Consider the following 54,019-nt stretch of genomic DNA (forward strand, 5'->3'; position numbering starts at 1 on the left):
GCTCAGCGCGGGGCTGTCGGGCTGGTACTGGTTCGTCGGGTACTCGTTGGCGAACTGGTAGCCGGGGCCGCCCATGCCGGAGCCCGTCGGGTCACCGCACTGCAGGACGTCCAGGCCGCCCTTGGTGAGCCGGTGGCAGGGGGTGTCGTTGAAGTAGCCCTGCTGCGCCAGGCTGGCGAAGCTGTTGACGGTGCACGGCGCCTTGGCGTTGTCCAGCGTCAGGCCCAGGTTGCCCTGATTGGTGCTCATGCTGGCCGTCACCGTCGGCGGGGTGGTCGGGATCTTGCCGGTGCGCGGCGGGTTGACCTTCTTGCTGGCCTGCTCCGACGACGCCGGGTACTGGCAGTTCTCACCGAGGCCGGCGGGCGCCACGAACGGCGGCAGCTTGCCGTCGGCGGGCGGGTTCTGCGCCGGGGCGGTCGAGCTCTCGGTCGATGCCGAGGCCGTCGCCGACGAGGAGTCGGAGTCCTTGTTGAGGTAGATGACACCAAAGACGGCGCCGCCGATCACCGCGAGCACCGCGACCACCGACGCGGCGATGGTGATGATGCGCTGCTTGCGGGCCTTCTCGGCCCGGCGCTCCAACTGCCGTTCCAGCTTGCGCTTGGCGGTCTCCCGCCGTTGTTCATTCGTCGGCACCGCCGAAGCCCTCCTCGTCACGGTCGGGGGAATTGCCCCGACGTACAGCTGGTCGGCACCGAGTGTGCCAGGTCACCCTGAGACGTTCTTGAGCTGGTCCAGCAGCGCCTGCGGATCGGGATGCAGCAGCACGGCGTCCCCGATATCGGTGCCGTTGAGCAGGACCGTCGGCGTCGAGCTGATGCCCGAGCTCTTCACCGCGCTGTTGACCATGTCGCGGTACTTGCCGCCGGTGATGCAATCGGCGACCGAATCCGGGGCGCCGGTCTTCTTCGCCTGTTCGACCAGCTCGTCGTCGGCCGGGAACGTCTGCGCCGACTCGTCGGGTTGATGCGCGAACAGCGCGGCATGGAATCGCTGGAACGCCGCGGTGTCGGCGTCGGCCACGCAGTACGCCGCCGCGCCGGCCCGTACCGAGTACGACGTCAGGTCGCCACGGCCCAGGATCGAAACCATGGTGTAGTCCACGGCGACGCGGCCGTCGGTGATCAGCTTGCCGATGGTCGGGCCGTAGACCTGCTCGAACCGGCCGCAGAACGGGCACAGGAAGTCCTCGTAGACCGTGAGCGTGGCCTTCGGCTCGGAGCTGCCCGGCTTGGTGACGACGTTGGGCGCCGCGAGGCGGATCGAGCGCAGCGGCGTCGGACCGGAGTCAGCGGACGATGTCTCGGCGGCCCCCCCGACGGGCACGTTCTTGTGCCGAAGCACGATGACGGCGGCGACGCCGGCCGCGATCAGCGCGATGACGGCGATCACGGCGAACATCACCCAGCCGGTGCGGGACTTCTTCGGTGGCGGAAAGCCCGGAACGTATTGCGGCGCACCGTAGTACTGGGGCTGGTCGGGCGGCGGGGGTCCCCACGGTCCTGGCTGCGTCATGGAGGCAGTTTCCCACGTGGGAAAATGGCTACGTGTTGTTGACGGGGTTTCCGGCCGGGATGTTGCAGTGCAACTGCTACATCCTCGCGGCGCGCGCCGGGTCGGACGCCATCATCGTCGACCCGGGCCAGCGGGCCATGGGCCGCATCCGCGAAATCCTGGATGAGAACCGGCTCACCCCGTCGGCGGTGCTGCTCACCCACGGCCACGTCGACCACATCTGGTCGGCGCAGAAGGTGGCGGACACCTACGGCTGCCCGGTGTACATCCACCCCGAGGACCGGTTCATGCTGACCGATCCCATCAAGGGGTTCGGTCCGCGGTTGGCGCAGCTGGCGTTCGGGGTGCTCTTCTCCGAGCCCAAGCAGGTCGTCGAACTCGACCGCGACGGTGACAAGCTCTACCTGGGCGGCATCACCGTGACGGTGGACCACACGCCGGGGCACACCCGGGGCTCGGTGGTGTTCCGCGTGACCGACGGTCCCGCCGAACTGGCATTCACCGGCGACACCTTGTTCAAGCAGTCGGTGGGCCGCACCGATCTCCCGGGCGGCAGCGGCCGGGACCTGCTGAACTCGATCGTGACAAAACTGTTGGTGCTCGACGACGACACCGTGGTACTACCTGGGCACGGCCCACAGACCACGATCGGCGCCGAACGCCGTACCAACCCATTCCTCGAAGGCTTATCAAGTTGAGCGATTTTCAGGCGCCCAAGGGCGTCCCGGATTACCTGCCCCCGGACTCGGCGGAATTTGTCGCGGTACGTGACGGACTGCTGAACGTCGCGCGGTTGGCCGGGTACGGCCACATCGAGCTGCCGGTCTTCGAGGACACCGCGCTGTTCGCCCGCGGTGTGGGCGAGTCCACCGACGTGGTGTCGAAGGAGATGTACACCTTCGCCGACCGCGGCGACCGCTCCGTCACGCTGCGGCCCGAAGGCACCGCCGGCGTCATGCGGGCCGTCATCGAACACGGACTGGACCGCGGAGCGCTGCCGGCCAAGCTGCGGTACTCCGGACCGTTCTTCCGGTACGAGCGGCCGCAGGCCGGCCGGTACCGCCAGCTGCAGCAGGTGGGAGTCGAGGCCATCGGCATCGACGACCCGGCGCTCGACGCCGAGGTGATCGCCGTGGCCGACGCCGGCTTCCGCTCGCTGGGCCTCGACGGCTTCCGCTTGGAGATCACGTCGCTGGGCGACGACACCTGCCGCCCGCAGTACCGGAAGCTGTTGCAGGACTTCCTGTTCAAGCTCGACCTCGACGAGGACACGCGGCGCCGCGCGGAGATCAATCCGCTGCGGGTGCTCGACGACAAGCGGCCGCACGTCAAGGAGATGACGGCCGACGCCCCGGTGATGCTCGATCACCTGTCGGAGGCCGCCAAGGAGCACTTCGACACCGTGCTGGCGCACCTGGACGCTCTCGGCGTGCCGTACGTCATCAACCCGCGCATGGTCCGCGGCCTGGACTACTACACCAAGACCACGTTCGAGTTCGTGCACGACGGCCTCGGCGCGCAGTCCGGCATCGGTGGCGGTGGCCGCTACGACGGCCTCATGAAGCAGCTGGGCGGGCAGGACCTGTCCGGCATCGGCTTCGGCCTCGGTGTGGACCGCACGGTGCTGGCGCTCAAGGCCGAGGGCAAGACGGTGGCGTCTCCGGCGGCTGTCGATGTGTACGCCGTGCCGCTGGGTGCGCCGGCCAAGCTGGAATTGGCGAAGATCGTTGCGGCCCTGCGTGGTTCGGGTGTGCGTACCGACATGTGTTACGGCGACCGCGGCCTCAAGGGTGCGATGAAGGCCGCCGACCGCTCCGGCGCCAAGGTGGCCCTGGTCGCGGGTGACCGCGACATCGAGGCCGGCACCGTGGGCGTCAAGAACCTGTCGAACGGTGAGCAGGTCGATGTGCCCATCGCCGACGTCGCCGCCCGAGTGGCCGCACTGCTTCCTTAGCTGCGTATTTTGGGGCCGCTCGTCAGCGCTGAGCGTCCCCAAAATGCACGCCCGACACGGCGTGTCGGTGTACAAACACGGCCGCTCGCGGGAGAAGGCTCAGTGGGTCATGCGGCGGAGCATGCCGTCGCGCAATGTCAGGGTGTGGAACAGGATGGCGCTGACGTGTGCCGCGATGGCGGCCACCAACAGGTAGGCCACCACTGAATGTGCCTGCCGCAGAACGCCGTACAGGTCGCCGTCGAAGGGGACGAGGCCGGGTAGCGTCAGTCCGAAGGCCCGCACCGGGGTGCCCGAAGCCGACACCATGGCCCAGCCGACCAGTGGCTGCGCCAGCAGCATGGCGTACATCGCCAGTTCGGACCCGGCGATCAACTTGCCTTCCAGCGGTCCCACCGTGTCGGGCCACTTCGGCGGCTTGTGGGTGAATCTGTTTGCCGCCCGGACGATCACGATGACCAGGACGCTGATGCCCAGCGTCATGTGGACGGCGACCAGGGCCCCGTGGGAACCGATCCGGTTGGTCATGGTGAAGCCGATCAACAACGCGGCGAACACGGCGACCGCGGTCAGCCAGTGCAACACCCGGGTGCGGACGGGGAAGCGGCCGGTCATGGCACAACCTGAACGGCCGGAGCGCTTTTCGGCTCGATGGTCCGGGCCCGGTACGACCCGGCGTACACCGCCGACCGCGCGCTGAGCAGCGGGTCGTCGGACGGTTCGATGCCGTCGGGCAGGACCAGCGGATCGAAGTTGATGTCGCGGGCGTTGCCGGCGGCATCGGTCTGGGCTTCGGTGAGCGTCAGGACGCCCGCGTCGATGACCTGCCGGTCGGCCGGCCACGGCAGTGTCGGGTCGGTCGGATCGCCGTCCCGTCCGACCGTCAGTCGCAGATTCCACTGCAGCGGAGCCTTTTTCAACTGCAGGATCAGCGCGTCGAACAACGCGTTGGGATCGTCGGACTTCGGTGGCAGCGCCGTCTGCTGCGGTACGAACGACCAGCGGACCGGCGTGCGGACGCCGGCCTGGCTAACCAGATAGAACTTGTGCAGACCCGCGAATGTGCTGTCGGCGAAACCCGGCGTGGGCGGGCTCTTCTTGACCAATGCCATCGCGGCCGCGGTCTCGGGGTGCCGGCCGAGGAAGTCGGCCATGACCTTCGGGTCGGGCTTGCCGTCGGCGACCGGTTTGGAGGCCAGCAGCCGGTCGTAGAAGCCCTGTGGTGAATTGTCTAGGAACACCGGGATGTTGAGCATCGCGGTCCGCCACTGGCCGGGGCCGGGGAAGCCGATGGCCAGGCCGAGCCCGCGTGCGGCGCCGGGAGTATCGGCGACGGTCGGGTTGCCGCCGGCCAGCGAGAACCGACCGGAGACGGGCATCTCACCCGGACCGAAGACCGCGGCGCGGGACAGGGCGGCGGCGTTGCCGTTGCTCATGAAATGGCCGACCACCGAGACGCCCTTGGCGTGGTTCTTCCGGAAGCCGGGGTGGGCGCCGAAGACGCTCCGGAAACCGTCCAGGAACGTCTGGCGGGTCAGCGTGCCGGCGCGGCTGGTGTACGCGACGAGTCCGAGGTCGACGGCGAGGAACGCCCCGACGGCGCCGAGGCCGACCAGGACCGAACGCCGGGTCAGGGGAGTACCGCGCCAGGATGGGCCGTCCATGACCACCACAGGTACCACAAACTGCTGTGGCAACATCTGCGAACGTGCGGGTACTGGTGCAGCGGGTGACGTCGGCGCGGGTGACTGTCGACGGGCAGACCGTCGGTGAGATCACCCCGAACCCTCAGGGCCTGGTGGCGCTCGTCGGTCTGACACATACCGACGACGCCGCGGTGGTGCGCAAGATGGCCGACAAACTGTGGCGGCTGCGCATCCTCGACGGCGAGCTCAGCGCCGCTGACGCCGGCGCCCCGATCCTCGTGGTCAGTCAGTTCACCCTGTATGCCGACACTGCCAAGGGACGCCGCCCGTCCTGGAACGCCGCGGCTCCCGGGCCGGTCGCCGAGCCGCTCGTCGACGAGTTCGCTGCGGCACTGCGGGCGCTGGGCGCCGAGGTCGCGACCGGGCGGTTCGGCGCCCATATGCACGTCGAGCTCGTCAACGACGGGCCGGTGACAGTGCTGCTGGAGCTGCAGGCGGGGTGATACGTCTGATGCAGGGTGTAACAGTCCGGTACGGTCAGTCGATATGACCGGCATGCGTAAAGCGACAGTCAAGTTGTCAGTGGTGTGTGGCGCGGCAGCAGTGGCGGCCGCTGGGCTGATGGCGCCGGTGGCGTCTGCCGCCCCGGCCGGCCACGAGGTCCGGTACACGCTGTCGGTGGGCGGCCCGGCCACCTTCGACCTGCTCTATCTGGTCAATCAGCCGGCGAACAAGGCCGCCTACAACGCCGACGCCTACGCCTACCTCAAGCGCGAGACGGTCACCGTCGGTCCGGACGCCCCGTGGGTGTTCACCACGACGCTCGCCGACCCGCAGTGGGCCATCTTCACCGTCAGCAGCACCACGCACGGTGGCCAGGCCGCCCCGGACTCGACGTGCGACATCGCGGTCGACGGGCAGTCGGCAGCGCACCAGACCGCGCCGTACAACGTGCAGTGCCAGCTCGGTCAGTGGTAGTCCGCTAGCGGCGGCTCGCCCGCCGGTTGGCCTTCTCGATCGCGTCGACCAATTCGTCCTTGTTCATCGTCGACCGGCCCCGGATGTCGAGCCGGCGCGCGACGTCCATGAGATGTTTCTTGGTGGCCTGGGTGTCAACGCCCTCGGCGGTCTTGCCGCGGGCGTTGGGCCCGCCGCTGCGCGCCCGCTCGTCCGAGGGGCCCTTGTGGTCCTTCTTCTCCCAGTGGTCGCCGACCTTCTCGTAGCTGTGCTTCAGGGCTGAGTACGCGACGCGGTGGGCGCGTTCACCTTCGCCGTATTCCTCGGCCGCCGAGTCGTGTGCTTTCGCAAACGTGCGTTGCGCCTTGGGACTCGACTTCTGCAGTGTGCTGGGCAGCTCACTCTTCTTGGCTTGCCCTGTCTTCGTGGTCTTCGGCATGACACTCCTCCTCACGGTGTTTGATTGGTGTCCGAATCGTCGTCCACGACGGGGAAGAACGAGGCGTCCTCCTCGGTGTCCGGCCGGACCGGGCCGTCGAGCACATCGGGCTCCTCGGCGGCGAGCTTGTCGTCGAGCGATTCGCCCTGCTCGGCTTCGTCTTCGAGCAGACCGAATTGATCGGCTCCATGCCAGCCTTCGGGTGGCTCGACGGTTTGGTCGCCGTCGCGGTTGTGCAATTCGTCGGAGTCGGTGGACTCGCTCGGGGTGAGCATGTTGTCGTCAGACATCAGGCAGGCACCGCTTCCGTCGCCCGGTTCCAGGTCCGGTGCCGCCGGATCGTGTCGACGAACGCCTCGATGAACAGTTCGTCGAGCGAGCCGCCGTGCGATGTCGTAGTGACAACGCCTCTGTCCGTGTGGGTTTCGGCCAGTCCGGCGGATTCGGGATTGATCCCCGCGGCGCGCAGCAAGCCGACACCCGCACCGAACGCGGCGATGGGCTTCAGGTGCTTGTAGGCCTCGGTGACGAAATGGATCGCCGAACCGTCCTGTGCGAGCAGCTCGACGGAGTTCTGCGGTCCCGGCACCAGCACCGCGTCGTACAGCGTCGACGACGTGGTGTTGAGCCCGAGATCCACGCCGAGTTCCTGGCCGGTGTCGGTCGCGATGGTGCCGCCACCGATCAGGCCGATGATGTCGACGGTGGCGCCCAACTCCCTGAGCGCGGCGGCGGTCCGCTCGGTGCCGCGCAGGTCCACGCCGTCGGCGGCCAGGACGGCGATCCGGCGGCTGACGATGGAATCGGTCGCGGTGTTCATCTGCGACAGCGCCGGCGACGGCGTCACATGGTCGGGGACGGCGACCTCGTCCGGCGCCAGCAGTCCGAGCTTGGCGGCGACCCGCTCGGCCAGCTCGTGGTCGATCATGTTGAGCTGTGCGATGACTCGTTCACGGATGCCGGTCTCGGGGCCGACCTTGCCGAGTTCGAACGAGAATGCGGCGACGATGTGGTCCTTCTCGACGGTCGACATGCTCAGCCAGAACATCCGGGCCTGGCTGTAGTGGTCCTTGAAACTCTCTGCGCGGCTGCGGATCTTGCGACCGTCGACGCGTTCGGTGTAGTGCCGGTAGGCGTCTTCGTCGGCCAGCGCGGGACAGCCACCGCCGAGGTTGTTCTTGAGGTAACTCGTGGCGCCCTGGGGGATGGTGTGCTGGCCGTAGCCGTCGCGCTGATTGTTGGTCACCGCTGCGATGGGCCGGTTGACCGGCAACTGCGCGAAATTCGGCCCGCCCAAGCGGATCAGCTGGGTGTCCAGGTATGAGAAATTGCGGAGCTGCAGCAGGGGATCGTTGGTGAAGTCGATACCCGGCACCACATTGGCGGTGTGAAACGCGACCTGTTCGGTCTCGGCGAAGAAGTTGTCCGGGTTGCGGTCGAGCACCATCCGGCCGACCGGGATCACCGGAACCCGTTCCTCTGGAACAAGTTTGGTCGCGTCGAGCAGATCGAACGGGAAGGCGAACTCGTCGGACTCGGGGATCAGCTGAACGCCCAGCTCCCACTCGGGGTATTGGCCGGCCTCGATGGCGTCCCACAGGTCGCGGCGATTGAAGTCCGGATCCTTACCGGCGATCTGCTGGCATTCCTCCCAGAGCAGTGAGTGCACACCGAGTTTCGGCGTCCAGTGGAATTTCACGAAGACGCCCTCGCCGGCCGCGTTCACCAGCCGGAAGGTGTGCACGCCGAAGCCCTGCATCATTCGGTAGCTGCGCGGCAGGGCGCGGTCGGACATCAGCCACATGATGGTGTGCAGCGTTTCCGGCTGCAGCGACACGAAGTCCCACAGCGTGTTGTGGGCAGACGCGGCTTGCGGAATCTCGTTGTGCGGCTCCGGCTTCACCGCGTGGACGAAGTCGGGGAACTTGATGCCGTCCTGGATGAAGAAGACGGGGAAGTTGTTGCCGACGAGGTCGTAGTTGCCTTGCTCGGTGTAGAACTTGGTGGCGAAGCCGCGGACGTCGCGTACGGTGTCGGCGGAGCCGCGGGACCCCGCGACGGTGGAGAAGCGCACGAACACCGGTGTGCGCAGGCCCGGCGTGGTCAGGAATTTCGCCGTGGTGAAGTCGGCCAGCGAATCGTCGTACGGCTCGAAGTACCCGTAGGCCCCCGCGCCGCGTGCGTGCACGACCCGCTCGGGAATGCGTTCGTGGTCGAAGTGGGTGATCTTCTCCCGCGCGTGGAAATCCTCCATCAGGGTCGGGCCGCGCTCACCTGCGGTGAGGGCGTCGTCGGTGTGCGGAACCCGCACCCCCTGTTGGGTGGTCAGGTACCCCGCATTGTTGTCGACCCGCGTGGCCTCGAGTTGCTCTTGCTTTGCATTCGATGTTTTGTCCACCGTGTCTGGTTACCCAGCGCGATGGTCAACAAACGCGGCGGTGGGCAGCCCTGATTCACAATGATGCGGCCGACGGATAGTCCGCTGCGTCGAGGTTCGCCGCGGGCGTGACCTGCTTGACGAACTCGCCGATGTAGTGGATCGCCCGCCGCCCTTCGGGCAGGACGGGAGCGGCAAGCGGAAAGTCGTGGATCTGCCCGTCCCACATGTGAAGTTCGCACTGTGCCCCCGCGGCGGTCAACCGCTCGTACATCAGTTCCGCGTCGGGCCGGAGAAACTCGTCGCTGCTGACGTGGATCAACACCGGCGGCATCCGGCGCAGGTCCGCGTCGACGGGCGAGGCGATCGGCTGCCCGGACGGATTCTTCTCACCGTGCGCGGCGACGTAGCGCATGAACGACGTCATGGCGCGTGCCGTGAACATGGCGCACCGGTCCTTGCCGCTGGGGGATTTGTCGCGCGGCTTCAGCGTCGTCAGAGGGGAGATGGCGGCCACGCCGGCGGTGGGCGGGTTACCGTCCCGAAGCAGATCGGCGGCGGTCTGCAGGGCCAGATATCCGCCCGCAGAATCTCCGGCCACCACGATGTCGGACCAGCGGTAGCCGCGGCGCAGCAGCCAGCGGAGCCCGTCGGCCGCGTCTGCCAGTGCCGCCGACAGTCCGTGAGCGGGCAACATGCGATAGCCGACATTGAGTACTTCGGCGCCTGCGCTGCGGGACAGCTGGGCGGCAAAGGATCGGTGCGTGTTGAGACCACAGGTGAGAAACGCCCCGCCGTGTAGGTAGAGGATGGCGCGCCGGGCCGACGAGTCGGTGGTGCCGATCAATTCGGCCCGGCAAGACGGCAGTCGGACTGGCTCAACCGTCGCCGATCTCGGCAGCGGGGCCAGCGCGGCGACCTGATCGATGGCACTGAAGGGCCAGTGCAGATTCGGCTGCAGGGCCCACATCCGTACCGCGTTCTTCACGAACACCCGGCAGAAGGCGCCGATTGCCTGAGATTGTGGGCTGCGTCGGCGGTGATGGTGCCGTACTCCCTGGCCATGCCGAATATTTCGCATTGTGATCAACTCCTGGGCACTCGATACCCACGCCGGATTTTGATCAAACGTTGCGCCGGAGCAGGTTTCCGATGGGCGTAGACCAGGTATGTCGGTAGTGCCGGATTGTTCAACGGAATCAAATGCGCCGAGCAGGCCGAGGTGCTGCTCGCCAAGCGCGCGAACACAAGGAGGAAATGCAGTGGGAGAGAACAAGAGTGGTCCTGAAGAGGGCATCAAGGGCACCGTCGAGGGTGTCAAGGGCAAGCTGAAGGAAGCTGCGGGTAGCGTCGTCGGCCGGGATGACATGGTCCGTGAGGGCCAGGCCCAGCAGGACAAGGCCGACGCCGAGCGCGATGCGGCCAAGAAAGAGGCGGAGACCGAGTCGGCCCGCTCCGGTGCGCAGGCCGCGGAGAAACGGCAGCAGCAGAACCAGTGAACCAAGAACGGCCCGGCCTCCTTTCACGGTGGGGAGGCCGGGCCGCTTCTTGCGCGAAAACTATTGTGCGCGAGCGGTATCGTTGCGTCCGCTGTTCTGCATGGCCAAAGGCACCAGCACCCAGAACGTGCAGAAGCCGGCCAGGCCGATGCCGCCGGCGACCCAGCCCGCCACCTGGCCCGCGACGGTACCGAAGATCAGTTCGGTCACTCCGGTAAGGGCCATACCGAGCAGGAGTAGGCCGTAGAAGGCGCATCGGTGGGCTGCGGCGACGATCAAGGACATGCGTCGTTGTCGAAACAGTATGCGGTGCATGCCAACTGGTGCTATCAGTAGAATCGCCGACGCGACCGAGAAGGCCACGGTCGCCAGGTAGACGGTCTGGCTCTGGTCATCCAGTGTGGTGAACCGTTGCTGGAACGGCAATGTCATCAGAAAGCCGGTGAGCAGCTGCACTCCGGTCTGAGCGACGCGGAGTTCTTGCAACAGACTCGACCAATTGCGGTCCAGCCGTTCGATTTCCGTCTCGTGACGGGCCATCCGGTCCCAGCGCTGGTCGGATGGTCCCTCGTCACCGTGCTCGCCCGTCATCAGACACATCGCTCTTACGCCGAACTTTTTCCTTGTCGACCACGATGATGCGGTCATCGGGTCCCGAACCGTAGAAGCTGAAGATGTCCTTGTAGGGCGAGGAGTCCACCTGGATCTCACGGACCGTGAGCCAACGGCCACCCGCCGGGTCCTCGATGACGTCGCCCTTCGTGACGTCCGCGGGCCGGACGGCCTCGATCTTCGTTTCAGTGGTCATCGGAACCCCTTTCCTGTCAAGGGGTTTCGAACGTGAACGTGAGGACGGCGAACCCGGCGATCAACAGGGCCCAGGCGACCAGCGGTACGACGATGCCACGCCGGGTGCGTGCGGTCACGAATGAGATCGCGATGGCCAGCACCGCGACCACCGGTGCGCCGTACTCGATCAGCCCGAATACGAACGGGCTCGGGCCCAGCTTGGCGCAGGTGCGTTCGGAACAACCCGCGGTCGCCAGGACCTGGGCGTATTGATACAGGATGATGGCGAGGGCACCTGGCACGGTGAGGCCGGCCAGTACCCAGTTGATGACGGTGCGTCGCCGGTGTCCGGCTCCCTGTGCGTCTGCATCGTGTTGCGCGATCGCCCCGGCCTGGACCTCAGACATCGACACCTCCCGGGTGGTAGCGGTTTCCTTGGGACTGTCCTGTTGAGGGCGTACCCGGGCGGCCGAACCGCGAAACGCCTGTTTCGTCCGGTACCTCACGGGTACCACGCCAGGATGACGATGACTGTTGGGGACTACCTGCTCGAGCGGCTGAGGCAATGGCATGTCCGTCACGTATTCGCCTATCCGGGTGACGGCATCAACGGGATCGTTTCCGCATTCGGCCGGAGCGATGATGTGCCGCAGTTCATCCAGACCCGCCACGAAGAGATGGCAGCGTTCGGCGCCACGGGATACGCCAAATTCGGTGGTGGGCTCGGTGTCTGTATGGCGACATCGGGGCCGGGCGCCATCCACCTGTTGAACGGGCTGTACGACGCCAAGCTCGACCGCGTTCCGGTGGTGGCGATCGTGGGCCAGACGGCGCGCAGCGCGATGGGTGGTAGCTATCAGCAGGAAGTCGACCTGCACAGTCTCTTCAAGGATGTCGCCAGTGATTACCTGGTCGATGTCAATGTCGCCAACCAACTACCCAACGCGCTCGACCGGGCGATCCGCATCGCGCTGGCCCGGCGGGCGCCGACGGCCCTGGTGATCCCGTCGGATCTGCAGGAGCAGCCATACGAACCTCCGCAGCACGCGTTCAAGCAGGTGCCGTCGAGTGATCCGGAGTATGTGCCGCCGGCGGTGTATCCACAGAACGAACAGGTCCGCCAGGCAGCCGATGTGCTCAATGCCGGTGAGCGCGTGGCGATTCTGGTCGGCCAGGGTGCCCGCCAGGCCGCCGACCAGGTGCGCGAACTTGCGGACAAGACGGGCGCCGGGGTCGCCAAGGCGCTGCTGGGCAAGGATGTGCTATCCGACGAGCTGCCGTACGTCACCGGGTCCATCGGGTTGCTCGGGTCGCGGCCGAGCTACGAGATGATGCGCGACTGCGACACCCTGCTGATCGTCGGATCGAATTTTCCCTACAGCCAGTTCCTGCCGAAATTCGGTCAGGCCCGGGCGATTCAGATCGACATCGACGGAACCGCGATCGGCATGCGGTACCCGACCGAGGTGAACATCGTCGCCGACGCGAGTGCCGCGCTCGGTGCGCTCCTGCCGCTGGTGGAACCGAAGACCGACCGGAAATGGCGAGACACCATCGAGCACAACGTGTCTCGCTGGTGGGACACCGTCGAGCGCCAGTGCATGTTGTCGGCCCGCCCGGTGAATCCGATGCGGATCGTGTGGGAGCTCTCACAGCGGATACCGGCCGACGCCATCGTGACGGCAGACTCCGGTTCGTCCACCAACTGGTATGCGCGGTGCCTGAAGTTACGCGCTGAGATGCGCGGTTCGCTGTCGGGCACGCTCGCCACCATGGGGTGCGGGGTGCCGTACGCGATCGGTGCGAAGTTCGCGCATCCGGACCGTCCGGTCGTGGCGCTCGTCGGCGACGGCGCGATGCAGATGAACGGCATGGCCGAGCTGCTGACCATCAAGCGCTACGCGGAGCAATGGTCCGACCCGCGCCTGGTGGTGTGTGTCTTCCACAATGGCGACCTCAATCAGGTCACCTGGGAGTTGCGGGCAATGGGCGGAGCGCCCAAGTTCGTGCCGTCACAATCGCTACCGGACGTCTCGTATGCCGAGATTGCCTGTGCCATGGGGCTGGATGGCATCGCGGTCGACGATCCCGACCGGCTGGGCGAGGCCTGGGATCGGGCGCTGGGTGCCGATCGCCCCGTCGTGCTGGACGTCAGGTGCGACCCCGAAGTGCCGCCGATCCCTCCGCACGCGACCTACGAACAGATCAAAGACCTGACCGCCGCGGTGTGCTCAAGGGTGATCCCAACGGCTGGCACCTGGTGTATCAGGGGATGAAGACCAAGGCGCAGGAGTACATCGCCCGTTCCGGTGGTGGCGCCGGGTAGCCCCGTGTACTGTGAGAAGCACGACGCTGTTACAGCGTGGCCGCTTAGCCAAAAGCGGCGATAGTCGAGGGTACTGCAGCTCGGCGCGTGAATCCGGTCCAGAGCGGGGCCTCCATTCTCAGGATTCGCCGATTGCAATTGGGCTCGACTTCGGCAGATTGCCGTTCCGCCCCCACGGCGGAAGCCAGCACGTCGCGGACCAATTAGCTATGCCGTCAATCGGTGGTGTCGCGCGTGCTGTCACACCCTGGAAGGGGTGCTGCATGTCAGTTTCTGTGTTGGAAAACGACTTTCGTGAAGCGAGCGAGCCGGTAGAGGCCGGCGCAGAGCTCGAACAAACTCCTGACGAATATGCGGATGTGGTCGCGATGGTCGTGATGCTCCGTCAATTACCGCCCGGCTCGGCCGCCTATGCCCGTCAACTCGAACGCATCGTGCTGCGGTGCTGCCCGCTGGCCGACCGGGTGGCACGCCACTTCGACCGCCGCGGCGAGAATCTCGAAGACCTGATCCAGGTGGCTCGGGTGGGGTTGCTGCAGGCCGTCAACCGGTTCGACCCCGCGCGAGGATCACGATTCGTGGCGTTCGCCCTGCCCACGATGATGGGAGAGCTGCGCAGATACTTCCGAGACTATGGCTGGAAAGTCCACGTACCCAGGAGAATTCGCGATCGGCAGCACGATATTTCCTGTGCCACTGCGTATTTGACCAATGACCTGAGGAGAGCGCCGAGTATCGAGGAGCTCGCCGAGGAGCTGGAGATCGACCGTGACCAGGTGGTCGAGAGCATCGTGGCAGCCAAGGCGTATCAGCCCCAGTCGCTGGATGTGAACGTCGTCGACGATGACTCGCGAGCGCAGGCGCTCGGCGACTCCCTTGGTGAGATGGATGCCGGATTCGACCGCGTGACGGATCGTGAGTCGGTACGGTCCCTACTGGCGGCGCTGCCTCGACGCGAGCAGAAGGTGCTCTATCTCCGGTACTTCGGTGCCATGACGCAGCGGCAGATCGCCGACTCGATCGGCGTTTCCCAGATGCATGTGTCACGGATTCTGGACCGCACCCTGCGCGATCTGCGCGCTCAAGTGGGTTGCGCCTGATCGGCGCCGGCCTTTCGGCCATCGGCGGTAGACCGGTTCTGCCGCCGATGGCTGGTGTCGCACCACGGATAGGTCTTGCTGCGTTGACAGCAGCAGATCGCGACCATGAATCTGTCAGAGCACACCCGGGTCCCGTCTTCGAGTTCGACCTCGACCGGCCCCTGGATCAGCATCGGGCCGCGGGGCACGATGCGCACGGTTCTGCGCGCGGGACTCATGGCTTCACCGCTTTGATAACAACCAGTTCCTCGGTGCGCCGCCCGGGTGTCAGTCGACCGGAGTCCTCCAACCACCGTGCGCGAGCGGTCATCACGGGCCCGAATGGGATGGTCCGGCGCGCCACCACGTCGACCTGAAGGCCGCCGCCTCGCAAGGCGGCGACGCTGCTCGCGACATCGGCGAACTCGGAGTGGACGATGAGCGCTGCGCCGCCGCGCCTGAGCAGCGCGGGCGCCGCGGCGCAGAGTGGATCGAGGATGAGCCGGCCGTCAGGGCCGGCATTGAAGGATGTGGGCGGACCACCGGCGCCGACGATCACCGGTTCGCTCGCAGGCTCGGGCACATACGGCGGGTTGCACAGCACCAGGTCGAAGGGCTCGAGCCCCAGTGCCGCCGACCAGGAACCGAGCCGCGCATCGATGCGGCAACCGGCCAGCCGTGCATTGGCGCGGGCCGCCGCGACGGCGGCTTGCGACGTATCGAGGGCGACGACGCTGTGCGCTCCGGCACCGGAGGCAGCAATCGCTGCCACCCCGCTGCCGGTACACAGGTCCGCGACGCGCATGCCCGCCGGGTGGCAGCAGCGGTGCATGGTCTCGATCAATAATCGCGAATCATGTTGCGGCAGATAGACGTTTGCGCACTCAGGCGAGATTTCGGAGCTCAGCATTCGGGCTTCCTCTCTGGATCCAACCTCTCCGATATAACCGGGATGCGGCATGGGCAAACGCGTCAATTCGGTAACGCCGCATGACCTGGGCGGTTTTGATGCGGGCGGAAACGGGTAACACCCGTCAATGCCGGGTCACGGTGACAGCCAGCGGGCGGTGATCCGAGAGTTCCACCTCCGGGGTGGTGTGTCGGAGCACGGCCAGTTGCCGGTCGTCAGTGAGAAGGTGGTCGAGCTGCTGGGCCGGTGCTTCAGCCGGAAACGTGTTGGCACAGGCCAGCGAACGCATGCCCGACCAGCGCTCGGCTGGTTCCGCCGCCATGTTCAGGTCTCCGGCGATGATGTGTGGCCCGGGCAGCGCGCGGACTGTGCGGGCCAGCTGCCGCAGCTGATGTCGATTCCAGCCGGGTACGAACGACAAGTGGGTCCCGGCGATCGTCATGGCGCCCAACGGCGTCTCGAGCCGTGCGAGCACAGCGGCGCGGGGCTCTTCGTGCACGATCATGAACCTGCCGGGCACCGGCAGATACATCGGAAAGCGGGTCGGTATCCGGGGCAGCCGCAGCACCTGCCAGCTGGTCGCCGGATACCGCGAGAGCAGAGAGATGCCGTACGCCGCCGATTCGGGATGTTCCTCACCGGTGGCCGCGATCCAGGTGGCGCCGGGCGTTCCGGTGATGGCGGCGACGAACCGGTGGGAGACGGCGTTCATGACCTCAGCTGCGATGGCGGTCAGATCCGCCCGGCCGGAACGCGTTTGATCGAAATCCACCTCCTGCAGCGCCAGGATGTCCGGGTCGAGGATGCTGATGCTGCGACGAAGCCGGTCGAGATGGACCCCGTCGCCGACGGTGCGGCCGTGCAGGATGTTGAAGGTCGCGAGGCGCATCGAAGTCATGATGACTCGTTACCCCCGAACGCCGACTTTGATTGCTCGGTGCGTCATGTGTCCTGAGCGCACCCAGCTGAGAAACGCACTGCGCGCCGCGGCAAGTGCCTTCAAGGCGAACGGCCAGAGTTTCGCCCTTGCCGGCAGCTACGCGCTGTGGGTCCACGGCGCGCCGGAACCCGACCACGATGTCGACTTCGTCGTGCCCGAGCCGGACACCGAGGCGGCGGTGAAGATCTTGGGCCAGAACGGATTCGACATCGAGCGAACACCCGAAGACTGGCTGTTCAAAGCGTACTTCAAGGGCGTGCTCGTCGATGTTCTGCACCGACTCAACGGCGTGCCTGTGGACTCCGCTCTTCTCGCCGGGGCCGTGGATCGCGAGGTACTGGCCATCTCGATGCCGGTCCTGACGCCCGATGCGGTGATCACCCAGAAGCTGCTGACGCTCAACGAACATCACTGTGACTTCGCTCCGCTGCTGCCGGCGGTGCGCGCGGTCCGTGAGCAACTCGACTGGCCGCGAATCCGGGAACTGGCGGCCGGAAACGACTTCGCCATGGCCTTCATCGAGCTGGCGGCCCGACTTCGGCTGGACCGGTAAGCACCGGTCGCGGGTTCTTTTTCTCGCGCGTTAGTTTGCCATCACGCACCCATGGGTACTTCTTTCCATGAGACCAGAGAGGTCTGTCTAGGAGGAGCCATGTTGCGAGGAAGCGTGGGCGTCATCGTGGTGGTCTGGCTGTTGATCGGGGTGCTGGCGGCCTGGCAACGCGACTATTTCCGCGGCGGCGACACGAGCTGCGGCTCGGCAGGGCGTATCGCGCTGACCGTGGTCGCCGGGCCGTTGAACTACGCCGGGGTCAATCCGAAGGTGGTCGATTGCCGACTGCCGCAACCGAGTGCCATGCGGTGAACCGCATCTGAGAAAAGGAATCGATCATCATGATTGCTTTGGGAGTAGTCCTGCTCATCCTGGGCTTCGTCTTCAACGTGTATCTGCTGTGGGTCCTTGGCATCGTGCTCGTCGTGGTGGGCGCGATCTTCTGGCTCCTCGGGGCAGCCGGTCATGCCGTCGCCGGACGCCGGTACTGGTATTGACGTGACAAGAGGGGCGAAAGCCCGGGCCTCAGGCCCGGGCTTTCGCCTTCTTCGCGGTGGTGACTGCGGTGTCGGCCAATTCAGACGCACGCGCACTGGCTTTCCGGTACGCGGATTCCGCGTAGGGGGCGGCCTTTTCCAAGCCGTCTCCCACCGTGTCGGCCAACTCCGAGGCGCGGGCGCTGGCTTTCCGGTAGGCGGATTCCGCATACGGGGCAGCCTTCTCGAGCCCGCCTTCCAGCTTCTCGAGCGCGACGCCGGCGAGCTCACGGCCGTGCTCGAAGCCGGTTTGGACGCCGTGGCCCAGCTTTTCGCCCACTTCCGGCATGCGGGCGAGCGCAACTTCCGTCCTGGACGGCACCGTCGATGAGAGGGCCTCGGCCGCCCGTTTCGCGGCGCGCCGACCCCGCCATCCCAGCGACGGCTTTCCGGCGGTATCCGCGGAGGCGAGGATCAGACCGCCGAGCAGGCTCAGGTCGGCCAGGAAGCCCCGGCGTTTGGCGGCTTTCGCCTCGGGATCGTCCTCGGCCCAGAACATGTGGTTACCGAGGTTTGCGGGAATCACCGTGGCCGCGAGAACTGCCGAGGCCACGCGCGGAATGCGTCCGGTGGCCAGCAACAGCCCGCCGGCGACCTGAGCGGCCGCGGTCGCCTGCGCCACGGCGACGGCGTTGGAGGGCACATTGCGTGCGACGGGTTCCGGCATGTCCTTCAGTCCGTCGAGCGCCGGCTGTACGGCCTGGGCGCCGGAGTCGGTGTTCAACAGGGTTTCGACGCCCTGTCCGATGAACGCGGTGGCCAGAAGTGGACGGGCGATCCTACGAATGATCATGGGGCAGGGATTTCCCGTGCGGGACCGGCCCAAACATCATCCCGGCATCGTCTCGCCGCCGAGGGGCGCCAGCACTTCACCGCTGTAGTACGACGACAGTTGGTCGGCGGCGAAGAAGACGTACGACGGCGCGATCTCGTCCGGCTGGGCCGGCCGCCCCAACGGTGCGTGGGCGCCGAATGACTCGACCTTCTCCTGCGGCATGGTGGCCGGGATGAGCGGCGTCCAGACCGGCCCGGGGGCGACACAGTTCACGCGGATGCGGCGTTTGGCCAGTGATTGGGCCAGCGCGTAGGTGAACGCGATGACGGCTCCCTTGGTGGCCGAGTAGTCGATCAGCGACGCATTGCCGCGTAGCCCGTTCACCGACGCGGTGTTGATGATCGCGGCGCCGTCCGGGAGATGCGCCAGGGCGGACTTGGTCACCTGGAAGTAACTGTCGATGTTCACGGCGAACGTCCGCCGCCACTGCTCATCGGTGATGTCGGTGAGATCGTCTGTAGGCGCCTGATATGCGGCATTGTTGACGACGATGTCCAGCCCGCCGAGCTCGGCGAGGGTGCGCGCCACCACCTCTCGGCAATGGGCGGCCTCGCCGAGATCACCGGGGAACAGGGCGCACGTCCGTCCGGCCGCGCCCACGATGCTCGCGGTGTGCGTCGCGTCGTCGTGCTCTTCGAGGTAGGCGATGGCGATGTCCGCACCTTCCTTGGCGAACGCCGCCGCCACCGCGCGCCCGATGCCGGAGTCGCCGCCGGTGATGAGGGCCCGGCGACCTTTCAGCAGCCCGCGGCCGACGTACTGGCGCATCTCATCATGCGGCTGTTCTGCCATGTCGGCGGTGTGCCCGGGATAGGGGATCGGTGTTTCCATCAGGCATCGCGTCCGAAATCGTCCTCGTCGGCATCAATTTCGACATCCGCGGTCTGCTCCAACCAATCGTGTGCGGCGGCCTCCGGCGGCGGGTTGTCGCGGCCGGTGACCGCGGCCTCGTCATCGAGGACCGGTTCTTGGACGTCACGCGACTGCTCGACGGCGTCTGCGTCGGGGACTGCGTCCGGGAACTGTTCTGGTGTCATGTCAGAGCGGATACCCGTCCCACGCGCCGGAAAACACTTCGGGTGTTTAAGTGCCGAACCCTCGGGTACCTCGGCCCGCATGACAGCAGACCGCGAGCAATCGGTGCTGGTGTGGCATGTGCACGGCGCCTGGATGGAGTCGTTCGTGGCCGGCCCGCACCGCTACCTCGTGCCTGTTGGGGCTGCGGCACCCGATCGTGACGCGCGTGGCTTGTGTGGCCGGAGTTGGCCACGAGCACAAGAGATTCCGCTCTCGGAACTGGCTGCTGCCGATGTCGACCTGGTGGTGTTGCAGCGGCCCGGGGAACTGGACGAAGCACAACGGTGGCTGCGGCGGCGTCCCGGAGTCGACGTGCCGGCCGTCTACGTCGAGCACAACGCGCCGCGCCCGAACGCGGTGGACAGTGTGCATCCGCTCGCCGACCGGCGGGACATCCCGCTGATCCATGTCACCGAATTCAACAGGCTGATGTGGGACAACGGAATTGCACCGACCAAGGTCATCGATCACGGCATCGCCGATCCCGGCCCGCTCTACACCGGTGACATCGCCGGGGCCGCGGCCATGATCAACGAGCCGCTACGCAGATGGCGCACGGTGGGCGCCGACCTGCTCGGCGAGCTGTCGCGAGCTGTCCCGATCGAGGTGTGGGGGATCGACACCAAGGAACTCAACCGCCGTCAGGCCGACCCGCGAGATCGATTGCGGGGCAAGGGCGATATCCCCGCGCCCGAGCTGTGGCGTCGAGTCGCACGCCGCCGCGTGTATCTGCATACCGCGCGATGGACATCCCTGGGACTGTCGTTGGTCGAGGCGATGTACCTCGGCATGCCGATCGTGGCGGTCGCCTCGACGATGGCGCCGCTGGTGGTGCCGTCCCGCGCGGGTGTCGTCGGCGCCGACGTGAAGGTCCTGTCGCGAGGCCTGCTGGACTTCGTGAACGATCCCGCCGCGGCAGCGCTGGCGGGCAAGGCGGCCCGCGAGTTCGCTGCCGAGCACTTCGCACTTGACCGGTTCCTGGCCGACTGGAACCGCGTGATCGATGACGTCTGCCACTGACCGGAAGAGGGAACGATGAGAATTGCCATGGTCTCCGAGCACGCCAATCCGCTTGCGGCACTTGGCGGGGCCGACGCGGGCGGGCAGAACGTCCACGTGGCGGCGTTGTCGGCGGCGCTCAGTCGACATGGGCACCGGGTCGACGTGTACACCCGTCGGGACGATCCCGACGTGCCGGAGCGCGTCATCGCGCCGGAGGGGTACACGGTGGTGCATGTGCCCGCCGGCCCGCCGCGCCCGGTTCCCAAGGACGACCTGTTGCCGTACATGGGGCAGTTCGGCGGGTTTCTCCACGATGAGTGGGCACAGACCCGTCCCGACGTCACGCACGCCCACTTCTGGATGTCCGGCGTTGCCACGCAGTTGGCGGCGAAGAAACTGAATTTGCCTGCCCTGCAGACGTTCCACGCGCTGGGTGTGGTCAAGCGGAGGTACCAGAAGGACCAGGACACCAGTCCGCGGGAGCGGCTCACCTTGGAGAAGCTGGTGGCAAGGGAAGCCACCTGGGTGGCGGCGACATGCACCGATGAAGTTTTCGAGCTGATGCGTCTGGGCCGCGAGCGGTCCCGGATCTCGGTCGTGCCGTGCGGCGTCGACCTCAAGTTGTTCCGTCCCGACGGGCGGGCCGCCGCCCGTAAGGCGCGCCCACGCATCGTCAGCGTCGGCAGATTCGTGCAGCGCAAGGGATTCGATGTCATGATCCGTGCGCTGCAGTGGATACCCGACGCCGAACTCGTCATCGTCGGTGGTCCCGACAAGGCCGCGTTGCGTGCCGACAGCGAGGCACAGCGGCTACTGGCGCTGGCCCGCGAGCTCGGCGTCGCGAAGCGGGTGCGGCTGTACGGGTCGGTGGAGCGTGCTGATATGCCCGCGGTGCTGCGTTCGGCGGATGTTGTCGCGTGCACCCCGTGGTACGAGCCGTTCGGGATCGTCCCGCTGGAGGCGATGGCCTGTGGCGTGCCGGTGGTGGCGTCCGCGGTCGGTGGCATGCTCGACACCGTCGTGGATGGTGTCACCGGCCGCCTGGTGCCGCCGCGGCGTCCTGATCTGCTCGCCGATGTCCTCAACGAACTCCTGGCGGACGACTCGCGCCGCCGGGCCATGGGGGAGGCCGGCTGTCATCGCGCGCAGGCCCGGTACTCCTGGGACCGCGTGGCGGCGGAGACGCTGAGAATCTATGACCGGTTGGCGGCGTCGGGCTTCTGGTTCGATGCTCGTCCCTCTCGGCCGCGGGCGTTGTCGGGATGAGGGGCCTCCAGCAGACGGACGGCCGCCTCGACCTCCGCGGGCAGCAGCCGGCGCCCGCTCAGCACGGCCGGCACCCGCAACAGCGCCTCCAGGGCGGCCCGCGCGTACTCCCGGTCGTTCATGGCCGCCCGGAGCAGCGTGGCCGTGGCCTCGGCACACTGCTTGGCCGGGCGGCGCAACCAGGTGGTCAGTGTGGCGTTACGCAGCGCACGGGCATCCTGCGCGGCCGTCGGCGGCCGGACCGTGGACGGGCGGTGTATCGCGGTCAGCTCGGCGCAGTAGCACAACTCCCAGCCCAGGGCGGCGAGATCCATTGCCAGCAGCTGTTCTTCACCTCGGAAGTGCAGGATCGGGCTGAAGCCACCCGCGGCCTGGAAGGCGCATTTGCGCACCATCGCCGAACACGACAGGAATCCGAGCACCGGCGGCCCGGGCAGACCGGAACGGCGCGGCAGCGGGCTGGCGGCCAGCATGCTCGACACCGGGTCCTCGCGATCACCGGGCCAGACCACGGTCCGGGCGGCGATCAGGCCGATGTTCGGTTGCGTATCGAAGATTTCGGTGGCCCGCGGTACCGCGTCAGCGGCCCACCACGAATCATCATCGCAGAACGCGACATACGGAGTTCGGCAGGCGGCGACGCCGATATTTCGGGCCACGGCACCGAGGTTCGAGCCGAGCGGAAGCACACGGAGCCGGTCGGTGGTCTGCTCGAGCTGACGCATTCGGGCAACCGAACCGTCACGAGAATGGTTGTCGACCACGATGATCGGACAGCCCGTCGTCTGCAGCAGTCGCTCGACGACGGCAGCCAGTTCGCTCTCGCGATCACGTGTCGCGATCACGAACGTGAGTTTTTCTTCGGTGCCCTGGTTCACAACGGCTCCCACTACCCGCCCAGCAGAACGGCAAACGCTCATGGCTGATCGACGACGCGCACTCGTGACCGGAGGCGCCGGCTTCCTCGGCACGCATCTCTGCCGGCGACTGCTCAGCGACGGCTACGAGGTGACGTGCGTGGACGACCTCAGCACCGCAGGTGATGCCGGAATCGGCCTGGCCGCACAGTATCCGGGCTACCGGTTCGTCCAGCTCGACATCGCCGACAAGCTGGATCCGAGCGTCGCGGGCGGGCCACTGGACGTGGTGTTCCACCTTGCGTCCCCGGCGTCACCCATCGACTACCAACGGATGCCCGAGCAGACGCTACGTGTCGGTTCGGCCGGGACGTCCAACGCGCTGGGCCTGGCAGCCCAAACCGGCGCGCGGCTGGTGCTGGCCTCGACGAGCGAGGTCTACGGTGACCCGCTCGAGCATCCACAACGCGAATCCTATTGGGGCAACGTCAATCCCATCGGCCCTCGCAGCATGTATGACGAGGCGAAGCGGTTCGCGGAGGCGCTGGTGTTCACACATCGGCGGACGTACTCGGCGGACGTGGGTGTGGCGCGCATCTTCAACACCTATGGACCCGGCATGCGCGGTGACGACGGACGTGTCGTCCCGACGTTTTGCCGGCAAGCCTTGGCGGGTACACCCTTGACGGTGCACGGCACGGGTCAGCAGACGCGGTCGCTGTGCCATGTGGACGACACGGTCGACGCGCTGGTCGCGCTCGGCGAATCCGATTGTGCCGGACCGGTGAACATCGGCAACCCCGACGAGCTCACGGTCCTGCAGATCGCCGAGCTGATCCGGGAGCTCGCCGGCAGTTCCTCGCCCATCGAGTTCGAACCGGCCGACGCCGACGACCCGCACCGGCGCTGTCCGGACATCAGCACCGCGATGGCGCTGCTGGGCTGGAGGCCTCGGGTCAGCTATCGCGACGGGTTGTCGGAGACCATCAAATGGTTTGCCGGGCAGGGGGTTTAGCAGTGCGAATACTCGGAATCAATGCGGTCTTCCACGATCCGGCCGCTGCCGTCGTGGTGGACGGCCAGATCATCGCCGCGGCGGAGGAAGAACGGTTCAGCCGTCGCAAGCACGGCAAGTCCGCGGTGCCCTTCGCGACGTGGGAGGTCCCGGTACAGGCGGCCCGATGGTGCCTGGAGCGCGCGGGGCTGGCGCCGTCCGACCTGGACGCGGTCGGATACTCGTACGACCCCCGGTTGATGCGCGACATCCCTGCCGACCGCGGCGGCCTCGACCGGGACTGGGAATACCTCCGCACGCTGTATGCCGAACGTGCCCCACATTTCCTCAAAACCGCACTGCCCAGGCTGGATCCGGCCAAGGTGCGGTTTGTGCGGCACCATGTCGCGCACGCGGCGTCCAGCGCCCTGGCGGCGCCCGACCCGGATTGTGCTGTCCTGGTCGTCGACGGTCGCGGCGAAAGCACGTCGATGCTCGCGGGCAGCTGCACCGACCACAAGCTCGACATCCTTGCCGCCCAGGACCTTCCGCATTCATTGGGACTGCTGTACGAGGAGCTCACCGAACACCTCGGGTTCAAGCGGTCGTCCGACGAGTACAAGGTGATGGCGATGTCGTCCTACGGCAAACCGCGATTCGCCGATCAGCTGCGGGAATCCGTATACGCCACCGGCGATGGCGGCTTCTGCACCTGGCCGGTCGACTGGGCGTCGTTCGGCACCGATTGGGACGACAGGGTCGATCTCGCGTGCAGCGTGCAGCGGGTCGTCGAAGACGTGCTGCTCGAACTGGTGCACTGGCTGCGCGACGCGACCGATCACGAGAACCTCTGCCTGGCCGGCGGTGTCGCACTCAATTGTGTCGCCAACACCGAGATCCACCGCCGCGGCGGGTTCCGTCGCGTGTGGGTGCAGCCCGCCGCCGGTGATGCCGGGACGGCCCTCGGTGCGGCGCTGGCGCTGGCCGCCGAAGCCGGCGAACCGATCGTCCCGATGGCGTCGGCGGCCCTCGGCCGGGACTGGTCCGACGAGCAGATCGCCGAAACCCTCACCACCGCAGCGGTTCCGTTCGAGCGCCCGGCCGATCTGGCCGGCACCGTCGCCCGAGCGCTTGCCGACAACAATCTCATCGGCTGGTTCCAGGGACGGTCGGAGTACGGCCCGCGGGCCCTCGGCTGCCGGTCCCTGCTCGCCGATCCGCGACGCTCGGAGAACCTGGAGCGCCTGAACGATGTGAAGGGCCGCGAGCAGTTCCGGCCCGTCGCGCCCATGGTGCTCGCCGAGCGGGCCGACGAGATCTTCAGCGGTGGCCCGATACCGAGCCCCTACATGCTGTTCGTGCACGACGTCGCGCCGGACTGGCGCCCGCGCATCCCCGCCGTCACCCACGTGGACGGTACCGCGCGAATCCAGACCGTCGACGCCACCGCGCAGCCGTTGCTGCACGCGACCATCGCGCAATTCGCCGAGCTGTCCGGAGTCCCGGTGGTGGTGAACACCAGCTTCAACACCGCCGGCCGGCCCATGGTCGACAGTCCACGCGACGCCCTCGAATGCTTCGGCAGCGCACCGATCGACATGCTCGTCATCGGTCCCTACGTGGTGCGCCGCGCACAGGGGCTGCGATGAACCCACACCTGGACGCCGCCATCGTGATCCCGACCATTGGCCGAGCATCCCTGCATGACCTCATTGCCGCACTGGATGATTCGCCAGGCATCAGCCCGGCGGAGGTGATCATCGTCGACGATCGCCCCAGTTCCGTGCCGGCACTGCTGCTGCCGGTGTCGAGGGTGCCGCTCACGGTGCTGCGCAGCGGCGGACGCGGTCCAGCGGCCGCGCGCAACGTCGGTTGGCGCAGTGCGACGGCGCGGTGGATTCTGTTTTCTCGATGACGATGTGGTGCCCGCCGACGGGTGGCTGGCCGCGTTGAAGGGTGACCTGGCGGCCGCCGACGCCGATGGTGCCGTCGGCTCTCAGGGGCGGATCGCGGTTCCGGTGCCGACGCAGCGCCGGCTCACCGACGACGAGCGCCGCACCGAGAGATTGGCGGGCGCCCAGTGGATCACCGCGGACCTGGCCTATCGCCGCTCGGCTCTGGTCCAGGTCGGCGGATTCGACGAGCGGTTTCCGCGGGCCTACCGCGAAGACTCCGACCTGGCGCTGCGCATCACCCGGGCCGGCGGCAGGATCGACTGGGGCACAAGACGATCCATCCACCCGGTGGCTCAGTCGACCATGCTGAGTGCGGTCCGCGCACAGGTCGGCAACACCGACGACGCGTTGATGCGCCGCAAACATGGTCGCGGCTGGAGAACCGCGATCGGGGAGGGCCGTGGCCGTATCGCAGCGCACACCGTCACCACGGCGGCTGCCCTGACCACCGTGCTGGGCGTCCTGGCCCGGCGCCGCCAGCCGGTGCGGGTGGGTGCTGCGGTCTGGGCCGCGCTGACCACCGAATTCTGGCTGCGCCGTTACCTTTCCGGGCCGCGCGGGCTGTTCTGGGCGGCCCGCCTGCTGATCACCAGCGTCGTCATTCCGCCGGTGGCGGTGCGCCACCGGCTCCGCGGCACGTGGATGTTCTGCCGTGCCCGCAAGGAGCCGCCGCTGGCAGTGCTGTTCGACCGCGACGACACCATCATCGAGGACGGCCCTTACCTCAACGACCCGGCCGGGGTGGTGCCGGTGCCCGGCGCCGCGATGGCGCTGAATCGGCTGCGCGAACAGGGACTGCTGCTCGGCGTCGTGACCAATCAGTCCGGTGTCGCCAGCGGACTGATCAGTCCGGATCAGCTGGAGAGCGTCAACGCGATGGTCAATTCGCTGTTGGGGCCGTTCGATTCCTGGCAGGTGTGCCCGCACGCCTCCGACGACGGCTGCTTCTGCCGCAAACCGTCGCCCGGCATGGTGCACGCAGCCGCCGAAGCGCTCGGTGTACCCGCGTCGCGCTGCGTCCTGATCGGGGACACCGGCAGCGATGTCGACGCAGCGCTGGCCGCGGACGCCGAGGCCATCTTGGTCCCCACGGCCCGCACGTTGCCGCAGGAGATCGAATCTGCTTGCCGCCGAGCGCGAGTGGCGTCGACGCTCACCGACGCGGTCAATCTCGTACTGCGGGAGTGCCGATGAGCACGACGGTGTTCGCCAGGCTGGACAGCGCGGGCGATGTGTTGATCACCGGGCCGGCCGTCCGCGCCGTCGCCGCCCACAGCAATGTGACCATGCTGGTGGGTCCCCGCGGCCGCGCCGCCGCCGAGCTGCTCCCCGGAGTTGACGACATCGTCGAGTGGCAGGCACCGTGGGTCGACTTCGACTCACCGGATCTCACGAGCGAGCACGCCTTCCGGCTGATCGCGGCGCTGCGGGCCATCGCGCCGCAGCGGGTGTACATCTCCACCTCGTTCCACCAGTCGCCGCTGCCGCTGGCACTGCTGTGCCGGATGGCGGAGGTGCCCTGGATCGGCGCCATCTGCGACGACTATCCCGGGACCCTGCTCGATCTCCGTCACCATGTGACGCCCGACGTTCCCGAGCCGTTGCGGGCCCTTTCGCTGGTATGTGCCGGTGGCTGTCAGCTACCCGACAGCGACGACGGCGCGCTGCGGGTGCGACACCGGGAGCTGCCGGAGCAGCTGGAGGGTGAACTCGGTGGCGGGGGATACGTGGTGTTCCACCCGGGTGCGGCGGTTCCGGCCCGCCGGCCCAGCGCGGCGCGCAGCGCGGCGATGGTGCGGGCCCTGGTGGGCGCGGGGCATCGCGTACTGGTCACCGGGAGTCCGGGCGAACGTCGGCTCACCGCGCAGGTCGCGGGAACGGCGGCACTGGATTTGGGCGGCCGGACCACTCTCGGCGAATTGTCCGCGGTGTTCCGGCACGCCAACGCGGTCGTCGTACCCAATACCGGACCCGCGCACCTGGCCGCGGCGGTCGGTGCGCCAGTGGTGTCGCTGTTCGCCCCCGTGGTCCCCGCCAGTCAATGGAGTCCATACACGCGCAACGTCATTCGGCTCGGTGATCAGTCCGCACCGTGCCGGGGCACCCGGGCCCGCACGTGCCCGGTGCGCGGCCATCCCTGCCTGGACGGCATCTCCGACGCGGAGGTGCTGGCGGCAGTCACTCAGTTGGGAGAATGCCATGATCACAGCGCACATCTCGGCGTTGGCGCAGGCCGTTGACCGGATCGGCATCGAGGCGCCACGGTTGAGCCGATGGGGCTGCCGACTCGCGGACCTGCTCGACGGCGGAGGGCGGCTGCTCGCCTGCGGCAACGGTGGTAGCGCGGCCGAGGCCCAGCATCTCACCGCCGAGTTGGTGGGCCGCTTCCGTGACGAGCGGAACCCGTTGTCGGCCATCGCCTTACACGCGGATACGTCCGCACTCACCGCGATCGTCAACGACTACGGGGTCGAGGAGATGTTCGCCCGCGGGGTACGTGCGCACGGCCGACCGGGAGATGTGCTGGTCGCCTTGTCCACCAGCGGTTCGAGTCCCAACGTCCTGGCGGCGGTGAAGGCAGCCCACGAGATCGGGATGACCACCTGGGCCCTGACCGGCCCGGCGCCGAATCCGTTGGCCGCCATCTGCGAAGACGCCATCTGCGTGGAGGCGCCCTCGACGGCCACCGTCCAGGAACTGCATCTGTTCCTGGTTCACGCGCTGTGCATCGAGGTCGACGAGCGGCTCCAGGTGGTGCCGCGTGGCTGATTCGATTGTGATCGTCGGCGATTCACTGCTGGACGTCGATATCGACGGGGCGGCCGAGCGGCTGAGTCCGGACGCCCCGGTGCCCGTGATCGACACCGAGCGGGTCTGGCATCGTCCCGGTGGCGCCGGTCTCGCGGCGCTGCTGGCCGCCCGGTCGGCCGACGACGTGACGTTGGTGACCGCTGTCGCCGACGACCGCGACGGTCGTCAGCTGACCGGGCTGTTGTCCAGCGCGGGTGTCCGGGTGGTGCCGCTGCCGATGCTCGGCGGCACCGTATGCAAGACCCGGGTGCGGGCCCGCGGCCAGTGCGTGCTGCGGATCGACCGGGGTTCGGGTACCGCCGCTCCTGACGAGGTTCCCGCCGAGGCAGCGGATGCGATCGCGCATGCCGCGGTGATCTGCGTGGCCGATTACGGGCGCGGCGTCACCGCGCATCCCGGGCTGCGGGCGCTGTTGTCGGCGGCGGCACAGCGGGTGCCGGTCGTGTGGGATCCGCATCCCCGGGGAAGCGACCCGGTTCGCGGGTGCCGACTGGTCACGCCCAACCAGGCCGAAGCGGTCGGCCGCTCGGCGGCGTCCCTGCGCAAGGACTGGCAGGCCGCCGCGGTCTGCGTCACGTGTGGCGCACAAGGTGCGGTACTCGATACGGAACCACTTGGCACCGTGCAGATTCCATCGCTCGTCGGCCGGGTGTCCGGAGGTGATTCCTGTGGTGCCGGCGACCGGTTCGCGGTGTCGGTGGCAACTGAACTGGGTAACGGGCAGGACGTGCGCTCGGCCGTCACCACCGCGGTCGGTGTGGCCGGGCAGTTCGTCGCGGCCGGTGGCGCCGGCGCGGTGTCGACGCCGGTGACCGATGTGCCGGATGACGGCGGTGAGTTCGAAGCGCTGACCGGTGACATCGAAACCGTGCGGCAGCGGCTGCGGGCACGTGCGACGACGGTGGTGGCCGCGGGCGGTTGCTTCGACCTGCTGCACACCGGCCATGTCCGGTTGCTGCGCCAGGCCCGGCTGTTGGGCGACGCGCTCGTGGTCCTGATCAACTCGGACCGTTCGGTGCGTGCCCTCAAAGGCGCGGGCCGGCCGGTGATGGCAGCGGCCGACCGCGCCCGCGTGCTGTCGGCATTGGCCTGCGTCGACGCGGTGCTGGTGTTCGACGAAGACTCGCCCGCGCAGGCACTGGCCCGGCTGCGCCCCGATGTGTGGGTGAAAGGCGGCGACTACGCCGACGCGCCACTGCCCGAGGCCGAGGTCGTCCGCCGGTACGGCGGTGAGGTGGTCCTGCTGCCGACCGTCGCCGGTTACTCGTCATCCAATCTGATCGCCGCAGCGCGATCGTGAACGAAGGGAACAAGCCATGATCGGTAACGTCATCATCACCGGCGGGTCCTCGGGGCTCGGCGCCGCGACCGTGAAAAGGATTGCCGCGCAGGGTGGTCGGCCCATGGTGATCGATCGCGACATCCCGTCGGTGCCGGTGCCGTTCCAGTGCGCGGACCTTGCCGACGCCGATGCGGTCGAGGCCGCGGTGGCCCTGCTGGCGGACGAGTGCGGCGGGCAGGTGGACGGACTGTTCACCGCGGCCGGCATCGATTCGTGCGGCAAGCTGGCGGACGTACCGGTCAAGGACTGGGAGCGGGTCGTGCACGTCAACCTGCTGGGAACCGCGGCGGCGGTGCGGTCGGCATTGCCGTATCTCAAAGCGGCACATGGACGCATCGTCACCTGCGCGTCGACGCTGGGCCTCAAGGCGGTCAGCGACGCCACGGCGTACTGCGCGTCGAAATTCGGCGTCATCGGCTTCAGCCGTGCGCTCGCCGCCGAGCTGGCCGGAGAGGTCGGCGTCACGACGCTGATCCCCGGCGGTATGCGGACCGCGTTCTTCGACGACCGCGACGAGCAGTACAAGCCGCCGCCCGACGCCAAACTGAACGACCCCGAACACGTCGCCGACACCGTGATATTCGCGTTGTCGCAGCCGGCCGGATGCGAGATTCGGGAGTTGGTCGTGTGCCAATCGACGGAGCCCTCGTGGCCGTGAGGTGGGCCGACACCATCGGTGCACCGCGCGACATCCTGGTGTTGCGTGCGCTCGGTCTCGGTGACCTGCTGACCAGCTTTCCGGCCCTGCGCGGACTGCGCCGGGCCTACCCGGATGCACGGATCGTGCTGGCCACGCCCGAACCCTATGTCTGCCTGGCGTTGCTGTCCGGTGCGGTCGACGAAGTCGACGCGACACCGGAGCTCGGGCGGCTGCACCCGCGGCGCCGCCCGCCCGATCTGGCCGTCAATCTGCACGGCAGCGGCCCGGAGAGCATCGCTGATCTGGCCGCAATACGCCCGGGAGCGCTGCTGACTCACCGGCATGATGCCTTTCCCCAATACGCGGGACCACCGTGGCGTGAGGACGTGCACGACGTGGCGCGCTGGTGCGGGTTGCTGGAATGGGCCGGCATCGCCTGTGACCCAGGCGATCTCGCCATCAGCCGACCGCGTGGATATCCGGACCGCTCCGGCTCGGTGGTGATCCATCCCGGGGCCTCGGCGCCGGCCCGGCGATGGCCGGCCGAGCGCTTCGCAGCCGTCGCCGCGGCGCTGCACCGGGCCGGCGAGCGCGTCGTCATCACCGGGTCGAGCGCTGAACTCGACCTGGCCCGAGCGGTCGCCGCGGGCGCCGGATTGCCCGACAGCGCGGTGCTGGCCGGCCGCCTCGGGCTCATGGGCACGGTGGCATTGATCAGTGACAGCCGATTGGTCATCTGTGGGGACACCGGCATCGGCCACATCGCCACGGCGACGGGGACGCCGTCGGTGCTGCTGTTCGGCCCGACGCCGCCGGCTCGGTGGGGACCGCCCGGCACCGGCCCCCACATCGTGTTGTGGGCCGGTGATCAGGGCGACCCGCACGCCGACCGGCCAGATCGGGGATTGCTGCTCATCACCGTCGAACGGGTGATCGCGGCGACAGAAGGCGTACTGAAGGAACGCGTATGACGGCGGGCACGGTCGGTGCGGGCTACGTCGGCCTCACCACTGCGGTGTGCCTGGCCGAGCGGGGACATCGGACTGTGTGCGTCGACACCGACACCGCCCGGGTGGCGCAGCTGCGCCAGGGTATCGCCACGCTCGACGAACCCGGCCTGGCCGAGCTCCTGACCTCAGGTCTTTCTGACCGAACCCTGTGCTTCAGTGCCGATTTCGGCGCATTGTCGGATTGCGACGTGGTGTTCGTGTGCGTGCCGACACCGAGCGGTGCCGACGGCGCCGCCGATCTGAGCGCGGTGTGGTCGGCCGTCACCGAACTGCGGCAGGTCCTGTCGCCGGGCAGCGTGATCGCGGTCAAATCCACGGTGCCGGTCGGTACCACCCGAGACATCGCCACCGCGGTGCGCGACAAGGGGATCCACGTGGTATCCAACCCGGAGTTCCTGCGTGAGAGCCATGCCGTGGCCGATGCCCGCGAGCCGGACCGGGTCCTCATCGGCGCCATGGATGACACCGCCGCCGACCGGGTCGGTGCCCTGTACGGGGCGACTGCCGATTCGGTGCTCCGGATGGCGCCGGAAAGCGCAGAGCTGGCCAAGTACGCCAGCAATGCCTTTCTGGCGGTGAAGCTCTCGTACGTCAACTCGCTGGCTGCGCTGTGCGCCGAGGTCGGCGCGGACATCGCCGACGTCACCCGCTGCATGGGCGCCGATGCCCGCATCGGTGGGCAGTTCCTGCAGCCCGGACCCGGCTGGGGCGGTTCCTGCCTGCCCAAAGACAGTGCGGCGCTGTTGTATACGTCGCGGCTGCACGGCGTGGCGCTGCGCGAGGTGGCCGCCTCGCGCGACACCAACGCGGCGCAGGCCCCGCGGGTAGTGCGGGCGTTGTCGGCGGCCATGGCCGAACCCGTCGCATCGGCGCGCATCACGGCGCTGGGCCTGACCTTCAAGGCCGGTACCCCCGACGTCCGGGATTCGCCGGCGCTGACCATCGCGGCAGCGCTGGCCCGGCAGGGCGCGGAGGTCCGGGGATACGATCCGCAGCTGGCGGTGATCGACCCGAAAGTATTGCGCGACAACGGGGTCACCGCGGTCGACGATGTCTACACCGCGGCCAAGGGGGCCGACGCGCTCGTCGTACTGACGGAATGGCCGGTGTTCGGGGACCTGGACTGGCCGCGCATCGCGCAACATGCACCTGACGCTGTCGTGATCGACACCCGGAACGTGCTCGACTCGCGGACGGTGACCGCCGCCGGTCTGCGCTACCTGGGCAACGGGAGGAGCCCGGGTTTCTGAGTCAGCTCGTCGGCGGCGTCCGCGGCGCACCGGGGTGCGTGTCGAGGTAGTCGAGTTCACGGCGCCGGATGCGGCGGTGCCGCGCGTAGAGCCAGGCGCCGCCCCCCACGGCCAGCACTGCCGCGATCGCCAGGGCCACTCCACCGGTGTCCGCTCGGCCGTCGGCGAAGAAGTACAAGCTCACGACCAAGGTCGCCACCGCCAGGCCGACCGCCACCAGGCCCGGGGCGTTCGTGCCGTCCTTGAAGGTTTCGCCGGCATGCGGCCGGGTGGTGCGAGCATGGTCGACGGGGTCTTTCATGGGATGCCTCCTGGGGATCAGTCCTCGACGTTCTAATGCCCGGTGCCGGGCGGTTCTACACCCGCGGTGCGGTGACCCGCACCGATTTGAGCTCGGGATCGGCGGGGTCCGGCAGGTACATGCCCGCGGCGATGCCGGTCCGCAGGTAGTCCAGGACCTCGGCGTTGATCAGTTCGCCGGGGACGACGGCCGGTATACCGGGCGGATAGGGCGTGATCTGTTCGGCCGAGACGCGTCCGGCCGCCATCTCGACGGGCACCGTCTCCACCGGGCCGAAGAACGCGTCCCTCGGTGATTGGATCGTCTCCAGCTGCAGGTCTTCGGGCGCCGGCAGCTGGACGTGCGGCGGTGGTTCGAAATCCGCAGCGGCCGTGGGTAACTGGCGCAGCGCCACCACCAGCGGCCGGATCGTCTCGCGGTCGTCGGCCATCGACAGCGTGATCAGGATTCGGCGGTGATCCGCCAGGCCGACGTCGATGTGGTGTTGTTTCCGCAACCACTGCTGGGCCTGGTAACCCGACATGCCGGTGGCCGATACGTCGACCAGAACCTGGAGCCGGTCCAGGTCATGGGACGCCTCGACGCCGAGCAGTTCATCCTCGAGAACATGCAGGCCGTCGATGTGTTCGAGATCGCGGCGTAGCTCGTCGGACAGCCGGAGCGCGGCACCGAGCAGTCGATGCCCGTCCTCGACCATCTGTCGCCGCCAGCCGTCCATCGCCGCGTACATGGGCACGCTGGGACTGGTGGTCGTCAGCAGGTCGGCGCAGGCGGCAAGCCTGCGGTCGTCGATCAGGTCGCCCTGCACGTGAAACACCGAGCCCTGCTCGAATCCGGCACCCATCTTGTGCACACTGACCACACAGATGTCGGCGCCGGCATCCATTGCCCATGTGGGCAGGTCCTCGTGGAACGGCAGGTGCGCACCCCAGGCCTCGTCGACGATCAGCGGTTTGCCCTCTGCGTGACAGACCTCTGCGATGCCCGCGAGGTCGGCACAGGTGCCGTACGGGGACGGGCTGACGATCAGTGCGCCGGCGGCGTCGGGGTACCGCTTCCAGCCGTCGGCGACGTCCTGCGGCGACGGCGGGTGGGACAGGTGCCGTTCGGCATCCCAGCGCGGGCTGATCCAGCGGGGGAGCACCCCGGAGAACACCAGGCCCGCAACGATCGATTTGTGGCTGTCGCGGCCCACCAGCAGGCTGCCGTCGCCGCCGGCCACCGCCATCATGGCGGCCTTCACCGACAACGAGCTGCCGCATGTCGAGAACCACGCCATGTCGGCGCCCACGGCGGCCGCCATCAGGTCCTCGGCGTGCCGCAGATATCCATTCGAGTTGCGGTGATCGTCCAAGCCGCCGCTGGCCAGCACGTCATTCCAGAACGGCTGCGCGCCCAGGGCATCCAGTACGCGGGCATCGGTACCACGCCCCTGTCGATGGCCGGGAGGGGTGAAGCCGTACTCGCCGATTGAGCGATAGCGGACAAGCGCATCGAGCAGGGGTGTCTCAGACTGATTCATGATGTCTCGGGGATACCCGTAGTGCCGGCGTCTACACGTGGGCCGTGGCGCGAAGCGGGTTTAGCTTCCCACGCCTGCGGGTATCGGGGAGGTCTCATGTGCACAGAAGAACTTGTTCAGCCTTTGCTACCGGACCCCCGCGGTCCCGTGTCCAGTGTCGTCATCGGACTGCTGGGCGAGCGCCTGCCCACGCAGTATCTGGCGCGGATACAGTTGCCGCTCGCGAACGCCGATCCCTTTGGCCTCGACCTGCAGTTGGCGCTGTACGTCTGCTACGAACTGCACTACCGCGGCTTCGCCGGCACCGACGAAAAGTGGGAATGGAACCCCGCCCTCCTCGATGTTCGTCATCGCATCGAGGAGCGGTTCCTGGCCGCCGTGAGAGAGCTCGTCGGCCCCATCAGTCCGGACAGCACGGCGCACGCCGAGCTGGCTCGCTGCGACACCGAGCCTGTCGATGATTCGAGTCTGTCCGTCTACCTACAAGACCAGGCGACGTGGCCGCAGATGCAGGAGTACTTCGTGCATCGCTCGCTGTACCACCTCAAGGAAGCCGACCCGCAGTCGTGGATCATTCCGCGGCTGACCGGTCGCGCGAAAGCCGCGTTCGTGGCGGTGGAATACGACGAATACGGCGGCCGTGGCGGGTACGCGTCCATGCACCAGCGGCTGTTCGCCGATCTGCTCGATGCCGCGGGTCTGCGCAGCGACTATTTGCACTACCTCGGCAATGCGACGGGCAGCACCCTGGCCGCGGTGAATCTCATGTCGATGTTCGGTCTGCACCGCCACCTGCGTGGCGCGGCCGTCGGGCATTTCGCCGCAACCGAACTGACCTCCTCGCCGGGATCGCACCGAATAGTCAAGGGCCTCAAGAGACTTGGCGCTCCGCGACCCTGCGTCGACTTCTATCGGGAACACGTCGAGGCCGACGCGGTTCACGAACAAGTGGTCCGCAAGGACGTCGTGGCAGACCTGGTGTCGCGCGAGCCCGGCCTGGAACGGGACATCGTTTTCGGTATTCGCGCCTTCGACGCGATCGAGGGACGGCTCGCCGATCACATGCTGTCCAGCTGGGCGGCAGGGTGCCCGTCGCTGCAGCACTGGCCCGTTTGACCGCCGGCGCACCGGGTAATCGGTGAGGGACGCGCTCACGGCCCGAGCGCGTCTGACGTTCTCACAGGAGGAAATATGGCTTCACACGCCCTCAAATCCCCGTCTGATGTGATCGATCTCCTCACTGATCAGCACGAGCAGATCAAGTCACTGTTCACCGAGACCCTGGTGCTGGCCGGCGACGAGAGAGCGAGGTCGTTCCGGGATCTGCGCCGGCTCCTCGCGGTGCACGAAACCGCCGAGGAGGAGATCGTGCACCCGCGGGCGAAGCAGAAGCTGCCCGGTGGCGAGAAGGTCGTCGATGCCAGGCTGGAAGAGGAGCACGAGGCGAAAAAGCTACTCGCCGAACTGGAGTCGCTCGACGTCGACAGCAAGGAGTTCACCGGCAAGCTGACGAAACTCCGCGACGCCGTGATCGCGCACGCCGAGCACGAGGAGGCGGAGGAGTTCGCCAAGCTCGGAACCGAGCTGTCGCAGCAGGAGCTCGAGCGTATGGGCGAGATCGCCAAACTCGCGGAGGCAGTCGCGCCGACCCGGCCACATCCCGGCGTGGAGTCCCCGGCCGCGAACCTCATCGTCGGACCGTTCGCCGCGATGCTCGACCGTGTGCGGGACGTGATCTCGAGCGTCCGCTGAGTCCGATGATCCAGCTGCTGCAGGAACTGTTGTGGGCGTACGGACCCTGTGGCCAGGAGGACGCCGTCCGTGAGATCTGCCTGCGCGAGCTGGCGCCGGTGGTCGACAGCGCCTGGGTCGACAAGGCCGGCAACGTGGTGGGGCGGGTGTCCTCGTCGGCGCGCGACGAGGAGCACTCGCCCATCCGCGTGATGGCTCACATGGACGAACTGTCGATGCTCGTCAAGCGAATTCAGCCGGACGGCAGAGTGCGGTTGACTCCGCTGGGCACGATGTACCCCGCGAACTTCGGCCTCGGACCCGTGCTGATGCTTGGTGACCGGGAACACGTATGCGGTGTCCTCACAGTGGGATCCGAACACACCACCCAGGAAAGTCCGCAGATCTGGCAGACCAAACCCGACGGTGGTGACCGGGCGCTGAACTGGTCGGATGTGTACGTGTTCACGGGCCGCACACCGGACCAGTTGGCCGAAGCCGGCATCCGTCCCGGCGCTCGCGTGTGCGTGCACCGAAGCAAGCGGGAACTCGTCGAGATCGATGACTATCTCGGGTCCTATTTCATGGATGACAGAGCATTGCTGGTGGTGCTCCTGTCTGCCGCGCGCGAGTTGCGCCAACGGCCGGAAAGACCGCCCCAGGACGTGTATTTCGTGTGCACGGTCAGTGAGGAGGTCGGCGGCCTCGGTGGCTCGTACGCCAGCCGGGCCCTGCCTGGTGAGTTGACCCTGGCACTCGAGGTCGGCCCGACCGAAGCCGAGTACGGCACCACCGTCACAGGTGGGCCCATCGTCGGCTACAGCGACGCGCAGTGCGTCTACGACAAGGGCGTCGCGGACCGGCTGGTGGACGTGGCGACCGAGTTGGGCACCGATCCGCAGCCGGCGGTCCTGGGCGCGTTCGAATCCGATGCGTCGCATGCCAAGTCGAACGGGCACACGGCCGCGGCCGGGTTGCTGTGCCTGCCCACGCTGAGCACTCACGCGTACGAGGTGGTGCCGCGCGATGGCATCGGTGCGATGTCAGACGTGTTGGTGGAGTTCCTGATGCAGCCGGTGCCGTTTGCCGAGGGCACGTCCCGGGTAAACAGGGCTGCACCACGAAAGGACGCGTCATGACCGTCTCCGAAAATCCCGACCCGGACGTGATGCCGTCCGGCGTGTCCGACAAAGTGTCCATGTTCGACCGGTTCGCCACCACCACGGCCGAAATCGTTTCCCGGGCCTGGTTCTTCCTGGCGTGCGTGCTGCTGGTGATCGTGTGGGCGCCGACTTTCGCCCTCATGACCGTCGATACCTGGCAGCTGGTCATCAACACGATCACGACGATCATCACGTTCCTGTTGGTCGCTCTGCTGCAGAACACCCAGAGGCGTTCCGATGACGCGATTCAGCACAAACTCAACGCCATCGCCGACGCACTGGCAGATTTGATGCACCACCAGGGCGATGAGAACGACGGCATCCGCGACGACGAGAAAGAACTGCGGGAGGCCGTCGGACTCGAAGAACGGGAAAGCACCGGCTGACCATGAACGCCGTCAAACCGGGTGCCCGGGCGATGGACGCCATCATCGGTTGGGCCGGTTCGCTGCGCATCAGCGTCGCTGTTTTCGTGGCGGTCGCCGCAGCCCTGCTGGCCGGCATCGTCACACGCTTCCCGCCCTGGTGGCAAACCGCCGTCTATGCCACCAACGCGCTGGTTGCCCTGGTGATGCTCTTCGTCATTCAGCACACCACCAACCGTCAGACCGGCGCGATACTGCTCAAGCTCGATGAACTCATCGTCACCTCGTCGACAGCCCGCGACGACGTCATCGACGCCGAACGCCGGGACACCGCCGAACAAGAGAAATTGCACGACCGCCTGCACCACTGATGGTCAACGGCCCACATGCGACTCGGTGCGCATCCGTTCGGTCATGTGCGGGTAGTGCAGCTCGAAAGCCGGTCGCTCCGAACGGATTCGGGGCAGTTCGGTGAAGTTGTGCCGGGGTGGCGGGCAGGTGGTGGCCCACTCCAGGGAGTTGCCGTGGCCCCACGGGTCGTCGACGACGACGGGCTCGCCGTAGCGCCAGCTCTTGAACACGTTCCAGACGAACGGGAGCACAGACAGCGCAAGGATGAACGACCCGATGGTGGAGACCAGGTTGAGGGCGTCGAAACCGTCGCCCGGCAGGTAGTCCGCGTAGCGCCGCGGCATGCCCTGGTCGCCCAGCCAGTGCTGCACCAGGAACGTGGTGTGGAAGCCGATGAAGGTCAGCCAGAAGTGCAGCTTGCCCAGGCGCTCGTCGAGCAGCCGTCCGCACATCTTCGGGAACCAGAAGTAGATGCCGGCGTAGGTGGCGAACACGATGGTGCCGAACAGCACGTAATGGAAATGCGCCACAACGAAATACGAGTCCGTGACGTGGAAGTCCAGTGGCGGGCTGGCCAGCAGTACACCCGAGAGTCCGCCCAGCAGGAAGGTGACGAGGAAGCCGACCGAGAACAGCATCGGCGTCTCGAAGCTCAACTGCCCCTTCCACATGGTGCCGATCCAATTCCAGAATTTGATGCCGGTGGGAACCGCGATCAGGAACGTCATGAACGAGAAGAACGGCAGCAGCACGGCGCCGGTGGCGAACATGTGGTGCGCCCACACCGCGACCGACAGCACCGTGATGCCCCACGTCGCGTAAACCAGTGTGGTGTAACCGAATATCGGCTTGCGGGAGAACACCGGGATGATCTCGGTGACGATGCCGAAGAACGGTAGCGCGACGATGTACACCTCGGGGTGGCCGAAGAACCAGAAGAGGTGTTGCCACAGGATCGCGCCGCCGTTGGCGGCGTCGTAGACGTGTGCCCCCAGATGACGCTGCGCCAGCAGACCGAACAGGGCCGCGGTCAGGATCGGGAAGGCCAGGAGTATCAGCACGCCGGTGGCGAGGATGTTCCACGTGAAGATGGGCATGCGGAACATGGTCATCCCGGGGCAGCGCATGCAGACCACGGTCGTGATCATGTTGACCGCACCGAGGATGGTGCCGAGGCCCGACACGATCAGGCCCACCGCCCACAGGTCCCCGCCGGAGCCCGGCGAGTGGACCGCGTCGGACAGCGGGGTATAGGCCTTCCACCCGAAGTCCGCTGCGCCGCCGGGAACGACGAATCCGGCCAGCACCAGCAGCCCGCCGAACAGGAACAGCCAGAACGACAGCGCGTTGAGCCGCGGGAAGGCGACGTCGGGTGCGCCGATCTGCAGGGGGAGCACCAGATTCGCGAAACCGAACACGACGGGCGTCGCGTACAACAGCAACATCAAGGTGCCGTGCACGGTGAACAGCTGGTTGTACTGCTCGTTGGACAGGAACTGCAGGCCGGGCATGGCGAGCTCGGTGCGCATCAGCAACGCCATGATCCCGGCGCTGAAGAAGAAGGCGAACGACACCGCCAGGTACATCTGGCCGATCAACTTGTGGTCGGTCGTGCTGACGAGTCCGTACAGGACGGCGCCCAAACGCTTTCGGCGCGCCGGAAACGGCCGCCCAGGCGTCAACGGCACTTCGACAGCGGTCACCCCGGGGCGGTACCCGGGTGCCGCCGGTACTAAACGGTGTTTGTCCCGGATGCCGTAGGGGTAGAGGCAGGCCATGAGCGAATTCACCATTCCAGGCCTTTCCGAAGAGCAGAGCAGCCGGATCCGGGTGCTGCTCCAGATTCAGCTGAGCACGTACAACGACCTGCACCTCACCCTGAAGCACGTGCATTGGAATGTCGTGGGCCCCAATTTCATCGGCGTGCACGAGATGATCGATCCGCAGGTCGAGCTGGTGCGCGGATACGCGGACCAGACCGCAGAGCGGCTGGCGGCGCTGGGCGCATCGCCGGACGGTACGCCGGGGGCGATTCTCAAATACCGCACGTGGGACGACTACTCGATCGGCCGCGATACCGCGCAGTCGCACCTCGCCGCGCTGGATCTGGTCTACGACGGCGTCATCAGGGACGCGCGCAAGGCCATCCAAGAACTCGACGAGCTCGATCTGGTCACCCAGGACATGCTGATCGGTCAGGTCGCCGAACTGGAGAAGTTCCAGTGGTTCGTCCGTGCCCATCTGGAATCGGCCGGCGGCGAGCTCGCCAGCGGCGGTGCGCACACCGAGCGCCAGGCGGCGGCTCAGGCGTAGGCCGAGGTCTGGAACTCCGGGAGGACGTCGCGCTCCCAGGCGTCGAAGAAGCCGTCCATGTCCGGGCCGATCTGCTGGACATAGATCTCGTCGACGCCGGCATCCACGTACTTGCGCACCTGCTGGACGTGGGCGTCGATGTCGGGCCCGCACACGATGGCATCCGTCACCGCTTCGCGCGTCACCAGACTCGCAGCGGACGCGAAATCCGTTGGCCGGGGCAGTATCTGGTTGAGCTGGCCGGGTAGTTGCTCGGTGGCCCACAAGCGCTGCGCCGTGTCCGCCGCGAATTCGGGGTCCAGGTCCCAACAGACCTTCATGCCGGCCTGCACGGGCTTGCGGCCGCCGCCGGCCTCCCGGAAGAGCGCGACCCGGTCGGCGTCGGGCATGGTGATGCAGTAGCCGTCGCCGATCCGCCCGGCCAGTCGGGTCGCCTGCGGGCCGAACCCCGATACGTAGATCGGTATGCGGTGATCCGGCAGGGTGTAGATGCGGGCGTCCTGGACCCGGTAGTAGCGGCCGTCGTGGTTCAGTTCTTCCCCTCGGTGCAGCGCCCGGATGAGCGACACCGCTTCCGCGAGCCGGTCCAGCCGTTCTCCGGCCGACGGCCAGGGGTCGCCCAGGATGTGCTCATTGAGCGCCTCTCCGCTGCCGACACCCAGCCGGAAACCACCGCGCAGCTGAACGGCGGCCGTGGCGGCGGCCTGCGCGATGATCGCGGGGTGCATCCGGAACGTCGGGCAGGTGACCGCGGTGGTCACCGGCAGTGCCGTCACCTCGGACAGCGCGCCGAGAACGCCCCAGACGAACGGACTCTGGCCCTGTTCGTCGTTCCACGGATGGAAGTGATCAGAAACCCACAGCGCGTGGAAACCGGCTTCCTCGGCTCGTCTGGCCTGAGCGATCAGGTCATGGGGATCGAACTGTTCACAGGAGAGGAAATAACCGATATGCGTCATGTCGGCCTCGTACCCGGCAAGCCGGACGGAGAATCCCGGTAGCGCGTTACGATGGCTATGGCTACCTGCCACCCACAACGACATGAGTGAAACCGACGGCGAAATCGCCGATTCCGAATCCTGGGACGTCGCTGCCGTGTTCGGCGGCGGCGCTGCGCAACATGTCGGTAGCTTTCAGTTCCATGTCGCCGAGCAGCGCTGGGTGTGGTCCGAAGCGGTGGCCCGCATGCACGGTTATGCGTTGGGGGAGGTCGAGCCCACCACCGAGTTGCTGCTGAGTCACAAGCATCCGGACGACCGCGCCAAGGTCGCCGAGATTCTCGAGCGCGTGCAGACCGGTGGGTTGTTCAGCAGCCGGCACCGAATCGTCGATTCTGCTGGAAAAATCCATTGGGTCGTGGTCGTCAGTGACCGGATGACCGACGAGGACGGCGAGATCACCGGCACCCACGGCTACTACATCGACGTCACCGCCGGCATCCAGTCCGACCTCTCCGTGGCCATGGCCTCGGTGGTGGAATCGCGCTCCGTGATCGACCAGGCCAAGGGCATCCTGATGGCCGCCTACGGCATCGACGCGGACCGCGCTTTCGAGATTCTGAAATGGCGTTCGCAGGCCACCCAGTCGAAGCTGCGGACCGTTGCGGCCCGCTTGTTGGAAGCCGTGATCCGCGAGGGGCTGGCCCCCGAGACCGTCACCGCGATCGACCATCTGTTGCTCATCGACGGACCAGCCGAGGCTTGACAAACACGTCGAACAAATGTTCGAATGAAGTGTGCGGTGGGACGGGCAGGCGGTGGCGCGGGCAGAAGCGGACGGAGCCTTACCGGGCCTTGAACGGCTCGGGCTGGTCCGCAGTGTCCGGGTTCCCAAGTTCGACGGCATCACGTTCCACGAGGTGCTGTGCAAGTCGGCGCTGAACAAGGTGCCCAAGGCGTCGAATCTGCCGTTCCGGTACACCGTCAACGCCTACCGCGGATGTTCGCACGCGTGCGACAACTTCCCTATTAACTTGACGTGTTATTGCAGGTGATGTTGTGACACGTGAGGTGAATGTTGGGCAAGTTGTGGACAGTCCATTGGGTGTCCGATGCGGTGCGGCCGAAGGCTAGTAATTCGGTCGGGGCCGGTTGGGACGATCTGGTAGCGCGAGAGCGGGCAGCTCGGATCGGCGTGGGTGATCCATTCATGGTGGATCCGCGGTGTCGGGTCGACGGACGGTTGAGCCGGTATTTCAGTCGGTCGGGATTCACGAGGCTGGCCGAGTCTACGAAGGTGTCTTACACCAACGACTATCGGGTGTTCTTCAACTTCCTGTGGCTGCGCGGAACGTATTGGGATGCTGCGACTTCCGATGACCTTATGGATTTCGAGGACTGGCGGAGGCGGTCGCCGGACAACCCGGTGCGAGTCAGTGGAGCGAAATGGAATCGGGAGCTGGCAGCTTTGCAACGGCTGTACCGGTGGGCCGACCGGCAAGGGTATGTCGACGCAAATCCGGTGTCGACGAAAACGGTTCGCGATCGATACGGCGATCTGGTTCAGGTTCCCGAGGCGTATGCGACTGATGTGCGATCGAGCAATGTGCGATGGCTGACTCCGCGCGCGTTCCGTTTGTGGCGCGATGTCGGGCTGCGGGGCTACGACGCTGGGGGGCGCCGTGATCGATCGTTCCGTGGCCGTCACGACGACCGCAATGCGGCCTTCGCCGATGTGCTGTTTTCCAGCGGGTTGCGCCGCACTGAGGCCGGGTCGCTGTTGACCACTGAGCTGCCGAGGCTGCTGGGGGAACCGCAGCGGTATTACGACGCACGGTTGGCGTCGGCCACGGCCAAACGCGGCAAGTCGCGCACGTTCTACATCTCGACGGCGGCATTGCGGGCGGTTGAGGCCTATTGCGCGACAAGTCGTCAAGCTGTGATCCGTCGTGCGCAAGTTGCAGGGCGCTACGAGCAACTGGATCGGGTGCGGGTGGTGACCGGCCAGTCGGGACGGCTGCGGACGATTCTGCATTGGAGAGACCGCGACGGCGTTGTAGGGCAAGCAACTGCTGATGCTCTCAGTCCGAGGGAGCGTCTCGGATTATTCATTGAAGGCCCAACAGGGTTGGAGCCATTGTGGTTGTGGTTGGGAGCGGACGGCACCCCATTCATGCCGCATTCATGGGAGGCAGTGTTCCGCGCCGGCTCGCAGCGCTGCCGGAATATATTGGGACAGAATATGTCTCATCCACCTTTCGCCACTCCGCACATGTGCCGCCACTCGTTCGCGCTGCACATGCTGGTGGCGCTGCATCATGTGATGGACAACCGGTTCGAGTTGACCGCCGAACAGCGTAGAGATTTCCACCAGCTCTATGGCGACCCGTGGCGGATGGTCAAGGACTTACTCGGACATTCGAGCGAGCAAGTGACACGTGACATTTACCTTGCACCGGTGTCGGACTTACAGGTCCGTTCGCTGCTGATCGACGACGATAACCCCGGTATTGGTGAGCTACTCGGGCGGATCGTGGCGACGTCCGAACGAGTCCTCGACACGGACGAGGCGACCTCGTGACCCGGGGGAACTCGGCCGCCCTACCGGCCACGCCGCACCGCCGACGAGCTATGTCGGACGAGTCGGCGACGGTGATAGTGCACGTCGATGAGAAAGGTGATCGCCGAGCTGTCTACGATTTCGCGAGGCTGCCGGTGTCGAGTGAAATGCAACGGTCCCTGGCGGCGTTGTTCGCCGACCGGCTGGGTCCGGCTGGACCCTGGCGGCAGATCGCGACGAGCAAAGAGGTCTTCGGCTTGCTCGTGACATTCACCGGGTTCCTCGCCGCATTCGACGCGCCGCCGCGCGACATCTCGTCGATCACTCCGGCGATCTGGCGATCGTGGGTGTTGAGCCGGGATGCGAACAGCATGGGTGCCAAACAGATCAGCAAGGTCGCTGCCTTTCTACGGCAGGATCCGAGGCTGCCCGTCGCGACACGGAATCTGGTTCTGAAACCCTCCCGCAGGCCGATCCCGACCGAAACAGGTTACAGTCCAGATGAATTCGAACGGATCACTCGGGCTGCGACCCTGAATTTCCGCACCGCATGGCAGCGTATCAGCGAGAACCGTCGCCTCCTGATGGCGTGGCGGTCGGATGAATTCGCCACTGGCTCCGATGCTTGGAGGATCGGCCAGATCCTCGATCACCTAGCCTGTCATGGCGACGTCCCGTCCCGCGTCAAACCCAACGGTCAGCGCCAGGTGTACGGCGAGGTGGCTGGTGTGCTGGGTGGCTCAACTGCTGAATTCACCTGGCGACGACTGTATTTGTCAAACATCGAGATCGTATCGCTGGCGGTGCTGCTGGTCGCGAGACACGGCTGGAACTCCACCTCGGTCGCTGAGTTGCCCGCTCCGGAGATCCTCGCGACAACCGAGGAGGATCAGCAGATCACGTACCGCATCGAACTGGAGAAGCGACGCCGACGACCACCGCACCGCTACGAGACCCGCAACCTGACCGACTGGGGCCCGAATTCCTCAGGCAGATTGATCACCCGCGCCGTTGAAGCTACCGCGGCGGGGCGGGATCTGCTCGCAGCTAGGGGAGAACCGACCGACCGCCTATTGGTGTCGCGGCTCAGCAGGATCCAGGCAGGGGAGGTCGGGATGCGGCTCGGATACCGCGACAACGACATCAAACAATGGGGTGTCGTGACCGGTCTCCAGGTGAATCTGCGCAGGATGCGTCGCACGGTCGTGGTCACGCACCGGCGCACGCCGACCCAGCACAGCCAAGACACCCACGACCAGGCCTACGTGTTGCGTGACCCGGCAACTCACGAGGAGGCGGCGCCTATCATCGCCGAGGGTGTCGCCGAGGCGATCAGCCACGCTCGGCAGGTGGTGAGAGCCCGCGTCGAACGTGACGAGCACGCCAGCGATAGCTCCGCAGACACGGCCACCGCCAACTGCAGCGACTACGAGCACAGTCCGTTCAGTCCGCACGGCAGCCCATGTCGCGCATCGTTTCTGCTCTGTCTGGCCTGCCCGAACGCTGTCGTCACCCCGCGGCACTTGCCGCGGTTGGCGTATCTGCACGCCGTCCTCGAGCAGCTACGCGGCGTGTTGACTGCTGCGGTGTGGGACCACGACTGGCGCGATCACTACAGCCGTTTAACTGATCTGCGCGACACAGCGTTCACCCCGGTCGAATGGGCGGACGCGCTGGTGGGGCTGTCCGCCATCGACCGGGCTGTCATCGACGACCTGCTGCAACGGGGGTTCGACGCATGACAACCCCGCAGCAGTCCGCCCCGCTGCTGGTCCTCCCATCGCCGAGCACCCCGATCATGGACCCGGCCACCGTCCCCGAGCCGCGCCGACACCGAATCGTCCGCTACGACGCACCATCATGGCCAGTCACCTTCACCAGCGATGCACCGTCGATCAACGAACGCACGTGGCACTGGTCGACATTTCCGGAACCGTTGCGTGAGCAGATGCGGCTTGCTGCGTGGACAATGCTCAACCACCCGGTGCCGGATCCACACCTTCGTCCCGCCCGTATCCGCCGCGGTACACCGATGCGGGCACGCCTGAGTGAACTGCGCACCTTCTACACCGGCACCTACTGGAGGCTGTTCGCCCACTGGCTGGCTGGACAAGGTGTGATCAGCCTCGGCGACGTCACCGCCGACACCCTCGCGGACTACTGCCGCTACTTGTCATCGCAGCGGAGGGTCGCACGCGCCACCGCAATAAACCAGCTCAACGGGATCAGCAGGCTGCACGCCTACGCCCCGCTATTGCCCGTCGAGCTGCGTATCGCCGAACCACCATGGGAGACAGAAGGGCTCGACGACTACCTGCCCGCGGCTACGGCCGCCGGCGAGAACGAGACAGAACCAATCACCGCGGCCACCATGGGACCGCTGCTGATATGGGCACTGCGGTTCGTCGAAGACTTCGCACCCGACATCCTTGCCGCCAGCGCCGAGCGCCAGCGGCTCCAGGAGGTTGTGGCCGACCTGACCGGCGATGAGGACGACACACGGCTGCTCGCCTATCTCCGCCGGCTGAGATCTGGCAGAAAACCGCTGCCGACATTCACCGGAGGCAAGGTACCCCTCGCCACGAGCGCGACCTACATCGCGGCGATCACTCAAACGTCAATCCCACGAGTTAACGCCGTGTGCAAACGTCTGGAATGGCGGCAATACCGCGACCAACACCCTGGCCCATGCCCGCTGGATATCCCGATCACTGCCTCTGTTGACGGTGCACCGTGGATCGATGCAATCGACTACCACGACGTCGAGATGCTCATTCGCCACTTGAGGACCGCCGCGTTCGTGGTGACTGTGTATCTGACCGGTATGCGGACCAGCGAGGTACTCGCATTAGAACCAGGATGTTGCCCCGACCCGCAACAAGCAGGTGACACCGGGGAAGCCCGCCGTTACCTCATCCGCGCCCGTCACTTCAAAACCGCCCGCGACGAACATGGCAACCATATGTCCGCCGGAACGCTGCGTGAGGCCCCATGGGTCGCAGTGCCACAGGTGGTCGCGGCGATCCGAATCGCTGAACAGCTCACCGACTGCGGACTGTTGTTCCCCAGGGACCGGGCCAGCCATGACGGCCGCTCTATGTCGTTCTCGGGCATGAATGGCCGCATCGAGGGCTTCATCGCGTGGATCAACAACCATACGAAGACATCTGACGGTGAGCCCGCGATCCCTCCCGACCCACACGGCAAAGTTGGGAGCTCCCGCTTCCGCCGTACGCTTGCCTGGCATATCGCCCGTCGACCGGGCGGACTCATCGCGCTCGCGGTCCAGTACGGGCACCTGCGGACCATCGTCAGCCAGGGGTATGCAGCCCGGCAACGTGGCGGTATCCATGAACTGCTCGACTTTGAAACCGCTCGCGCCGCCGCCGAACACCTCAGCGACGTCCATGACGCTCTACAACGTGGAGAGGGCGTTTCCGGTCCCGCGGCTCAACGTCTCATCGCCGCCGCCCGCACCGAACACCATCAATTCGGCGGGATCGTCACAACCCACCGACAAGCCAAGGCTCTGCTCAACGACCCCGCACTGACCGTGTTCGAGAACCACGAGGCATACCTCACCTGCAACTACGACCCCAGCCGGGCTCTCTGTAATCCCAACAACGACAACGGGAAAGGCGCCCAAGCGCCGAGCCTGGACCGTTGCCGAAACAACTGCCCCAACATCGCACGCACCGACACCAACGCTCGTCAACTGCGCATCAAGGCCGAACAACTCCGCGCCCAGGCCGCCGCCGCCCTGACCCCTGTCCCGGTCGCCGACCGGCTCAGCCAGCGCGCGAGACGGCTCGATGAGATAGCCGACACCCACGACCACACACGCATCACCGCGCCGGAGAAGGACAACACATGACCGCAACAGCTGAACGAGACGGAATCCGAGCCGCCATGGGCAGACTGCTCGCCGGCACACCCTTACGGTCGGACGGTGCCCTAACCGTTGTGTCGCTCGCGGCAGAAGCCGCCGTCAAACGACACGTCCTGACCCACCGCCACACCGACCTCAAGGACGAGTTCTACGCGCGAATCCGTGCCCAAGGACACACCCCCGCAAGCGAACTCGCGCTACGAGAAGAGCTTGCGGCACTGAAGGATAAGCTAAACAAGGCACGTGAAGAACTCAATGAGCTGCGTGAAACCAACGAAACCTACGCTCGGATCGTCAACATCCTGACCACCGAGAACGAGCAGCTCAGGCAATCCGTCAACCGGACGCTGCCTAACGTCACCTCGATGCACACGAGCAGGCAATCACGATGACAAGCATCTCCAAGTGGTCGAAGCTCCTTGCGTGGCGTCGATCGGCTACCTCTCGTTCACGCGGAGTGCCGTTGCGACTCGACTGCGGCCGCCGCGAGTTTGGGTTTCGCATCCCACGTCCGTCCATCGAGTACGCGGCCGTTGCGCTTCGGGGTACGGCCGCCCCACTGCTTAAAGAAGAACGGCACGGCGGCGTGACCGCACTGGTCGCGGATATCCAGCGCCCACCCAGCTTCCATTGGGCGAGCGTTCGGACCAGACTCGCCACCGACGATCACCCAATCGATGCTGTCCAGGTTGAGTTGGGGGATCGGGCCCAGTAGTGGCTCGCAAGACAGGAAGCGCGTCGTGGCGGGCACCGTCCGTAGGTGGTCGATACGGTCGACAGCATCGGCAGACTCCACCGACACCCCCATCCAGACGTTCGGTGGCCAGTCCAGTTTGTCGGCAATACGGCTGAGGCGAAGTGACCTCTTCGTGAGAATCTGATACGTGTGGTGGGGAGTTTCCCGCATGACCGAGAACACGTCGCGGATAAATCCGATCGGAACTTTGGCATGAAATAGATCGGACATCGAGTTCACAAATATGAGCCGCGGCTTGGTCCACCCAAAAGGTTGGGCAAGCGCAGCCGGGTGAATCGTCACTCCGAAGCCCGGGCCGGAAGTCCGGGGGTCGCCGTCGTTCACGTATTTCTCCGACCCCATCGCTTTCAATCTTTTCGCAAGGGTCATCGCGTAGCAATTTTCACAACCGGCGGCCACACGGTCACAGCCCGTAACGGGATTCCATGTCAATTCAGTCCATTCGATATTGCTGGCCGCCATAATCAACTCCTCTAATTCAGCCCGTATTCATTTATCCGGCAGCTCAAATGGTATCAAGAATCCGACTGTTTATCTAGATTGGAGACGCGAACCGTTGACGAAATACGAATTTGCTTGCCGCCGGTGTCGGATTTGAGGAATCCTGAGTCGACCAACGGTTTCAATGCCCTGATGACATGCTCGGGCCGGAAAACCGTGTTGAATAGCGCGTAGTCGCGCAGTGCTACCACGCGCTCTTGCTGGGTCTGTTGAAGCCGTGTCTTCAGCAGGCGCGTCAGCGGGGCAAGTTGCGGATCCTCGAACTCGAACAGCGCTTCGAGCTGCTCATCGCGCGGATCGCGAAATCCGACCCCGAAGGCTTTGTCCACTTCCCAGAGGCTGTCCTTCATCTTCTCCACCCCTCGGCGGTGGTTGGTTGCGAAAATTAAGTACAGCGAGTCTCCTCGACGGTCGATGAGTTCGAAGTCGAGTAGGTAGGCGAATCCGGCGTTGTTAAGTGCCTTGCGATAGCAGTCGAGGATGAACTGTCGCTTTTGGCTGCTGTCGATTGTCCCGGCCTGACGCCACGTTCGGTCGCCGCCAAATACATCGTCTGCATTTTCGCCAAGGTCAGCTACGAACCGGACGAAGTGTTGCGGTTTGAAGGTGATTACCACTTCTGATCCGCGGTTTTCAGCGAGTCGCTGCATGAGTCGATAAGGAACCGGGCTGTTGCCCCACGAGTCGAGGACGGCGATAATAGGCGTGCCCCAGGCGCCCATTTCGTCGAGTTCGGATTCGAGGATGTCTTGGCACTTGCCGAGCTTTATGGAGACCGGCATTTCCGGTTTTGGCCGCGGTCGCTGAGGAAAAGCGCGTGTGAGCTGTCCCGGGAGCATGTCGATGCAGCGTTGATCATCGTCGATGAACAAGAACCGCGCGGTTTTCGCGGGGTTGGACACTTTTTCAGTGAATGCACGGATCGCAATGATGGGCGACCCGTCTTCGCCGCCGGAGTAGACGCCCGGACCGGCGAATCCTTCAACGTAGGTTGCGGATTTCCACGAATCGTCACTGAGGATGATAGGAAACCAGCGGTGCAGATAACGGCTATAGATATCATGCTTGGCTGCTGTATGTTCAACACGTTCCCACGGCACCCGTCCGTCGACTGGCATAGGTGATTACCCCCTCGTGCATATCAGCCATCAATGGCGGGGCTCTCTGGGTCCGATGATGTGCCCGATGCATATTGGCGGACAATCTCACTCACAGAGTCCCGCTACGTCCTATCGAACCCTATCCGGCCAGTAGCAGTGGTCACGACAAGAGTGGGTGCCTAGCGACACAACTGTGACCCCGCATTGCCGATTCGCATCGAATCTGGCAAGTCGCCGTGCACAGCGGCGTCATCGGTGGCCCCGGGGGCGCCAGTCGGGTGCAAGTGCAGCTAGGATCTCCGCGGCGTGTCCAGTCAATATGCACTGTGGAGGACAAAGCCGTCTTCGCTGTAACGGCTTTCCGATCATCATGGCGATATGGTTCCTGCCTGGATACTGGGTCGATACCCAAACTAGGCCCACGAGATGAAAGGCGCGCAATGACAGTTGTGCCCTGGGGAAGCATTGAAGGGAACACGGTCGAAGACTTTGTGGCCGCGCTGATACTTCTTCGTTTTCCTAACGGAACCCGGATCACACCATCCCAGGGTGATCAGGGAGTTGATATCAAGGTTCCCACCGATGGCGGCTATGACATCTACCAAGTCAAAAAGTATGCGTCAGCTCTAAAGTCTGACCAGGCGGCTAAGGTCAAAGCGTCGTGGCGACGCGTGAACGATGAGTTCGGCGCGGAGAACTCGATCACCGCTTGGTACCTCGTCATGCCCTGGGACCCAACTGCTGAGCGTGAGCAGTGGTTCACTGAACTCACCGCTGACGCCTCCTTTCCCTGCGCGTGGAAGGGGTTGTCCCATATCAACGGATGGGCCGCAGAGAACCCCCGCCTGGTCGACTACTTCTTTGGCGAGGGCTACCAGCGGCTTGAGCAGATGATCGCCGCTCTAACCTTGAATCCGGATGAGGGCAATGGGGATTCGGGTGATGCACGAATCGATGCGGTCGCCAAGCGCTACCGCGAACTTCAAGAGACCATCGACGACATTAGTCCGTTCTATCAGTATCGTCTGACCCTCATTCCAGCGGCCGAACTCGAGCAGTTACTCAAGGATTTACGCCCCAGCAACGACTCGCGTTCGAGCGTCACAACGTACCGTCGAGTAAGCGCTGACTATTACATCGAACTCTCGATCACCCCTATCTCAGAGCAGGCGGCCGCGTACGACCCAATCAGCTTGCGGGTGAAAATCTCTGCCGACGAAACGAACACCGCTGAGCTGAAACGCTTCTATGAGTACGGTATTGCTCCGAGCGATCCCGTTGCCGCAGAGGTCGTTGAGGCATACGGTCCGCCCGGATCAATCCCACAGCTAGCCACTCCGGCTTCGCTTCGCCTCACTGACGCTGTTGTCCCAAGCCCGTGGGAATCGCTCGCCTTCTACAGCTTTCCGGCTGAACCGAACCACAACGACCTCATGATTGTTGAGTTGGGCCTGCTCGTGACGACGGAGGGGCGCGGGGGCCGCGCGATGCGCGCGGAGGGCGATGCCATCGCAATGGAACTACGCGTCGAGCCAGCCGGCGGAACCATGTCACTGAACAGCTGGGAGGTGTCGATCGGAGGCAAACTACCTCATCGTGTCCTCCCAGAACTGAGGTTCGCGCAGCGACTTTGGTCGGGTCAGCACAAAGTGGCAATCTCGGTACCGAATGGCCCGGCGCTCGTGAACGCGGAGCAACCACCAGCTAGACCTGAAGACGCCAAATCCGCTGAGCTATGGGCAAATATTGCCCACGCCCTCTCCGTACTGCAACGATTTACGTTCCAGCAGTTGAAGATGCCGCACAAGCTGTCGGCAAAGGAATCGCACACCATTCGGTCCGCTGCCGAGTTGGTAATCAATGGAGCGGCGGAACGCACCTGGGAAGATTTCCGCATAGTCAGTCCGACTATGCCGCTGAACGGCGCAGCAGCCATCATTGCCTTCCAGCCTCTGCGGATCGCCTACGACGACCAGACCTTCGACTTCGATGTCACGATCCGTCAGGAATGCGACATGGTCGAGGCCGTCGAGGTGACCGCAGATTACATCGTAGTGCGGCCCAAAGACGGTGCAAAGCTCCGCCAGAGCCTAGTCGCAAGAAGCGAATACGATCATCGCGTACTATCGCGGCCGCTGGACGACCCTAATCAAAACACTCCCATGGGATCTGGCTCCCAGGTGGTGTATCGGACACGGGACGACCTGTTACGCCTCTCTGTTCGGGAGTTGAGGACACTCGCACGACAAAGCGGCGTCACCGGATACTCACGACTCCGCAAAATGGACCTAGTCGGTCTGTTGACCACTGAGCCCGCCGCTACACCTGAAAGTCGGTCCTGATAAAGATCACTGGCGATGTCAACTTGATTTGGCTCCGGGTGGACGGCACGAAATGGCCCCTCCTGGCGTTGTTGGACGGAAACGACGACAAGCTGAGTGAGGCGTTGATCGTGGAAAGCGGCAAGTGAGGTGGCTCGGTTAGCGCCATCACCTGTGCCCTCGGGCGACTGAGGTGGTCAGGAGACGATCTCGTAACCGACAATGGGCGAGGTGGTCATCGAACACTGGTGATCCGTTGGGGCGGCAACTGGGGGTTGGATGTCTGATAAGTCGGGTTTTCGTAGCGCGGAATCGCGAGATCGCTATCTGGCTGTCTATGACCGTGTGCGGCGGCTAAGCCCAGTGCCAGATGCTACCCACGATGTTGCGACTGAGTTCGGGATCGTTCGGGCGTATCAGCACGGACCTGACGGCGGGATTCCGCTGGTGTTGTTGCATTGCTTTTGGGCGACCTCTGCGATGTGGGCAGAGCACATACCTGCCTTGGTAGGTGAATTCACGGTCTATACGGTCGATTTGCTCGGTCAACCTGGTGCAAGTGTGCAGACCAAATCGATGACGACGGCGGATCATTGTGCCCAGTGCATAAACGAGATTCTCGACAGGCTGGGCTTGGATGGAGTGCACCTTGTTGGGCACTCGTATGGGGGTTGGACGGCTGCCCAGACCGCAGGACGGATGCCCGAGCGGCTGGCGTCGGTGACGCTCATAGAGCCGTGCAACACCGTGGCCCGATTGTCTGCGAAATTCTGGCGAACCGGAGCCCTGCTGCTGCTTCCAGGCGCTGAACGTAAGGAGCGCACCGTAGCGGAGCTGCTGGGTCGACCCGTGCCGGGCAGCCTGCTCGATAGAGTGATGCAGCTGGTGATGACTGCCGGTTCTGCCTTCGCTTCTTTCGGCACGCCGTTTCCGCGATTCACCCCCGACTCTATGCTGCGATCGATCGATGTGCCGGTACAGGTTCTATTGGCGGGAAACACCATTCACGACTCTGCGAAAGGAATTGAGCGGATGCGTAGTGTTGTGCCGTCCTGGAATCATCGACTGTGGCCGCATGCGTCACATATGTTGCCCTGTGAGGACGTCGCCGACGTCAGTGCCTGTATACGCGACTTCGCGCAGCAGCACACCGCGGGATAGTGGGCCAGGTTGTCAGCAGGCCGCAGTGGTATTTCTGGTTACGGGTATGGGCCAGCCGGTAAGACTTGGTTCTAGTCTCAATGATGGTGCCACCGAACGTGAGTCGGTCGCTAACACCTGGAACAGCCACTCGGCGCCGCGTTTGCCGAGTTCCATGTAGCCCAGCTCGTCGAGCAGTACAAGATCGACCTGTCCGTAGCCGGTTGATGGTCTTGGTGAGTTGCTTGTCGTCGGCGGCCGCGACGAGTTCGTTCACCTATTGCGTGGCCAAGGTGCAGCGCACCCGGTATCCGCGTTCGGCCCGGCGGTGCCCGTCATCTTGGCGATGTTGGCCGTCGGGAATGCGATGAGTAGGGACTCTTGCCGGTGCCGGAGTAGCCGATCAGGCACTGGGGTTGGCCCTTGCTGATCCAGTCGCCGGTGGCGAGTTGGTGGATGGTGGCCGGGTTGATGTTCGAGTTTGGCATCGAAGTCGAAGTCCGAC

Annotated in this window: 58 protein-coding genes and 3 pseudogenes (2 of these 61 running past the window's edge); 36 read left to right on the forward strand and 25 right to left on the reverse strand. The window is 65.9% G+C overall.

Annotated features, from left to right (window positions below):
• Both ACZ5IQ_RS13695 and ACZ5IQ_RS13700 read right to left on the reverse strand, forming a co-directional pair.
• A protein-coding gene (locus ACZ5IQ_RS13695) for a peptidylprolyl isomerase (RefSeq protein WP_064859001.1) crosses the window boundary here: on the reverse strand, positions 1-639 show its 5' portion. Its footprint begins 243 nt before the window's first position; 639 of the gene's 882 nt are visible here — the first part of the coding sequence; the start codon lies at positions 637-639; its stop codon lies off the left edge, out of view.
• Positions 640-711: 72 nt separating this feature from the next.
• Complete coding sequence (locus ACZ5IQ_RS13700; RefSeq protein WP_212811611.1) at positions 712-1,518, reverse strand: DsbA family protein; 807 nt, start codon at positions 1,516-1,518, stop codon at positions 712-714.
• A gap of 32 nt (positions 1,519-1,550) precedes the next feature.
• On the opposite strand from ACZ5IQ_RS13700, the gene ACZ5IQ_RS13705 reads away from it, so the two are divergent.
• Together ACZ5IQ_RS13705 and hisS are read left to right on the forward strand one after the other, a co-directional pair.
• Positions 1,551-2,216 carry an MBL fold metallo-hydrolase gene (locus ACZ5IQ_RS13705; protein ID WP_064859003.1) on the forward strand — a complete coding sequence of 222 codons (666 nt, stop codon included), beginning with the start codon at positions 1,551-1,553 and terminating at the stop codon, positions 2,214-2,216.
• Positions 2,213-3,472 carry a histidine--tRNA ligase gene (hisS, locus tag ACZ5IQ_RS13710; RefSeq protein WP_212811610.1) on the forward strand — a complete coding sequence of 420 codons (1,260 nt, stop codon included), beginning with the start codon at positions 2,213-2,215 and terminating at the stop codon, positions 3,470-3,472. The genes ACZ5IQ_RS13705 and hisS overlap by 4 nt, the downstream gene beginning before the upstream one ends.
• Positions 3,473-3,571: 99 nt before the next feature.
• Here hisS and ACZ5IQ_RS13715 read toward each other — a convergent pair whose 3' ends face one another.
• Complete coding sequence (locus ACZ5IQ_RS13715; protein ID WP_406802688.1) at positions 3,572-4,087, reverse strand: cytochrome b; 516 nt, start codon at positions 4,085-4,087, stop codon at positions 3,572-3,574.
• Positions 4,084-5,136, reverse strand: a complete 1,053-nt coding sequence (locus tag ACZ5IQ_RS13720) for a catalase family peroxidase (RefSeq protein WP_406802687.1) — start codon at positions 5,134-5,136, stop codon at positions 4,084-4,086. The genes ACZ5IQ_RS13715 and ACZ5IQ_RS13720 overlap by 4 nt, the downstream gene beginning before the upstream one ends.
• Before the next feature lie 44 nt (positions 5,137-5,180).
• Here ACZ5IQ_RS13720 and dtd point away from each other — a divergent pair, with 44 nt between their 5' ends.
• Both dtd and ACZ5IQ_RS13730 read left to right on the forward strand, forming a co-directional pair.
• Positions 5,181-5,621, forward strand: a complete 441-nt coding sequence (gene dtd / locus ACZ5IQ_RS13725) for a D-aminoacyl-tRNA deacylase (protein ID WP_406775792.1) — start codon at positions 5,181-5,183, stop codon at positions 5,619-5,621.
• A gap of 43 nt (positions 5,622-5,664) precedes the next feature.
• Complete coding sequence (locus ACZ5IQ_RS13730; protein ID WP_020101738.1) at positions 5,665-6,096, forward strand: hypothetical protein; 432 nt, start codon at positions 5,665-5,667, stop codon at positions 6,094-6,096.
• 4 nt (positions 6,097-6,100) lie between these two features.
• Here ACZ5IQ_RS13730 and ACZ5IQ_RS13735 read toward each other — a convergent pair whose 3' ends face one another.
• Genes ACZ5IQ_RS13735 through ACZ5IQ_RS13750 form a run of 4 tightly spaced genes read right to left on the reverse strand, consistent with a single transcriptional unit; the run spans position 6,101 to position 9,972 of the window.
• Positions 6,101-6,514: a ChaB family protein gene (locus tag ACZ5IQ_RS13735; RefSeq protein WP_318984472.1), complete on the reverse strand. Its 414-nt coding sequence runs from the start codon at positions 6,512-6,514 to the stop codon at positions 6,101-6,103.
• An 11-nt stretch (positions 6,515-6,525) separates the two neighbouring features.
• On the reverse strand, positions 6,526-6,804 hold the full coding sequence (locus ACZ5IQ_RS13740) for a hypothetical protein (protein WP_406802686.1): 279 nt from the start codon (positions 6,802-6,804) through the stop codon (positions 6,526-6,528).
• Positions 6,804-8,912 carry a catalase gene (locus ACZ5IQ_RS13745; protein WP_406802685.1) on the reverse strand — a complete coding sequence of 703 codons (2,109 nt, stop codon included), beginning with the start codon at positions 8,910-8,912 and terminating at the stop codon, positions 6,804-6,806. Before ACZ5IQ_RS13745 ends, ACZ5IQ_RS13740 begins: the two co-directional genes overlap by 1 nt.
• 55 nt (positions 8,913-8,967) lie before the next feature.
• The gene (locus ACZ5IQ_RS13750; protein ID WP_464481354.1) at positions 8,968-9,972 is read right to left on the reverse strand and encodes an alpha/beta hydrolase; all 1,005 of its coding nucleotides are present in this window, start codon (positions 9,970-9,972) and stop codon (positions 8,968-8,970) included.
• Positions 9,973-10,153: 181 nt separating this feature from the next.
• On the opposite strand from ACZ5IQ_RS13750, the gene mbp1 reads away from it, so the two are divergent.
• Positions 10,154-10,390 carry a microaggregate-binding protein 1 gene (gene mbp1, locus ACZ5IQ_RS13755; protein WP_212811607.1) on the forward strand — a complete coding sequence of 79 codons (237 nt, stop codon included), beginning with the start codon at positions 10,154-10,156 and terminating at the stop codon, positions 10,388-10,390.
• 60 nt (positions 10,391-10,450) lie between these two features.
• On the opposite strand, the gene ACZ5IQ_RS13760 is transcribed toward mbp1, so the two are convergent.
• Genes ACZ5IQ_RS13760 through ACZ5IQ_RS13770 form a run of 3 tightly spaced genes read right to left on the reverse strand, consistent with a single transcriptional unit; the run spans position 10,451 to position 11,586 of the window.
• Positions 10,451-10,981, reverse strand: coding sequence for a DUF6328 family protein (locus ACZ5IQ_RS13760; RefSeq protein ID WP_464481355.1), 531 nt, complete (start codon positions 10,979-10,981; stop codon positions 10,451-10,453).
• A complete protein-coding gene (locus ACZ5IQ_RS13765; RefSeq protein ID WP_406774739.1) occupies positions 10,962-11,198 on the reverse strand; it encodes a hypothetical protein in 237 nt (78 codons plus the stop codon). The genes ACZ5IQ_RS13760 and ACZ5IQ_RS13765 overlap by 20 nt, the downstream gene beginning before the upstream one ends.
• A 16-nt stretch (positions 11,199-11,214) precedes the next feature.
• Positions 11,215-11,586: a hypothetical protein gene (locus ACZ5IQ_RS13770; RefSeq protein ID WP_406802683.1), complete on the reverse strand. Its 372-nt coding sequence runs from the start codon at positions 11,584-11,586 to the stop codon at positions 11,215-11,217.
• 114 nt (positions 11,587-11,700) lie between these two features.
• Here ACZ5IQ_RS13770 and ACZ5IQ_RS13775 point away from each other — a divergent pair.
• Positions 11,701-13,505 (forward strand): annotated as a pseudogene (locus ACZ5IQ_RS13775) (thiamine pyrophosphate-requiring protein).
• A gap of 368 nt (positions 13,506-13,873) precedes the next feature.
• The gene (locus ACZ5IQ_RS13780) at positions 13,874-14,605 is read left to right on the forward strand and encodes a SigB/SigF/SigG family RNA polymerase sigma factor (RefSeq protein WP_464481468.1); all 732 of its coding nucleotides are present in this window, start codon (positions 13,874-13,876) and stop codon (positions 14,603-14,605) included.
• Here ACZ5IQ_RS13780 and ACZ5IQ_RS13785 read toward each other — a convergent pair.
• From ACZ5IQ_RS13785 to ACZ5IQ_RS13795, 3 genes are all read right to left on the reverse strand, one after another.
• Positions 14,587-14,823: a CDGSH iron-sulfur domain-containing protein gene (locus ACZ5IQ_RS13785; RefSeq protein WP_464481356.1), complete on the reverse strand. Its 237-nt coding sequence runs from the start codon at positions 14,821-14,823 to the stop codon at positions 14,587-14,589. The two genes, ACZ5IQ_RS13780 and ACZ5IQ_RS13785, sit on opposite strands and share 19 nt — an antisense overlap.
• Complete coding sequence (locus ACZ5IQ_RS13790; protein ID WP_464481357.1) at positions 14,820-15,545, reverse strand: methyltransferase; 726 nt, start codon at positions 15,543-15,545, stop codon at positions 14,820-14,822. The genes ACZ5IQ_RS13785 and ACZ5IQ_RS13790 overlap by 4 nt, the downstream gene beginning before the upstream one ends.
• A 73-nt stretch (positions 15,546-15,618) precedes the next feature.
• Positions 15,619-16,383: an endonuclease/exonuclease/phosphatase family protein gene (locus ACZ5IQ_RS13795; RefSeq protein ID WP_464481469.1), complete on the reverse strand. Its 765-nt coding sequence runs from the start codon at positions 16,381-16,383 to the stop codon at positions 15,619-15,621.
• 55 nt (positions 16,384-16,438) lie between these two features.
• On the opposite strand from ACZ5IQ_RS13795, the gene ACZ5IQ_RS13800 reads away from it, so the two are divergent.
• The 3 genes from ACZ5IQ_RS13800 (at position 16,439) to ACZ5IQ_RS13810 (ending at position 17,484) form a co-directional block, all read left to right on the forward strand.
• Positions 16,439-16,987, forward strand: a complete 549-nt coding sequence (locus ACZ5IQ_RS13800; protein ID WP_464481358.1) for a nucleotidyltransferase family protein — start codon at positions 16,439-16,441, stop codon at positions 16,985-16,987.
• Positions 16,988-17,086: 99 nt separating this feature from the next.
• Positions 17,087-17,299, forward strand: coding sequence for a hypothetical protein (locus ACZ5IQ_RS13805; protein ID WP_090562272.1), 213 nt, complete (start codon positions 17,087-17,089; stop codon positions 17,297-17,299).
• A gap of 29 nt (positions 17,300-17,328) precedes the next feature.
• On the forward strand, positions 17,329-17,484 hold the full coding sequence (locus ACZ5IQ_RS13810; protein WP_165605920.1) for a DUF6131 family protein: 156 nt from the start codon (positions 17,329-17,331) through the stop codon (positions 17,482-17,484).
• 28 nt (positions 17,485-17,512) lie between these two features.
• On the opposite strand, the gene ACZ5IQ_RS13815 is transcribed toward ACZ5IQ_RS13810, so the two are convergent.
• The 3 genes from ACZ5IQ_RS13815 to ACZ5IQ_RS13825 are packed head-to-tail and all read right to left on the reverse strand — an operon-like array spanning position 17,513 to position 19,395.
• On the reverse strand, positions 17,513-18,316 hold the full coding sequence (locus ACZ5IQ_RS13815) for a DoxX family protein (protein WP_406804592.1): 804 nt from the start codon (positions 18,314-18,316) through the stop codon (positions 17,513-17,515).
• Positions 18,317-18,352: 36 nt separating this feature from the next.
• Entirely contained in the window at positions 18,353-19,189 is an 837-nt protein-coding gene (locus tag ACZ5IQ_RS13820; protein WP_318984486.1) for an SDR family oxidoreductase, read from the reverse strand.
• Entirely contained in the window at positions 19,189-19,395 is a 207-nt protein-coding gene (locus ACZ5IQ_RS13825; protein WP_318984487.1) for a hypothetical protein, read from the reverse strand. Before ACZ5IQ_RS13825 ends, ACZ5IQ_RS13820 begins: the two co-directional genes overlap by 1 nt.
• Before the next feature lie 79 nt (positions 19,396-19,474).
• Here ACZ5IQ_RS13825 and ACZ5IQ_RS13830 point away from each other — a divergent pair, with 79 nt between their 5' ends.
• Both ACZ5IQ_RS13830 and ACZ5IQ_RS13835 read left to right on the forward strand, forming a co-directional pair.
• Entirely contained in the window at positions 19,475-20,455 is a 981-nt protein-coding gene (locus tag ACZ5IQ_RS13830; RefSeq protein ID WP_318984488.1) for a glycosyltransferase, read from the forward strand.
• A 15-nt stretch (positions 20,456-20,470) separates the two neighbouring features.
• Positions 20,471-21,703, forward strand: a complete 1,233-nt coding sequence (locus ACZ5IQ_RS13835) for a glycosyltransferase (protein ID WP_318984489.1) — start codon at positions 20,471-20,473, stop codon at positions 21,701-21,703.
• Here ACZ5IQ_RS13835 and ACZ5IQ_RS13840 read toward each other — a convergent pair.
• The gene (locus tag ACZ5IQ_RS13840; RefSeq protein ID WP_406804593.1) at positions 21,631-22,581 is read right to left on the reverse strand and encodes a glycosyltransferase family 2 protein; all 951 of its coding nucleotides are present in this window, start codon (positions 22,579-22,581) and stop codon (positions 21,631-21,633) included. The genes ACZ5IQ_RS13835 and ACZ5IQ_RS13840 overlap by 73 nt on opposite strands.
• Before the next feature lie 40 nt (positions 22,582-22,621).
• Between ACZ5IQ_RS13840 and ACZ5IQ_RS13845 the strand changes: the two genes are divergently transcribed.
• The 10 genes from ACZ5IQ_RS13845 to ACZ5IQ_RS13890 are packed head-to-tail and all read left to right on the forward strand — an operon-like array spanning position 22,622 to position 32,562.
• The gene (locus ACZ5IQ_RS13845) at positions 22,622-23,575 is read left to right on the forward strand and encodes an NAD-dependent epimerase/dehydratase family protein (RefSeq protein ID WP_318984491.1); all 954 of its coding nucleotides are present in this window, start codon (positions 22,622-22,624) and stop codon (positions 23,573-23,575) included.
• Between the two features lie 2 nt (positions 23,576-23,577).
• Positions 23,578-25,203 carry a carbamoyltransferase family protein gene (locus tag ACZ5IQ_RS13850; RefSeq protein WP_406783598.1) on the forward strand — a complete coding sequence of 542 codons (1,626 nt, stop codon included), beginning with the start codon at positions 23,578-23,580 and terminating at the stop codon, positions 25,201-25,203.
• Positions 25,200-25,469 carry a glycosyltransferase family 2 protein gene (locus ACZ5IQ_RS13855; protein WP_464481359.1) on the forward strand — a complete coding sequence of 90 codons (270 nt, stop codon included), beginning with the start codon at positions 25,200-25,202 and terminating at the stop codon, positions 25,467-25,469. The genes ACZ5IQ_RS13850 and ACZ5IQ_RS13855 overlap by 4 nt, the downstream gene beginning before the upstream one ends.
• Positions 25,435-26,703, forward strand: coding sequence for an HAD-IIIA family hydrolase (locus ACZ5IQ_RS13860; protein ID WP_464481360.1), 1,269 nt, complete (start codon positions 25,435-25,437; stop codon positions 26,701-26,703). Before ACZ5IQ_RS13855 ends, ACZ5IQ_RS13860 begins: the two co-directional genes overlap by 35 nt.
• Positions 26,700-27,749, forward strand: coding sequence for a glycosyltransferase family 9 protein (locus ACZ5IQ_RS13865; RefSeq protein WP_406783600.1), 1,050 nt, complete (start codon positions 26,700-26,702; stop codon positions 27,747-27,749). The genes ACZ5IQ_RS13860 and ACZ5IQ_RS13865 overlap by 4 nt, the downstream gene beginning before the upstream one ends.
• Entirely contained in the window at positions 27,709-28,278 is a 570-nt protein-coding gene (locus tag ACZ5IQ_RS13870; RefSeq protein ID WP_318984495.1) for a D-sedoheptulose-7-phosphate isomerase, read from the forward strand. The genes ACZ5IQ_RS13865 and ACZ5IQ_RS13870 overlap by 41 nt, the downstream gene beginning before the upstream one ends.
• Positions 28,271-29,620, forward strand: coding sequence for a PfkB family carbohydrate kinase (locus tag ACZ5IQ_RS13875; protein ID WP_406783601.1), 1,350 nt, complete (start codon positions 28,271-28,273; stop codon positions 29,618-29,620). Before ACZ5IQ_RS13870 ends, ACZ5IQ_RS13875 begins: the two co-directional genes overlap by 8 nt.
• Positions 29,621-29,636: 16 nt before the next feature.
• Entirely contained in the window at positions 29,637-30,320 is a 684-nt protein-coding gene (locus ACZ5IQ_RS13880) for an SDR family oxidoreductase (RefSeq protein ID WP_406774726.1), read from the forward strand.
• Positions 30,311-31,273: a glycosyltransferase family 9 protein gene (locus tag ACZ5IQ_RS13885; protein ID WP_406783602.1), complete on the forward strand. Its 963-nt coding sequence runs from the start codon at positions 30,311-30,313 to the stop codon at positions 31,271-31,273. Before ACZ5IQ_RS13880 ends, ACZ5IQ_RS13885 begins: the two co-directional genes overlap by 10 nt.
• Positions 31,270-32,562 carry a UDP-glucose dehydrogenase family protein gene (locus tag ACZ5IQ_RS13890; RefSeq protein ID WP_406783603.1) on the forward strand — a complete coding sequence of 431 codons (1,293 nt, stop codon included), beginning with the start codon at positions 31,270-31,272 and terminating at the stop codon, positions 32,560-32,562. Before ACZ5IQ_RS13885 ends, ACZ5IQ_RS13890 begins: the two co-directional genes overlap by 4 nt.
• Position 32,563: 1 nt before the next feature.
• Here ACZ5IQ_RS13890 and ACZ5IQ_RS13895 read toward each other — a convergent pair whose 3' ends face one another.
• Together ACZ5IQ_RS13895 and ACZ5IQ_RS13900 are read right to left on the reverse strand one after the other, a co-directional pair.
• Complete coding sequence (locus ACZ5IQ_RS13895) at positions 32,564-32,863, reverse strand: hypothetical protein (protein ID WP_464481361.1); 300 nt, start codon at positions 32,861-32,863, stop codon at positions 32,564-32,566.
• 55 nt (positions 32,864-32,918) lie between these two features.
• Positions 32,919-34,385, reverse strand: a complete 1,467-nt coding sequence (locus ACZ5IQ_RS13900; RefSeq protein ID WP_406774723.1) for an aminotransferase class I/II-fold pyridoxal phosphate-dependent enzyme — start codon at positions 34,383-34,385, stop codon at positions 32,919-32,921.
• Between the two features lie 96 nt (positions 34,386-34,481).
• On the opposite strand from ACZ5IQ_RS13900, the gene ACZ5IQ_RS13905 reads away from it, so the two are divergent.
• The 5 genes from ACZ5IQ_RS13905 to ACZ5IQ_RS13925 all read left to right on the forward strand — a co-directional run bounded on the left by ACZ5IQ_RS13905 (position 34,482) and on the right by ACZ5IQ_RS13925 (position 38,015).
• The gene (locus ACZ5IQ_RS13905) at positions 34,482-35,501 is read left to right on the forward strand and encodes an iron-containing redox enzyme family protein (RefSeq protein WP_133426715.1); all 1,020 of its coding nucleotides are present in this window, start codon (positions 34,482-34,484) and stop codon (positions 35,499-35,501) included.
• A 75-nt stretch (positions 35,502-35,576) separates the two neighbouring features.
• On the forward strand, positions 35,577-36,137 hold the full coding sequence (locus ACZ5IQ_RS13910) for a hemerythrin domain-containing protein (RefSeq protein WP_061000705.1): 561 nt from the start codon (positions 35,577-35,579) through the stop codon (positions 36,135-36,137).
• A gap of 5 nt (positions 36,138-36,142) precedes the next feature.
• Positions 36,143-37,255: a M42 family metallopeptidase gene (locus tag ACZ5IQ_RS13915; protein ID WP_464481362.1), complete on the forward strand. Its 1,113-nt coding sequence runs from the start codon at positions 36,143-36,145 to the stop codon at positions 37,253-37,255.
• Positions 37,252-37,665, forward strand: coding sequence for a low affinity iron permease family protein (locus ACZ5IQ_RS13920; RefSeq protein ID WP_061000709.1), 414 nt, complete (start codon positions 37,252-37,254; stop codon positions 37,663-37,665). Before ACZ5IQ_RS13915 ends, ACZ5IQ_RS13920 begins: the two co-directional genes overlap by 4 nt.
• A gap of 2 nt (positions 37,666-37,667) precedes the next feature.
• Positions 37,668-38,015, forward strand: coding sequence for a low affinity iron permease family protein (locus ACZ5IQ_RS13925; protein ID WP_286150037.1), 348 nt, complete (start codon positions 37,668-37,670; stop codon positions 38,013-38,015).
• Positions 38,016-38,018: 3 nt separating this feature from the next.
• Here the strand turns inward: ACZ5IQ_RS13925 and ctaD are convergent, their stop codons facing one another.
• Complete coding sequence (gene ctaD, locus ACZ5IQ_RS13930) at positions 38,019-39,698, reverse strand: aa3-type cytochrome oxidase subunit I (protein WP_464481363.1); 1,680 nt, start codon at positions 39,696-39,698, stop codon at positions 38,019-38,021.
• A gap of 73 nt (positions 39,699-39,771) precedes the next feature.
• Between ctaD and ACZ5IQ_RS13935 the strand changes: the two genes are divergently transcribed.
• Entirely contained in the window at positions 39,772-40,308 is a 537-nt protein-coding gene (locus ACZ5IQ_RS13935) for a Dps family protein (protein WP_061000711.1), read from the forward strand.
• Here ACZ5IQ_RS13935 and ACZ5IQ_RS13940 read toward each other — a convergent pair.
• On the reverse strand, positions 40,299-41,267 hold the full coding sequence (locus ACZ5IQ_RS13940) for a TIGR03557 family F420-dependent LLM class oxidoreductase (protein ID WP_464481364.1): 969 nt from the start codon (positions 41,265-41,267) through the stop codon (positions 40,299-40,301). The genes ACZ5IQ_RS13935 and ACZ5IQ_RS13940 overlap by 10 nt on opposite strands.
• 82 nt (positions 41,268-41,349) lie before the next feature.
• Between ACZ5IQ_RS13940 and ACZ5IQ_RS13945 the strand changes: the two genes are divergently transcribed.
• The 6 genes and pseudogenes from ACZ5IQ_RS13945 (at position 41,350) to ACZ5IQ_RS13970 (ending at position 48,087) form a co-directional block, all read left to right on the forward strand.
• Entirely contained in the window at positions 41,350-42,012 is a 663-nt protein-coding gene (locus tag ACZ5IQ_RS13945; RefSeq protein WP_464481365.1) for a PAS and ANTAR domain-containing protein, read from the forward strand.
• A 31-nt stretch (positions 42,013-42,043) separates the two neighbouring features.
• Positions 42,044-42,262: pseudogene (locus ACZ5IQ_RS13950) on the forward strand (Rv2578c family radical SAM protein); the annotation flags it as partial.
• A 59-nt stretch (positions 42,263-42,321) separates the two neighbouring features.
• Positions 42,322-43,827, forward strand: a complete 1,506-nt coding sequence (locus tag ACZ5IQ_RS13955) for a site-specific integrase (protein ID WP_464481366.1) — start codon at positions 42,322-42,324, stop codon at positions 43,825-43,827.
• A gap of 50 nt (positions 43,828-43,877) precedes the next feature.
• Positions 43,878-45,548, forward strand: a complete 1,671-nt coding sequence (locus tag ACZ5IQ_RS13960; RefSeq protein ID WP_464481367.1) for a hypothetical protein — start codon at positions 43,878-43,880, stop codon at positions 45,546-45,548.
• A gap of 290 nt (positions 45,549-45,838) precedes the next feature.
• The gene (locus tag ACZ5IQ_RS13965; protein WP_464481368.1) at positions 45,839-47,680 is read left to right on the forward strand and encodes an integrase; all 1,842 of its coding nucleotides are present in this window, start codon (positions 45,839-45,841) and stop codon (positions 47,678-47,680) included.
• Positions 47,677-48,087, forward strand: coding sequence for a hypothetical protein (locus ACZ5IQ_RS13970; protein WP_464481369.1), 411 nt, complete (start codon positions 47,677-47,679; stop codon positions 48,085-48,087). Before ACZ5IQ_RS13965 ends, ACZ5IQ_RS13970 begins: the two co-directional genes overlap by 4 nt.
• 56 nt (positions 48,088-48,143) lie before the next feature.
• Here ACZ5IQ_RS13970 and ACZ5IQ_RS13975 read toward each other — a convergent pair whose 3' ends face one another.
• Complete coding sequence (locus tag ACZ5IQ_RS13975; RefSeq protein WP_464481370.1) at positions 48,144-48,914, reverse strand: DUF5131 family protein; 771 nt, start codon at positions 48,912-48,914, stop codon at positions 48,144-48,146.
• A 53-nt stretch (positions 48,915-48,967) separates the two neighbouring features.
• Positions 48,968-50,071, reverse strand: a complete 1,104-nt coding sequence (gene tcmP / locus ACZ5IQ_RS13980; protein WP_464481371.1) for a three-Cys-motif partner protein TcmP — start codon at positions 50,069-50,071, stop codon at positions 48,968-48,970.
• Positions 50,072-50,493: 422 nt separating this feature from the next.
• On the opposite strand from tcmP, the gene ACZ5IQ_RS13985 reads away from it, so the two are divergent.
• Together ACZ5IQ_RS13985 and ACZ5IQ_RS13990 are read left to right on the forward strand one after the other, a co-directional pair.
• The gene (locus ACZ5IQ_RS13985) at positions 50,494-52,395 is read left to right on the forward strand and encodes a hypothetical protein (protein WP_464481372.1); all 1,902 of its coding nucleotides are present in this window, start codon (positions 50,494-50,496) and stop codon (positions 52,393-52,395) included.
• Positions 52,396-52,653: 258 nt separating this feature from the next.
• Positions 52,654-53,535: an alpha/beta fold hydrolase gene (locus tag ACZ5IQ_RS13990; RefSeq protein WP_464481373.1), complete on the forward strand. Its 882-nt coding sequence runs from the start codon at positions 52,654-52,656 to the stop codon at positions 53,533-53,535.
• Here the strand turns inward: ACZ5IQ_RS13990 and ACZ5IQ_RS13995 are convergent.
• Positions 53,489-54,019: pseudogene (locus tag ACZ5IQ_RS13995) on the reverse strand (ATP-binding protein) (its annotated part continues 8 nt past the right edge of the window); the annotation flags it as partial. The gene ACZ5IQ_RS13990 and the pseudogene ACZ5IQ_RS13995 overlap by 47 nt on opposite strands.

Source organism: Mycobacterium toneyamaense, from assembly GCF_055384815.1.

Coding starts and splice junctions, on each gene's coding strand:
- ACZ5IQ_RS13700 (WP_212811611.1), bottom strand. CDS start 1,518: ATGACGCAGCCAGGACCGTGGGGACCCCCGCCGCCCGACCAGCCCCAG.
- ACZ5IQ_RS13715 (WP_406802688.1), bottom strand. CDS start 4,087: ATGACCGGCCGCTTCCCCGTCCGCACCCGGGTGTTGCACTGGCTGACC.
- ACZ5IQ_RS13720 (WP_406802687.1), bottom strand. CDS start 5,136: ATGGACGGCCCATCCTGGCGCGGTACTCCCCTGACCCGGCGTTCGGTC.
- ACZ5IQ_RS13730 (WP_020101738.1), top strand. CDS start 5,665: ATGACCGGCATGCGTAAAGCGACAGTCAAGTTGTCAGTGGTGTGTGGC.
- ACZ5IQ_RS13735 (WP_318984472.1), bottom strand. CDS start 6,514: ATGCCGAAGACCACGAAGACAGGGCAAGCCAAGAAGAGTGAGCTGCCC.
- ACZ5IQ_RS13740 (WP_406802686.1), bottom strand. CDS start 6,804: ATGTCTGACGACAACATGCTCACCCCGAGCGAGTCCACCGACTCCGAC.
- ACZ5IQ_RS13750 (WP_464481354.1), bottom strand. CDS start 9,972: ATGCGAAATATTCGGCATGGCCAGGGAGTACGGCACCATCACCGCCGA.
- ACZ5IQ_RS13760 (WP_464481355.1), bottom strand. CDS start 10,981: ATGACGGGCGAGCACGGTGACGAGGGACCATCCGACCAGCGCTGGGAC.
- ACZ5IQ_RS13765 (WP_406774739.1), bottom strand. CDS start 11,198: ATGACCACTGAAACGAAGATCGAGGCCGTCCGGCCCGCGGACGTCACG.
- ACZ5IQ_RS13770 (WP_406802683.1), bottom strand. CDS start 11,586: ATGTCTGAGGTCCAGGCCGGGGCGATCGCGCAACACGATGCAGACGCA.
- ACZ5IQ_RS13780 (WP_464481468.1), top strand. CDS start 13,874: ATGGTCGTGATGCTCCGTCAATTACCGCCCGGCTCGGCCGCCTATGCC.
- ACZ5IQ_RS13785 (WP_464481356.1), bottom strand. CDS start 14,823: ATGAGTCCCGCGCGCAGAACCGTGCGCATCGTGCCCCGCGGCCCGATG.
- ACZ5IQ_RS13790 (WP_464481357.1), bottom strand. CDS start 15,545: ATGCCGCATCCCGGTTATATCGGAGAGGTTGGATCCAGAGAGGAAGCC.
- ACZ5IQ_RS13795 (WP_464481469.1), bottom strand. CDS start 16,383: ATGCGCCTCGCGACCTTCAACATCCTGCACGGCCGCACCGTCGGCGAC.
- ACZ5IQ_RS13800 (WP_464481358.1), top strand. CDS start 16,439: ATGTGTCCTGAGCGCACCCAGCTGAGAAACGCACTGCGCGCCGCGGCA.
- ACZ5IQ_RS13805 (WP_090562272.1), top strand. CDS start 17,087: ATGTTGCGAGGAAGCGTGGGCGTCATCGTGGTGGTCTGGCTGTTGATC.
- ACZ5IQ_RS13810 (WP_165605920.1), top strand. CDS start 17,329: ATGATTGCTTTGGGAGTAGTCCTGCTCATCCTGGGCTTCGTCTTCAAC.
- ACZ5IQ_RS13815 (WP_406804592.1), bottom strand. CDS start 18,316: ATGATCATTCGTAGGATCGCCCGTCCACTTCTGGCCACCGCGTTCATC.
- ACZ5IQ_RS13820 (WP_318984486.1), bottom strand. CDS start 19,189: ATGGAAACACCGATCCCCTATCCCGGGCACACCGCCGACATGGCAGAA.
- ACZ5IQ_RS13825 (WP_318984487.1), bottom strand. CDS start 19,395: ATGACACCAGAACAGTTCCCGGACGCAGTCCCCGACGCAGACGCCGTC.
- ACZ5IQ_RS13830 (WP_318984488.1), top strand. CDS start 19,475: ATGACAGCAGACCGCGAGCAATCGGTGCTGGTGTGGCATGTGCACGGC.
- ACZ5IQ_RS13835 (WP_318984489.1), top strand. CDS start 20,471: ATGAGAATTGCCATGGTCTCCGAGCACGCCAATCCGCTTGCGGCACTT.
- ACZ5IQ_RS13845 (WP_318984491.1), top strand. CDS start 22,622: ATGGCTGATCGACGACGCGCACTCGTGACCGGAGGCGCCGGCTTCCTC.
- ACZ5IQ_RS13855 (WP_464481359.1), top strand. CDS start 25,200: ATGAACCCACACCTGGACGCCGCCATCGTGATCCCGACCATTGGCCGA.
- ACZ5IQ_RS13865 (WP_406783600.1), top strand. CDS start 26,700: ATGAGCACGACGGTGTTCGCCAGGCTGGACAGCGCGGGCGATGTGTTG.
- ACZ5IQ_RS13870 (WP_318984495.1), top strand. CDS start 27,709: ATGATCACAGCGCACATCTCGGCGTTGGCGCAGGCCGTTGACCGGATC.
- ACZ5IQ_RS13880 (WP_406774726.1), top strand. CDS start 29,637: ATGATCGGTAACGTCATCATCACCGGCGGGTCCTCGGGGCTCGGCGCC.
- ACZ5IQ_RS13890 (WP_406783603.1), top strand. CDS start 31,270: ATGACGGCGGGCACGGTCGGTGCGGGCTACGTCGGCCTCACCACTGCG.
- ACZ5IQ_RS13895 (WP_464481361.1), bottom strand. CDS start 32,863: ATGAAAGACCCCGTCGACCATGCTCGCACCACCCGGCCGCATGCCGGC.
- ACZ5IQ_RS13900 (WP_406774723.1), bottom strand. CDS start 34,385: ATGAATCAGTCTGAGACACCCCTGCTCGATGCGCTTGTCCGCTATCGC.
- ACZ5IQ_RS13905 (WP_133426715.1), top strand. CDS start 34,482: ATGTGCACAGAAGAACTTGTTCAGCCTTTGCTACCGGACCCCCGCGGT.
- ACZ5IQ_RS13910 (WP_061000705.1), top strand. CDS start 35,577: ATGGCTTCACACGCCCTCAAATCCCCGTCTGATGTGATCGATCTCCTC.
- ACZ5IQ_RS13915 (WP_464481362.1), top strand. CDS start 36,143: ATGATCCAGCTGCTGCAGGAACTGTTGTGGGCGTACGGACCCTGTGGC.
- ACZ5IQ_RS13920 (WP_061000709.1), top strand. CDS start 37,252: ATGACCGTCTCCGAAAATCCCGACCCGGACGTGATGCCGTCCGGCGTG.
- ACZ5IQ_RS13925 (WP_286150037.1), top strand. CDS start 37,668: ATGAACGCCGTCAAACCGGGTGCCCGGGCGATGGACGCCATCATCGGT.
- ACZ5IQ_RS13935 (WP_061000711.1), top strand. CDS start 39,772: ATGAGCGAATTCACCATTCCAGGCCTTTCCGAAGAGCAGAGCAGCCGG.
- ACZ5IQ_RS13940 (WP_464481364.1), bottom strand. CDS start 41,267: ATGACGCATATCGGTTATTTCCTCTCCTGTGAACAGTTCGATCCCCAT.
- ACZ5IQ_RS13945 (WP_464481365.1), top strand. CDS start 41,350: ATGAGTGAAACCGACGGCGAAATCGCCGATTCCGAATCCTGGGACGTC.
- ACZ5IQ_RS13955 (WP_464481366.1), top strand. CDS start 42,322: ATGTTGGGCAAGTTGTGGACAGTCCATTGGGTGTCCGATGCGGTGCGG.
- ACZ5IQ_RS13960 (WP_464481367.1), top strand. CDS start 43,878: ATGTCGGACGAGTCGGCGACGGTGATAGTGCACGTCGATGAGAAAGGT.
- ACZ5IQ_RS13965 (WP_464481368.1), top strand. CDS start 45,839: ATGCGGGCACGCCTGAGTGAACTGCGCACCTTCTACACCGGCACCTAC.
- ACZ5IQ_RS13970 (WP_464481369.1), top strand. CDS start 47,677: ATGACCGCAACAGCTGAACGAGACGGAATCCGAGCCGCCATGGGCAGA.
- ACZ5IQ_RS13975 (WP_464481370.1), bottom strand. CDS start 48,914: ATGGCGGCCAGCAATATCGAATGGACTGAATTGACATGGAATCCCGTT.
- tcmP (WP_464481371.1), bottom strand. CDS start 50,071: ATGCCAGTCGACGGACGGGTGCCGTGGGAACGTGTTGAACATACAGCA.
- ACZ5IQ_RS13985 (WP_464481372.1), top strand. CDS start 50,494: ATGACAGTTGTGCCCTGGGGAAGCATTGAAGGGAACACGGTCGAAGAC.
- ACZ5IQ_RS13990 (WP_464481373.1), top strand. CDS start 52,654: ATGTCTGATAAGTCGGGTTTTCGTAGCGCGGAATCGCGAGATCGCTAT.